The sequence below is a fragment of the Clostridioides mangenotii TR genome (assembly GCF_000498755.1).
GTDB lineage: Bacteria > Bacillota > Clostridia > Peptostreptococcales > Peptostreptococcaceae > Metaclostridioides > Metaclostridioides mangenotii_A.
Genome location: NZ_AXUS01000005.1, coordinates 57,672 through 115,342 on the forward strand (window position 1 = coordinate 57,672; position 57,671 = coordinate 115,342).

Here is a 57,671-nt window from a genome sequence, read left to right on the forward strand (position 1 = left end):
GATAATGAGAACTAGCAAGGTAGATAGTTTATTGATAGTAGACAAGGAATATCACTTAGCTGGTATAGTAACAGTAAAAGATATAAAAGCTACCTTTGATAAATCTACTATACTACAAGATATAATGTCAAAAGATCCTCTATATGTAAATGAAAGTGATACACTAGTTGAAGTCTTAGAAGTCATGAATAAAAATTCAGTTGGATACATCCCTGTTATCTCATCTAAGGGAACTTTAGTAGGGTTAATCACACGAAGTAGTTTGATTTCAGTATTGAGTGAACAATTCCTTGAGATGGAGGTGAGTATACTTGGATAGTTTTTTTAATTTCTTAATACAACAAAAAGGTAAAATTATAGAGTTATTTCTTCAACATATTAGCTTAACGGCAACAGCGATAATAATAGCTGTAATAGTTGGAGTTCCTCTTGGTATTTTGATATCTAGGACTCCGAAACTTAGAAAAATAGTGTTAGGTTTCGTAAACTTGGTACAAGCTGTTCCATCTATGGCGTTACTTGGGCTACTTGTTCCTATCCTCGGTATAGGAAGCAAGCCAGCTATATTTTCAGTAGTTATATACTCGCTACTTCCTATTGTAAAAAATACGTATATAGGTATTAGCAGTATTGATCCAGTAGTATTGGAGTCTGCAAAAGGTATAGGACTTACAAAAAATCAGACATTATTTAGAATACAATTTCCACTAGCTCTACCAATAATAATGGGAGGGGTCAGAATATCGGCTGTAACAGCAGTTGGACTAATGACACTTGCAGCATTTATAGGAGCAGGTGGGCTTGGATACTTAGTATTCTCTGGGGTTCAAACTGTAAACAACAGTATGATACTTGCAGGGGCAATACCTTCATGTATATTAGCCCTTTTGGTAGATTACATATTCTCGCAGATAGAAATAGCAGTAACTCCAAAAGGATTGGATCTTAAAAGGGGTAAAAAGAACTTTATAGGCTTAAAGGTCGTAAGCGCCATACTTATTGTAACAATAATAGTTACGGGAATAGCTCCAGCGATATCTGGCAAAAAAGATACGATAACGATTGGGTCAAAAAACTTTACAGAGCAATTAGTTCTAGGTAATATGTACGCTGATTTAGTAGAGGAGAATACAGATTTAAATGTAGAGAGAAAGTTAAACTTAGGCGGATCTTCAGTAACATTTAACGCTCTTGATAGTGGAGAATTAGATATGTATGTCGATTATACTGGTACTATATTATTGAATATAATGAATCATGAAATAATCAGAGATCCTGATAAAACGTATAAAACAACAAAAAATTATATGGAAAAAGAACATAATATAACATTGCTTGATCCTCTAGGTTATAACAACACATTTACACTTGCTATGAAACCAGAGGTCGCAGAAAAATACGGTCTAAATTCTATGTCGGACTTAAGTAAATTCAGTAAGGATATGATTCTTTCATGTACACTTGAGTTTGAAAACAGAGAAGACGCTTATATTGGATTATCAAAATTATACGGTATGAAATTTAAAGATGTTAAAGCAGTAGATGGAAGTTTAAGATATCTAGCTATTAAAAATAACGAGGCTCAAGTAATAGACACTAACTCAACAGAGGGTCTTATCAAAAAATACAAACTTAAAATACTAGAGGATGACAAGGCATTTTTCCCACCATACTATGCAACACCTATGGTTAGAGAAGAAACTTTAGAAAAATATCCAGAGCTTAAAAAAGTTTTAAACATGTTGTCTAATAAAGTTGATCAAGAAACTATGATAGAACTTAATTACCAAGTAGACGAACTTGGAAAATCTCCAGAAGATGTAGCTCATGAATTCTTAGTAAAAGAAGGATTAGTTAAATAGGTTTAAAGGGATTAAAAAAAGACAGGAAGAAAGAAGTGGTTAATAAAGATTTTAACTATATTTACACTCTTCATATTTCAAGCAGAACTAGAATTAAGAAAAATCAAAAAAGAGTTGCCTAAAAAGTTATTTATACAAACTTTTCAGGCAACTCTTTTTAATTAATCCCATTTAATTACTCATTTTATTTAATATACGTGAGAAGTTTATTTGATAAACTTTCTCTGGACGACCTCTATGTTTCTTAGAAATATTTAAATTGGCTAATGTTGCAACTTCAGACTCGTGGAGTATACTTAATATGCGATTAGCAGTTCTAAGTGTAACATTTAAGTAGTCGGACAGTATTTTGGCTGTAATCTCATTTGTACCTCTCTCATCAATCACAGACATTATTTTAGATATATTTGCACTCGAAAGTGGAATATACGATGTAAGTTTATCTACAATAAGGCTGTCAGCTGCATTGATAATTTTATTTTCAGAGTAAAGCGGACCAATCACTTGATTGGCGTCATCGATGATATAAGTGCAACTACCTCCAAGTTCTGCTGATTTAATATTTGCATTTCTAGCATTGCTTTCGGAGTGTGTCTTTGTATTTCCTATTCCCCATCCGATATTTATGTTGTAGGAAATATTATTTAGTACATCATCGATAAAGAAATCTCTATATCCATTTGTTAATTTATACAAGGTGTCTTTCGTAGTGTGTATTTCAATTTTCATGGAACTTTTAATTACCTGCATATTGTAGTAACCATTTTTAACTAATAAATCTGAAACTAGACTGCAAAGTCTAGCTAAAATTTCATCATTATCAAATACAAATTTTTCATCACTGTACTCAGCACTGTCGATTGTTATAATTCCTGTCGCAAGTTTATTTTTATCTAATCTATCAAATTCTAATTTATTAAGTACATTTAAAAAAGTATTTAGTATAGATTCAGATGATGGAGACATGTATACGCACTTGTATCCTAAGTCATTTAAGATATTGCTGAGTATATAGTTTCTAGTTATCGATAAATTTATCTTATTATTTTTCCATAAATCTAGATGAATGTCCAAAAGTATATCGTTGAGAATTTTAAAGTCGCGTACTGGTTGGTCAATATCAAAATCGCGAATTGTATACGGACACCTTTCATGGTCTATCAATGAGTATATATCGTAGTAGTTGTTATCCAACCTCAAAAAATCCATGAACATTTTAGATATATCTAAGCTCCTATCTTCAATCAATTCTTTAAATATATATTTGTAGAAATCTCTATCTCCTAGCCTTAAGTAATCCATTGGAACAGCAATATTTTCAACGCTTTCTTTAATCATTGAATACGCTATAACACCACTACATACAAAGGCATCATATTTCTTTACATTTTCATTGTAGATGTTAATAAGTTTTGTGTAAGAATCGAAATTATCTACTACAATAAGATCTACTTCGCATTTATCGCCTATTTTATCTATAGTTTTATAAAACCAATCATTTATATAATAATCGGTAGTAATGAAACCTATTCTATATTTCATTTTTTCCTCCTTTAATTACATGTCAAGAAGTACTAGTCCAAATTAATTCTATAATAGTCTTTAAATAGAGTCAATATTTTCTGAAAATAAATAGAAAAATATGTGGTTTAATAAGCTGAACATGTAAAATAACGAAAAATCAGAAAATAAAAAAAGTATTGACGAATCAAATAAAATGGTGGTATTCTCAATACAAGACTAGTCTTTAAACATTTCCAAAATAGAAAAAAGACAATGAAACTATGACAAATAGAGTAAATAGCAATATAAGACAAGATTAAACAATTAGGGGTGAATATTTTGAATAATTATTTAAATGAAATTAATGGATTTATCGACAGTAAAAAAATGAAATTATTGATTTATGGGAAGAGATAGTTAACCTAGAAAGTTTTACTGCTGACAAACAGAGTGTAAACATTGTAGCCAATAGAATGAAAACTGAATTTGTAAAAGAAGGATTTGATGTAGAACTGATAGATGTTGGACCAAACGGCAATACATTAGTTGCAACTCTAGGATTGGACAGAGGTAAAGAACCAGTTATATTCTCAGGACATATGGATACTGTATTCAAAAATGGAACTTTTGGAGAAAATCCTTTTAGAATCGAAGGCGATAAGGCATATGGACCTGGAGCTTTAGATATGAAAGGCGGAATAGTAATAGCATTATACGTAATTAAGGCTTTAAACTCAATTGGATACGATGAAAGACCATTAAAAGTAATATTATCAGGTGATGAAGAAAGTGGACACGAAGGTTCAACAGGAGAGAAAGCATTACTAGATGCAGCAAAAGGCGGATACTGTGCATTCAACATGGAGACAGCACTAGTAAACAACAGCTTATGTACTGGAAGAAAAGGAAGAATTGGATGTGTTGTTGAGGTAGAAGGTGTTGAAACACATGCAGGAAATGACTTTGCAGGCGGAATAAATGCTATTGAAGAAATGGCTCACAAGATATTAGAAATACAAAATTTAACAGATCTTGATGAGGGTGTAACAGCGAGTGTAAGTGTTATTAGCGGTGGTAGAATACCAAATGCAATACCAAAAGACTGTAAAATAGATGTAGACATAAGATTTGACAAAGTTGAAGATATGGATTCAATAAAACAAAAAGTAAATGATATTTGTGCTAAAACTTATGTAGATGGTACAACAACTAAAGTAAGCTACATAGCTCAATTAATGGCTTTTGAAACTACTGAAAATGTTATGAAATTCTATGATTTTGTAAATGAAGTTTGCCATGAGAACGGTTTCGCGAAGTTTGGATCTAAGAGACTAGGCGGAAGTTCAGACGCAAGTTACTTGACTATTGCAAACGTTCCCACTCTATGTGCATTTGGTGTTCAAGGTCAATGGAATCATACAGTTAGAGAGTATGCGCTTGTAAATTCAATGTTTGAGAGAGCAAAGATAATATCAACAGTTGTACTTAACTTAGATAGATTTATATACTAAAAATTGTAGGGGGAATTAAATATGGAAAAAGCAAATGAGCCAAATAACGTAACTTGGAAAGGCTACCTGTCACTATTTTTTCTTATAGTATTATTCTCTGGGGTTTTCAAAGATGCAAATAGTTTTTTAAAGGCATTTGACTTCGCAAACCTTACAGGAAGCTTTGGACAGATAGTTGATGGAGTAGACTTTACAGGAAAAGGCGGAACTGGAGCTAAAGATGGATTTCTATTCGCTTTAACATTAGTTCCTACTGTATCACTTGCAGTTGGACTTATAGATGTAGTTGAGACAATGGGGGCAATGAAAGCCGCAGCAAAGCTATTTAATCCTATTCTTAGACCTTTACTTGGAATACCAGGAGCTGCTGGCATAGCCTTCGTATCATCTTTCACTAGTTCGGACGTAGCTTCTATAATGACTAAAGAACTTGTTGAGAGTGGAGATCTGACAGATGATGAACGTACAATATTCGTAGCATATCAGTATGCAGGTTCAGCCGTAATACTTAATACTATTAATACACAGGCACCTTTACTTCCAATAGCACTTATGGCAGTTGGTCCAATAATCTTAATAGAGATATTCTGTAAGTTATTAGGTGCGAATTTAATAAGACTTTATATCAATATAAAAAATAAAAAGCAAGGGAGTGTTGCATAATGACTCAACAAGCAGGAAATGTAGTTGAGAATAAAAAACCAAGGAAGTCTGTCGTTGAGATATTTATGAACGGTGCAAAAAAAGGATTTTATATAGGTGTAGAACAAATACTACCTGCCATGATAATGGGTTATATGATAGTTACATTCTTACAATTAACAGGACTAGTCGATGTATTTGGTAAGGTATTTGGACCAGTTATGGGTATCTTTGGACTGCCAGGAGAATCTGTGGTTGTATTGATATCAGCATTCTTTGCAAAAGCAGCAGGTGCGGCTACGGCGGCAAATCTATTTGCTCAAGGTCTTATTACAGCTCCACAAGCTACAATACTTATAATGCCGTGTATGTTAATGGGTACACTAGTTGGACATTATGCAAGAATAGTTTTAGTTGCAAATACTAGTGCAAAATATAGAGGTATATTGTTATTAGTTCCTATATTCGACTCAGTGGTAGGTATGCTACTTATGAGATTATTCTTAACTTTATCGGGACTTATGTAATTTGATTATTTTTAAAGTTTGAGTATACAAAATTACAACGTTTGCACAAAGTTGTTCATATAGTTTACAAAATATCAAATACAGTTTATAACTGCATTTGATATTGATTTTTAAATAAAAATTCTAAATTAATTATATTGTAAACCATTGAAATTGGTGATAACATCTTTTTAGAGACATATTAATCTAGGAGGATTTGACATGAAAGAGATATGCTTAAAAAATGATACTAAAGTTGTTATTAGAGATGGAAAAAAAGAAGATGCACAAGCGGTAATCGATTTCTACAATGAAGTGGGTGGAGAGACTCCATTTTTATCTTTTGGAAAGGGCGAATACAAAGCGTCTCTAGCTGATACAGAGTCCGGTATTGAATCATCAAAGTCTTCAGAAAACTCTGTAATGCTGATTGCATTTGTAGGAGATGAAATAGCTAGTATAGCTACTATCGATTCTAATCAAAAGGCAAAGGGCAAGCATGTTGGAGTATTAGGTATAGTTGTAAAAGAGAAGTACTGGGGAATTGGACTTGGCAAAGAACTTATGATAGATCTAATAGAATGGTGTAAGGGCAACGGAATCACTAAGAAAATAACTCTTGTTACCAATGAAGAAAATACTAAAGCAATTGAACTTTACAAAAAAGTAGGGTTTGGTGTAGATGCAATACTTGAAAAAGAGAATTTTTATGGTGGAAAGTACACTAATTTAGTAAGAATGTCATTACTTTTTGGCATATAGTCTTATATATGATTTTTTTCTTGCAATAAATTAACTAAATTACGATATTAAAAGACTAGATATATATCTAGTCTTTTTGATGTTTTTTGTATAAATTTATCGTAAAAACCAATATTTAATATAATAAATAAAGAATATTTATTATTCTAATTATATTAATGAGTTTAAAATATGAATATTTAAATCACTGCAGTTGTGTTAATTAAAGAATTTTAGAATTATGTTGTTGTTGAGTTTTATGATATAATCAATACATAAAACTAATAAATTTCTAAGATAATTTGGAGGAATAAAATGAAAAAGTTGTCTAATATATCTTACGAGTATTTGAACAGCAAACTTAAATATTTGAGATTATTATCAAAGACTTACCCTAGCATTTCAGAAGCTAGTGCAGAAGTAATAAATCTAGAAGCAACTCTAAATCTTCCAAAAGGAACTGAGCATTTTGTAACCGATTTACACGGTGAATACGAGCCTTTTGTACACGTATTAAAAAATGGATCTGGAGTTATAAAAAGAAAAATAGAAGAGCTTTTTGCAGGAACACTATCTGAAAAAGAAAAAAAGATGTTAGCTACATTAGTGTACTATCCTGAGCAAAAACTAGACCTTATAATAGAGCAAGAGACTAATATGGAGGAATTCTACAGACTAAATATATACAGACTTATTGAACTTTGTAGATACGCTTCTAGTAAATACACGAGACTAAAAGTTAGAAAACTTTTACCTGATGAATTTAAATATATAATAGAAGAATTATTACACGAAGATATAAAGAGTGAACATAAAGAAAAATACTTTAAAAGCATAGTAGAGACAATTATAGAAGTCGATAGAGCTAAGGAATTTGTAATAGACATATCTACAGTTATACAAAAACTTGTAGTGGATAGATTACATGTTATAGGTGATATATATGACAGGGGGCCTAGACCCGATATAATTGTAGACAAACTTATGGAGCATCACTCTGTAGATATACAGTGGGGAAATCACGATATACTTTGGATGGGGGCTGCTGCTGGAGAGAAGACTTGTATAGCCAATGCCCTTAGGATTTCTGCTAGGTATGCAAACTTAGATATACTAGAAGATATTTACGGAATAAATCTTCTTCCTCTAGCTACATTTTCACTAGATACTTATAAAGACGATCCATGTGATCAATTTATGCCGAAAATAAGCGATCAAAACTTTACAACTAGGGAAAAGTATTTAATGGCTAAAATGCACAAGGCTATAAGTATAATTCAGTTTAAACTCGAGGGAGAAGTTATCAAAAGAAGACCAGAGTTTGAAATGGACAATAGGCTTCTGCTGGATATGATAGACTACGATTTGTCTACAATAAATTTAAAGGGCAAGACTTACGAGTTAAACGATACTAATTTCCCTACAATAGATAAAAATGATCCATATAGACTATCTGAAGAAGAAAATATGGTAATGGAGAGATTAGCAACTTCGTTTAAAGGAAGTGAGAAGCTCCAAAAACACATTTCTTTTCTCTTTACAAAAGGAAGTATATATTTAAGAGCAAACTCAAATCTGCTAATACATGGATGCGTACCATTAAATGAAGATGGAAGTTTTATGCCTATGACTATAAAAGGAGAAGAATTCTCGGGAAAAGAACTAATGTTAAAAATGGAGTCTACAATTAGAGAAGGATTCTTTATGCAGAAGAGATGCCCAAACAAGCAATACGGTATGGATATGATGTGGTATATGTGGACTGGTAAATGTTCTTCACTGTTTGGAAAAGACGATATGACGACATTTGAGAGATATTTTATAGATGATAAAGAATCACATAAAGAAAAGAAAAATCCGTATTACAATCTTAGAGAAGACGAAAAAGTTTGTAGAAGTATATTTGATGAATTTGGCTTGGACTACGAGGAATCCCATATAATCAACGGTCATGTTCCAGTGGAAAGTAAAAAAGGGGAAAGCCCAATAAAAGCCAATGGAAGAATTCTAGTAATAGATGGAGGTTTCTCTAGAGCTTACCAGAGAAAGACTGGTATTGCTGGTTATACACTTATATACAACTCAAGAACACTGCAGCTAGTGTCACATGAGCCATTTAGCTCTGCAGAAGAAGCTATAGAAAATGAGAGCGATATACTTTCAACTACTGCTGTAGTTGAGCATAAAGCCAGTAGAAAAATGGTCAGAGATACAGATGATGGGGAAGTTATTCAGGAGAAAATAGACGACTTAAAACTACTACTTTTGGCTTACAAAAAGGGGTTAATTAAATCAGGCCAAGATAATTTAGTTTAAATATAATTTAAAAAGGGGATAAAGTCTATGAAAATCAAAGAATTGTCTACACCGAATTTTATATTAAATTTAGATGCACTAGAGAATAATATAAAAACTGTTCAGGAGCTGAGCGACAAAAACAAAAAAGAGCTTTGGCCTATGACGAAGACTCATAAATCAACTGCGATAGCAAAGATGCAAATTAAGTATGGAGCTAAAGGTCTTTTAGTAGGAACTGTGGATGAAGCTGAATCTTTTATGAATGCTGGAGTAAAAGAAATAACTTTTCCATATCCGATAGCTAATCCAGTTGATATAAAAAGAGTAATAGATCTTTCAAAACAGGGAAGAGTTATACTTAGTTTTGACAACGTAGAAAGTGCAAAAATATGGAATAAAATGTTAGTAGAATTAAACTCTGCTTTTGAGTACTTTATTCTAATAAATTCAGGACTTAATAGACTAGGGGTACTTCCAGAAGACTGTGTAGAGTTAGCAAAGAAATTATCAGAGTTTAAAAACTTAAAGTTAATTGGTATAAGTACTCACCCAGGTCATGTCTATGGAATCACTTCTGGTAGTGAAATAGCAGAAATATCAAGACAGGAAATTGCTGCTATGTCAACAGCTAAAAATGCACTATTGGAAAATGATTTTGATGTAGATGTAGTTGCTTCAGGAAGTACGCCTACATTCTTTGATGTTGTAGACGATGAAGCTTTGGGTGTACTTAGACCAGGAAATTATGTGTTTTACGATAATATTCAGTTGTCACTAGATGTATGTAAAGAAGAAGATTGTTCTCTGACTGTTCTTGGGACAATAATATCAAGGCCAAGTGAAAATCTATTTATAGTAGATGTTGGAAGTAAGTGTTTGGGACTAGATAAAGGAGCTCATGGCAGTGCTTTAATAACTGGATTCGGAAGAGTTAAGGGACGCGATGAATTAAGCGTAATCGGCTTATCTGAAGAAGTTGGAAAAATACAAATAGAAGGCGACACCGACTTAAGTATTGGCGATAAAATAGAGATAATACCAAACCACTCTTGTTCTTGTTTAAATATGACAAGTTATGTTATTGGATATAGAGGGGATGAAGTTTCTGAGATAATAAATATCGATGTAAGAGGTAACTCTAAAAAGCCAATTATATAAAATTATTTTAGCAAAAACCCCTAAATTACAATTAAATTGTAATTTAGGGGTTTTTATAGTTCGAGTTATCTAAAGTTTTTTGAAAAGTTAGATACGTTTTCTGAAAAATTAATTGAAGTGTTTCCTGAGGTTTTGGAAAACGATTAAATTAATATATGTAGGAATTTTATATCAATTGGAATGATAAAGTCATTAGGCTTTGATTCAGTAGTTGATATTGAGATTTCTACCTTTTTTATGCTCCATTAAAATTTCTGGTTATATTTTAGGACATGTAAAAATAGAATTATATAAACAAGAGAGGAGGACAAGGAATGAATAAATTGCCAAGAGAAATAATCAAATCACTGTCGCCACACATAAGAGAAAAGATAGAAAAAATATCTAGAGAAGATGTAAGAATTACAGGAAATTTTGAAATAGAAGAGATAAGATTAAGAGCTAATAAACCGCTTATATTGAATGCAAACAACACAGACTATTTCTACGATGTAGATACAGAGGGTCTAAGTATCTATCCGATAAATCCTTATATAGTTACAAAGGAGGATGTGGAGCAGACTTTTCAAATAATTTGCAAGTACTCAATACACTCTTTTATGGACGATATACAAAAAGGATTTATTACACTTAGCGGAGGACATAGGGTTGGATTAGTTGGAAAAGTAATAGTTGAAAATGGACAAGTAAAGAATATCAAGCACATATCATCTTTAAATATAAGGGTTTCAAGGGAGATAAAGGGATGTGCTGATAAGATATTAGGATATATAGTAGTAGGAAAAAACAAAGTAAACAATACAATAATAATATCTCCGCCTCAATGTGGGAAGACGACTCTTTTGAGAGATATAGTTAGAAATTTAAGCAATGGAAATGAACAGCTGGGATTTCATGGTATGAAAGTATCGCTTATAGATGAACGTAATGAGATAGCTGGATCGTATTTAGGGGTTCCACAAATGGACGTTGGAATTAGGACAGACATAATTGAGACATGCCCTAAAGAACTTGGAATAACTATGTTACTTAGATCGATGTCGCCTAATATAATAGTTACAGATGAAATAGGAAGTGAGCAGGAAGTAAAATCATTGTACACGGCTCTAAATGGAGGGGTAAGCCTGATAACAACTGTACATGGGGATTCTATTGAAGATATAAAAAATAGAAGAGAGCTAAGCAGGCTGCTTGATGAAGAGCTATTTAAAAAAGCTATAATACTCTCCGCAAAAAATGGGGCGGGAACAATAGAAAAAATATATGATCTAGTAGAAAAGAGATGGTATTTTGCAAATTAAAATAATGCTAATAGGATTTCTGATAGGTAGTAGTTATTTGATAGGTGAATACATCTATAAAATGTATGTAAGTAGGCACAGGCAAATAAACGACCTTATAAGAATTCTCGAAATAATAAGGATGGATTTATCCTTTGGAATGTACACATTAGAAGAGATATTTGACAGAGTTGGGGATAAAGATTCTTCTGTTTACTCTAGATTTTTTAAAAGCATGTCATACGGTTTAAAGAGTGATGATATAGGCACTCTTGATGAAATATTAACCTGTAATATTGGTATTTTAAATAAGGATACGTATTTAGCATCTAAGGAAGTAGATGAAGTGAATAAATTGATTGCGACTTTGGGAAAAAGCGATGTAGAATCTCAACAAAGGATGATAGACCTTACAATTGAGAATTTAAAGAAACATACTAGTGAGACAAAAGAAGATATAACAAAAAAGGGGATGCTTTACAAAAAATTAGTGACATTTGTAGGTATTGGTGTATGTATAGTTTTATTTTAAAAAATAAATTCTACTGAGGGGTGATAATGTGGATATAACTTTAATTCTAAAGGTAGCAGGTATAGGAGTTCTTATTTCAGTGTTAAATATGGTTTTAGAAAAGACTGATAGAAAGGACTGGACGGGACTTACAACTTTAGCCGGCGTAATAATAGTTCTTGGACTTGTAATAACAGAGATAAGTACACTTTTTAACACTGTTAGAACGATGTTTCAACTTTACTAGTAGGTGGTGATAATTTGGAAATAATGCAATTAATCGGAGTTGCACTCGTTTCAACTACACTCTGCTTAGTAATAAAAAAAGATAGACCTGAAATAGCGAATTTTATAGCAATTATTGCAGGCGTAATAATACTAATGTCTGTAGTATATAAACTCAATTTTATTATTGAGGGAATACAGGGATTAGCAGACAAAGCAAATATTCCTACAATGTATATATCCTTAATTATAAAATTGATAGGAATTGCGTATTTAGTGGAGTTCGCTATTTCACTTTGCAAGGATTGTGGGGAAAACAATATAGCCTCAAAACTTGAATTTGGAGGAAAGATAGTTGTAATGTCGATGTCTTTTCCAATTTTATTATCTATTGTGGAGATGGTACTTAGTATTATTCCATCGTAAAGAATGAGAGTGCAATATAAATACTTATAGCTAATGCGAGGAGTAGATAACTTATGAAAAAAACTTTTTTTAAGTTAATGTTGATTTTTATAACCACTCTATTGTTGTTAAATGCACTGTCACTAAATGGTTATGCAGAAGGACAAAGTGAATTTGATGGAACACAAAAGAGTATTGACAGCTATATTAATGGGCAGTTGGACAAAGTAGATATCAATGAAATACAAAAATATTTAAATGAAGATGATGTATTAAATGATGTTGATTTGAAGACATTTATAAAAGATCTCTTTAAGGGAGAAAAAAATATATTTGATCTATTTAGTAAAGATGGCATTAAAATGTTGCTATTTGATGAGTTTAAAGCGAGCTTAAAGGTAGTTTCGGTGATATTAGTACTAGCTCTCCTATCGGCTATTCTAAAAAGTTTAGACAACTCATTCTCATCTGGGGCAGTAAGCCAGATAGCAACGTACATAATTTTTATAACCATGGTATCTCTGACCTTGGTCGGGTTTAAGGACGTGCTTGAAATATGCTACAACAGTATCGACAGAGCTATTTCACTTATGCAGATAATGATGCCGATACTTATAAGTTTCTTGCTCTTGATAGGTTTTCCAATTACATCGACTACTTTGAATCCTATATTTATAGGGGGAGTAACATTTATAAATGTGGTATTTAAAAAGTTCTTATTTACATCTATGATAGTTGCTTTTGGAGTACTTATAATTAATAATTTATCTAAAAACTTAAAGTTAAAGAAGATGTTTTCATTTATAAAACAATTTAATCTAGTTTCTATAGGGGCTATGTTTACAGTTTATTTGGGACTAGTATCTATTCAAGGGCTTTATGTAACCAGCTTTGATAAGTTTAGTATGAAGACTGCTAAATTTGCTGTAGGAAATTTTATACCAGTTGTAGGGGGATTTGTTTCAGATTCTATAGATATAATACTTTCGTCGTCACAACTTATAAAAAATATATTTGGGGGTATAGGGCTTGTTATACTTATCGGTCTGTGTATCGTGCCAGTTATAAAAATTATATCTGTAATAGTCGTGTACAAAGCAGTTGCAATTGCGGTTGAGCCAATAGGTGAAGAGAGTATTTCCACTTTCTTAAACGAGGTCGCAAATCTTATGATAATTATGTTGGCTTCTGTTATTGCAATATCTGTAATGTTTTTCGTCACAATAGCCATTCTCACATCAATAAGTGTTGTTGGTCGGGGATAATCGTATGGGTTAAAGTTTAGATTGAGGTGTATTTTATGTTTGAGAGCGTTAAATTGTGGATAGTGAGTGTTTTGATAGGTGCATTTATAGTAAACATAGTTGATATGCTTTTACCGAAGTCTTCTATAAAGCCTTATATAAATTTAGTTCTAAATTTTATATTCGTATTTATAGTAATAACTCCAGTAGTAAATTTTTTTAGCAATAATATAAGTATGGAAGATAGAATTTTAAAATCTATGAATGAATACAATAAGAAGTATGAGGATAGTTCAAATTATTTAGCTAAAGAGACCGGGACTACTTCTAGTCTCTCAAGTGGATATGAAGAAAGTCTAAGAGAGGTTATTAAGCTCAAACTAGATGAGTATGGATATGATTTAGAAGACATAGAATTAGATGGATCGAAGATAAACAATATAAAAATAAAAGAGAAAAATAGTAATAAAGAAAGTCAGACAAACATAGAATCTAGTGAAAAAGAAAATTCTAAAGAAGTCTTTAATAAGAAAGATGTACATGAGCTAAAACTAAACCAAGACAAACTTAAAGATGATTTAGTAAAAGTACTGGATGTTTCAGTAGAGACAATACATATTGATAAATAGGAGTTGAAAAGATGTTTAAAAACTTTTTTAAGAATCTGAATGAAAAGGATAAGAAAAAGCTTTACTCACTGGTTATAGTAGCAGGAATTTGTGTAGTATCTCTGGTGTTGTTATCGGTATTTCCTAACGGTTCCAAAGTTAAAGAGGAAGCTGATGAAGGAGCTACAGATGAAAATGTAAGTGTTTCTGAGAACTCAGATCAAGCAGATATGGAAAATAAATTGACAAGAATACTAACAAAAATTGAAGGAGCTGGAGATGTAGATGTAATGGTTACTTTTGAATCGAGTGAAGAGATTCAACCAGCATATAATTCAAATCAAACTACCGAGACGACAGAAGAGAAGGATGCGCAGGGAGGAGAGAGAACTGTTACTACATCGAGTGAAAACAAAACTATGATTACATCTGGATCAAGTGATTCTGTGGTAATAAAAACCATAGAGCCGAAAATCAAAGGTGTAATAGTAGTAGCCAGCGGTGCAAGTAGCACTAAAGTTAAAGAAACTCTTTATAGCGCAGTTCAGACTTCATTACAAATAGCGGGTCATCAAGTTGAAATATATTCTAAATAAATAGATTTAAAGTCTTTAAGTAAAATAATCAAAATAACTTGTTTAAAAAATAAATTATTATTACATATATGGGGGGAATAAAATGAAATTTAATTATAAAGGAAGAGGATTTGTTGTACTATCACTTACAGTAATGCTTATAGCTGTAGGTACAGTAAACTATAAACTTAGTAAAAAGTCGCTACTTGAAACATCACAAGAATTTAAGGCGTACGAACAAGCGCAATACGAAAAAAATACTGAAAATGCTAAAACTGATGAAGCGGATTCTAAAGACGCAGTGAACAAAGAAACAGCTAATACAGAAGCCGAGAATGAAGAAACAGATATACAAGTAGTGGATAGCAAAAACAGCAAAATAGATGAAAAAGTAACAGAGACAAGTAAACAAATAAAAGAGCAATTATCATCAGAAAAGAATATGAAAAAATCCACTTACATACTTGATATGAAAATGACTAGAGAAAAACAGAGAAACGAACTTGTTCAGGATTTAAATGAAATGATAAATAATCCTTCTACTACAGAAGAATCTAGAAAAGAAGCATCAAATATGAAACTTGGTTTAGTTAAGAGTCAAGATACCGAGCTGAAGATAGAGAACATACTCAGTACAAAGGGATATGAAGAAGCCCTAGTTTATATAAGCGATGGCAAAGTAAATGTAGTAGTAAATGAAAAGAAAATAGATAAAACTGATGCAGCAAAGATATTTGACCTAGTTGCAGAACAGGCAAATGTCGAGTATGAAAATATAAAACTTACAAACAATAGCAAGTAAAAATTGAGGGGCATTATGCCCCTTTTTTTATTTATAAATTATAGATACTTAGTATCGAGTAAACACATAAAAAAATAAAGAATTGCTACATCAATCTTATAAAAAAGAACAGTACAATTATCTACCTCATGAAAATAGAGCGGATTTTAACTTATTTTTTTAGTTGTAAAATATTTTATAGTATAGATAAATTTGGTTATAAAAAACAATAAACTACATAAACTAAATATTAATATAGTTTTGAGTCAACCCTACCTTGCAAATATCGGTAGTATTTGGTATCATTATACTTATAAAAAAACTACCTTAAAATGGGAGGTAAATATTAAATGGAAGAGAATAAATTTGGACAAGTAAAAATATCAAATGATGTAATAGCTACGATAGCTGGAATATCAGCATTAGAGGTTGATGGAATAGAGACATCTACAACTTTTACAGATAAATTGTTAAAAAATAATGGCGTTAAGATACAGGTTGATGATGATGATGTTAGCCTGGATGTAATGATCGTTATAAAACATGGCAAACCAATACCAGAAGTAGCTGCAAAGGTTCAAGAAAACATAAAAAATACTGTTGAAACAATGACAGGGTTAGTAGTTTCTCAAGTTAATATTCACGTTCAAGGAATCAGCTTTAAGAAAGAAAAAGTTGAGAAAGAAGAAACGTCTAAAAAAAGCTAAACTATACCCTCTGATATTTCAGAGGGTTATTTGTTTTTATATAAATTATAATTTAAAGGAGAATCACATTTAATGAAAAATGATAGAGCACAAAAGGTAACTACCAGAGAGTATATGATGAAGTTTATGTATCAGGTGGAAGTAAACAAAAAGGAAGAAGAAGACTTATTAGAGCTAGTAGAAGAGTTTTTAAATTCAAATACAGAGTTCATTATAGAGAGATACAAAGAGCTTAGAGAAAAGTACTTAAATGAAAAGAAACTTGATATAGATGATGAAGTGATAGAGCTTGAAGATGCAGTTGACAAAGACTACGTTGTAAGTTTTTGTGTAGCTATAAATGAAAATAGATTAAATATAAATCGATTGATAAATAAATACGCTAAGAACTGGACAGTGGACAGAATGCCTAAAGTTGATTTATCGATACTTAGAGTATCTATATGTGAAATTCTTTACATGAATATGCCTAATAAAATTTCTATAAATGAGGCAGTCGAGCTTGCAAAAATTTACTGTGATGACAAATCTCCGAAATTCATAAATGGGATACTTGGAAGTATTGTAAATGAAAACGAAAAATAACATAGTAATTGGAATTGACACTAGCTGCTATACTACTTCAATAGCAGCTATATCTTTTGATAGAGATATTATTTTAAATGAAAAGATAATGTTAAAGGTCAAAAAAGATTCCAAGGGGCTTAGACAGAGCGAGGCAGTTTTCCAACATGTAAATAATTTGGGATATATAAGTGAGCAATTGAATAAAATACTAGAGGAATGCAATGTAGTAGCGATTTGTGCTTCATCAAGACCTAGACCAATTGAAAACTCATATATGCCAGTTTTCACAGTAGGCCTTAATTTCGCGAAGCTGTATTCAACGATATCTGGTTCTAAATTTTATGAGACAACACATCAAGAAAATCATATTGAAGCGGTTTTGCTAAATTCTAGGATTATAAATAAAAAAAGATTTTTATCAGTTCATATATCTGGAGGAACTACAGAGATTTTACTATCAGAGAAGTTGAGTGAAGATTCAGCAAATGAAGATTATAATATAGAAATAGTAGGCGGAACTAGAGATGTAAGTTTTGGACAGCTTATAGATAGGCTGGGAGTAGAATTTGGATATGAATTCCCTTGTGGAAAATATATTGACGAAAATTCTTTGAATTGCGACTTAAATATAGAAAAGGGATTAAAGACATCTGTAAAAGACGGTTATATGAATCTTTCAGGGATTGAGAATCAAATAAATAATTTTATAAAAGAAAAGTATAGGAATATAGAAAGTGCGGACAAAAATTACGTTTCGAAATTACTAATGGATACTCTTTCTAGAAGTATTTCTAAATCACTTATTTATATATGTGAAAAATACGAAGTATATGAGGTATTATTTGCAGGAGGAGTTTCTGCTAGTAAATATCTATCAAAAAGCATAACAGAGAAGCTTTCAAAAAATGATATTAAAGCATATTTTTCAGAGCCAAAGTATTCAACAGATAACGCAGTAGGTTGTGCTATAATAGGTTTAAACAAATTTTTAGGAGAATAAATATGGAAATTAGAGCTTTGGATATAAGTGAGGCAAATTCATATATAAAGAGAATATTGATAAACGACCCCATACTGGATAACCTAAAAGTAAAGGGCGAAATATCAAATTTTAAAGTGCACAGTAGTGGAAATGTCTATCTATCTCTAAAAGATGAAAAATCTAAGCTAAACTGTGTAATATTTAAAAACAACTACAATAAAAATTTAGATCTAGACAATGGAACTAATATTGTCGCAAAGGGATATATTTCTGTATATGAAAGAGATGGAGCGTATCAACTATATATAAATGATATAGAAATAGAGGGAATAGGAAACCTCCATATCGAGTTTAATAAATTAAAGGAAAAGCTGAATAAGGAAGGTCTGTTTGACCCAAAATATAAAAAGGCTATTCCGAAAATGCCAAGCTCTATAGGAGTAGTAACATCACTTACTGGAGCTGTAATTAGAGATATCATAAATGTAATAAAGAGAAGATTCCCGAAAGTTAATATAAAACTTTACCCTGTAAATGTACAGGGAAGTAAATCTAAAGACGATATTTGTGAAGGTATAAGATTTTTTAATAATATAGAAAATGTAGACACAATCATAGTTGGACGTGGCGGAGGATCTATAGAAGAGCTTTGGTCTTTTAATGAAGAAGATGTAGCAAGAGAGATATTTAAATCAAAGATACCGATAATTTCTGCAGTTGGACATGAGACCGATTTTACAATATGTGATTTTGTATCAGATATGAGGGCTCCAACGCCATCTGCTGCAGCCGAACTTGTAACCCCATCAATTGATGAAATAAATTATAAACTAATAAATATAAAGAATAGAATATCAAAATCTTTAACAAATCAGATTAATATTGATGAATACAAGCTAATGACTACATTCGATAAAATAAATAGCTATTTAGAGTCGTATATTATTAAAGATAAAATTATACAACTAGATAAGATATATGATAAAATAACCTTTGGGGTAGAAAATAATCTCAAATTTAAAATCGAAAAACTTGTGAATACAGGTGCAGTTTTACACAATTTAAGTCCTTTAGCAACTATGGATAGAGGATATAGTATTCTCCAAAAGGATGGGGATGTGGTTAAGAGCGCAAATGATTTAAAGGTTGATGAAAAAGTTGACATTGTGCTAAAAGATGGCTGTATAAACTGTACAATTGATAATATAGAAGTAGATGAGGTATAGATAATGAACCTAAAATATGAAGAAGCATACTTGAGACTTGAGGAAATACTTAGAGATTTAGAGTCTAATAACGCTAGCCTTGACGAGTCATTAGAACTTTATGAAGAAGGTATTGCTCTTTACAAGCACTGCAATAAGCTTTTAGAAGACGCACAACTTAAAATAAGCAAGTTCAATAGACTTGGTGTAGAAGAAGAGCTAGATTTAGGGGAGGAATAATATGGAATTCAACAGTTCACTGAGAAAAAGAGCAAGTTATATTGAAAATATTTTAAATGAATATATGCCAAAAGAAGAAGGCTATCAAAAATCTGTAATAGAAGCTATGAACTACAGTCTTAGTGCAGGTGGAAAAAGGCTAAGACCAATCCTAACTTTAGAGGCTTGTAAAATTGTCGGAGGTAATGAAGAAGATGCGATTCCATTTGCAGTTGCAATAGAAATGATACATACATACTCACTTATACACGATGATCTTCCTGCGTTGGATAACGACGACTTGAGAAGGGGCAGAGCTACAAATCATAAGGTATACGGTGAAGCTATGGGAATTTTAGCTGGAGATTCGCTTTTAAATTACGCATTTGAAATTATGTTAAAAGGATCTCTTGGCAAAAATAACCCAGAAAAGTATTTAAGGGCAGTGTATGAAATAGCTAGACATGCTGGAATATACGGGATGATTGGCGGTCAAGTAGTAGATGTTGAAAGTGAAGATAAAAAAATAGATAAAGAAAAATTAGACTATATACACAACAATAAAACTGCTGCTATGATAATTGGATGTATGAGAGCAGGAGCAATAGTTGGTGGAGCTGATCAAGTTGAGCTTGAGAGCGTTACTAATTATGCAAAAAATATAGGTCTTTCATTCCAAATTGTAGACGATATTTTGGATATAGTAGGCGATGAAGAAAAGCTGGGTAAAAAGGTAAACAGTGACATAGAAAATAATAAATCAACATATCCATCTTTATTAGGGTTAGAAAAATCTAGAGATATTGCGACAGAATTGATATCAGATGCCAAGAATAGTATAGAAACTACATTTGAAAGCGCGGATTTTTTAAAGGGTTTAGCTGATTATATTATTTCACGAGAATGTTAAAATCAAATCTGTAGAATTCTTAGGAGGGCGACATGGAATTTTTTTTAGAGCTTCTAAATAACGGTGCTTTGGGTATAAGTATAGTAGCTTGTTTTTTAGCTCAATTTATAAAGATATTCACAGGGAAAAACAAAAGAATAGAGCTAACAAGAGTGCTTACATCAGGTGGTATGCCGAGTTCTCACAGTTCATTTGTAACGAGTTTAGCTACAGTTGTAGGACTTGAAAAAGGCTTTAATTCAACAGACTTTGCTATAACAGCAGTTTTGGCGATAATAATAATGTACGATGCCGCTGGTGTTAGAAGGGCTGTTGGTAAGCAAGCTATTATATTAAATCAAATAGTAAATGATATTCAGCATAATAAGCCGATAGAGCAGAAAAAGCTAAAAGAACTTATAGGTCACACTCCTATGGAAGTTTGGTTTGGTGGACTGCTTGGGGTACTGACTGCTTTAGTATTAATTTAAGCGTAAACTGTCTCGAAAAAAGTTGTTTTCGGGGCAGTGAATTTTTATATATAAATGTATTTTAAAATTAAGCAAAAGGTGTGAATAATATGTACGAGTATTTAGATAAAGTCAATTCTCCGCAAGATATTAAAAAAATGGACATAGAAAATATTAATTTACTAGCAAAAGATATACGCAAATTTCTAGTTAAATCAATATCGGAAACAGGTGGTCACCTTGCATCTAATCTGGGGGTTGTTGAATTGACTTTGGCTTTGCATAAAGTTTTCGATAGTCCAAAAGATAAGATAATCTGGGATGTAGGGCACCAAGCGTACGTTCATAAAATAATCACAGGAAGAAAAAATGAGTTTCCAACACTTCGCCAGTTAAATGGACTTAGTGGGTTTCCAAAAGAAGAAGAGAGTGAACATGATATATTTGATACAGGTCACAGTAGTACATCGATATCTGTAGCAGTTGGTATAGCATGTGCAAGAGATATTAAAAAAGAGAAATACAATGTAATTCCCGTTATTGGGGATGGTGCTATGACAGGTGGAATGGCTTTAGAAGCCCTTAATTACTTGGGTGATATAGGAACTGACATGACTGTTATTCTAAATGACAATGAGATGTCTATAGATAAAAATGTTGGGGGTATGTCAAAGTACTTCTCAAGCCTTATAAAAAGTTCAAGTGTAGATATGTTTAAAGATGAATTTGAAAAACTTTTGAGTGTTACATCAACTGGAGAGTTTATTTCAAAAACTGCTTATAAATTAAAAGACACAATAATAAATAGCTTTTCACCACAAGAGAGCGAATTCTTCGATTCAATAGGTATAAAGTATATAGGGCCTATAGATGGTCATGATACTAAACAGCTTATAGAGTCTATGACATATGCTAAGTTTTTAAAAGGACCAAAGCTACTACATGTAATAACAAAAAAAGGTAGGGGTTACAGGTACGCAGAAAACCATCCGGATAAGTATCACGGTGTTTCTAAGTTTGATATAAAAGAAGGCGTAGTTCCATCTGGTAAGAAGTCTATTTCAGATGCAGTTGGTGAAAAACTTATAGAAATGGCATCACGTGATGACAAAATTGTCGGCATAACCGCTGCTATGCCATCTGGAACAGGTATGAATCTATTTGAAAAAGTTTATCCAGATAGATACTTTGATGTAGGTATAGCTGAGCAACACGCTACTACTTTTGCAGCCGGGCTTGCTAAAAATGGACTTAAACCGTATTTTGCAGTGTATTCTACATTCCTTCAAAGGGCTTACGACCAATTAATTCACGATGTCTGTCTTACTAAAAAGCCAGTGACATTTTTGATTGATAGAGCAGGTCTAGTAGGAAACGATGGTGAAACTCATCATGGAGTTTTCGACCTAAGTTATTTAAATCCAATACCAAATATTGTGGTTATGGCTCCAAAAGATACAAAAGAGCTAGAATCTATGATGGATTTATCTCTTAAAATAGATTCACCAGTGGCTATAAGATATGCTAGAGGAAATAGTTATTGTCTAGATACTGGACACTATGGAGAAATAAAACTTGGAGAATACGAGGTTTTAAATCAAGGTGAAGATGTAGCTATTTTAGCTATAGGAAATATGGTTAAACAAGCACTTGATGCATGTGAGGTACTTAAAAAGAAAAACATAAAGGCTACAGTTGTAAATGCTAGATTTTTAAAACCGATGGATGAAGAGTTGCTAAAAAAATTATTTACAAACCATAAAAATATAATAACTGTTGAGGACAACTCAAAAGTAGGCGGTTTTGGAAGCAGAGTAAATAATTTTATAATACAAAACAACTGCGATGTAAAGGTAGTTAACTTGGGGATTGCTGAGGAGTTTATCGAGCATGGAAGCCAAGATGAGCTCTATGAAATAGTGGGTATATCATCAAGTAAAATCGCTGAGGAAGTAGAAAAGATTTTAGAAAGGTAATCTTATGAAAAAAAGAATAGATGTTTTACTAGTTGAGCAAGGTTTTTTCGACAGTAGAGAAAGAGCAAAAAAATCACTTATGGCAGGTCTTGTATTCGTCGATAATCAGAGATGTGATAAGGCAGGCACAGAAGTTAAAATAGATTCTAAAATAGAAGTAAAAGGAAATCCGATTCCATATGTAAGTAGAGGAGGACTAAAGCTGGAAAAAGCTTTAAAAAACTTCAATCTTACACTAGAGGGCAAAGTATGTATGGATATAGGATCATCTACAGGAGGCTTTACAGACTGTATGCTCCAGAATGGTGCAACAAAAGTATTTTCTATAGATGTTGGATACGGACAACTCGCTTGGAAGCTTAGACAAGACGAGAGAGTAGTGTGTATGGAGAGAACTAATATAAGATATGTGACATTGGAAGATATCGGTGAGCATGCTGATTTCGCATCAATAGATGTGTCGTTTATATCATTAAAACTAGTTCTTCCTAAAGCAAAGGAACTTTTAAGAGAAGGTGGAGAAGTAGTAGCTCTTATTAAGCCACAATTTGAAGCTGGTCGTGAAAAAGTAGGAAAAAAAGGCGTAGTTAGAGAGAAATCAACGCATATTGAAGTAATAGATATGGTTTCGAGATTTGCATTAGAAAACGGATTTGAGATACTTGAGTTGGACTTCTCCCCTATTAAAGGGCCTGAGGGAAACATAGAGTATTTGATTCATTTAAAGAGCACAGATGCAAAAAATATATTTGATGAGGAAAAATATAAAAACAAGATAGAAGAAATTGTTGAAAAGTCACATACGATGGATAAGTAATTAGTAGGATATTAAAGGGGGCTATATTTTGATCCTTGAGATGTACATGAGAAATTGTGCCTTAATTGAAGAACTTAGGCTTAGTCTAGATAAGATGTTAAATATACTTACTGGAGAAACAGGTGCAGGCAAATCAATTATAATTGACGCACTAAACCTATCTCTTGGAAGTAAATATGATAGATCTTTTCTGAGAAAAGGAACTGATAAAGGGCTTATTGAGATAGTATTCCATACAGAAAACAAAAATATCTTAAATTATTTAGCAGCAAATGAAATCGATGTAGAAGATGACCATTTGATCATAGTCTCAAGAGTGATTTTTTCGGATGGTAAAAGCTCAGCAAGAATCAATGGAAGAACGGTTAAAATATCTACTCTTAAATATATAACGGGGATGATGGTTGATGTTCACGGACAGCATCAAAATAACGCCCTACTAGATGTAGAAACTCATATTGAGTTCTTAGATTTATTCGGTGGCGATTATCTCGATAAGTATAAAGCTAACTACAGAACTATTTACAATAAATACAGTGAAGTAAGAAGATCTTTAAATATTTTAACTGAGAATAAAGATGATATGCAGATTCAAAGGGAGATAGACTTACTAAATTTTCAAATCAATGAAATAGAGTCTGCAAATTTAAGTGAAGGTGAGTATCAAGAACTTCTAAAAAAAAGAGATGTATATAGAAATAGTGAAAAAATTTACAATAAATTAAACCTCAGTTATGAAGGACTTCATAATGGAGAGATTAATATTGTAGATTTAATTGGAGTAGTATCTAAAGAATTGCACGATATAGCGCAATACGATACTAAATTAGAAGAGTACAGCAATGATGTTGAGAGAATAATGTACGAATTACAAGATATTTCTTCTGAGCTTAGAGGTTATAAAGAACATATAAACTTTGAACCTTATGAACTTGAGCAAGTGGAAATACGAATAGACGAGATAAATAATCTAAGACGTAAATACGGAGATACAATTGAAGAAATACTGAAGTATAACGACAAGATAGTATGTAGATTAGATGAGATAATAAATAGAGATGAGAGAGTTGAGGAGCTAAAAAGCGAACTGGCTTCTCTGGAAGAAGATCTTACAGTAAAAGCTGCAGACTTAACGACTGCCAGAAAAGAGTTGGCGCTTGAATTAGAGAAACTTTTGTTAGTAGAACTCGACAGCTTGAATATGAAACATGTATCGTTTAAAGTTGAGTTTTCAGAAGGCGTATTTTCATATGAGGGTAAGGATAATGTTGAGTTTATGGTTTCATTCAACTTAGGTGAAGATATGAAGCCAATAAATAAGGTTGCATCTGGAGGAGAGATGTCTAGATTTATGCTGGCATTTAAGACTATATTAGCGGATATAGACGGAACCGATACTCTGGTATTTGATGAGATAGATACAGGTATAAGTGGAGTAGCAGCTCAAATAGTTGGCGAAAAGCTTTCGAAGATCTCTCTTAAAAAGCAGATAATATGTATAACCCATCTACCACAAATAGCAGCAAATGCTACGACACATTTCTGCATAGAAAAGCATATACAAAACAATAGGACGTTTACTAATATTAAAAAGCTCGATGAAAGCAGCAGAGTTGAAGAAATAGCTAGGTTGATTTCTGGAAGTAAGATAACTGAAAAGACTATTGACCATGCAAATGAGATTATAGAGACGGCTAAAAAGTAAGGATAGAATATAAAATCATTCTAAATTAGATTGATTTTATATTCTATTTTTTAATTAATGTAAAACTATAAAATTCTTTGATTTAATGAAATTATTATTTGATTTGTTTTAATTGGGTATAAGTATTGAGTACAGCTAATTATAAAAAATTGAAATAGGAGTGAATAAATATGTCTATATACGATTTCAGTTTTAAAGATATAAGTGGAAAAGACGTTTCAGTAGCAGATTTTAAGGGGCGAGTTATATTGTTAGTGAATACAGCCAGCAAATGCGGTTTTACGCCTCAGTATGAGGGGCTTGAGAAATTGTATAAAGAGTACAAAGATCAGGGGCTAGTGGTAATTGGATTTCCTTGTAATCAGTTTGCTGAACAAGAGCCGGGAAGTAATATTGATGTTGCGGAATTTTGTAAGATAAGATATGGGGTTTCATTTCCTATTTCTGAAAAGATAGAGGTTAGAGGCGAAAATATAGATCCTATATTTGAGTATTTAACTGATAACACATCATTTCAAGGCTTTGGAAATGGAGTAAAAGCGATAGGCTTACGATTGGCCCTCAAGAAAAAATACAAAGATGAATATAGCGATAATTCTATCAAATGGAATTTTACTAAGTTTTTGATAGATAGAGAGGGTAAAATAATAGGTAGATATGAACCTACTGCTACACCCGAAAGTATGGAGCCTATTATTAATGAATACCTTAAAAAAAGTGATAGAAGTCTTAAATATAATTAAAGTTTAAAAATGTGCTATAAATTAAAATTCCTGGGTATATAAGTTATTACAGGCTTGATAGGAAATAAGAAATAACATGATGATGAATAAAGAAATAAAAAATATAATTAAAAGGAATGGTGGAGAATATGTCGATTTACAATTTTAAATACCAAACAATAGAAGGTAAAGAAGCATCTCTTGCAGATTTTAAGGACAAGGTAGTGTTAATAGTAAATACAGCTAGTGAGTGTGGGTTTACTCCTCAATATGAAGGTCTAGAAAAACTTTACAAGGAGTACAAAGATCAAGGTTTAGTAGTGATAGGATTCCCATGTAATCAATTTAATGGACAAGAGCCGGGAAGCAACAGCGATGTTAAAGAGTTTTGTTCAGTAAGATATGGAGTTACATTCCCATTATCTAAAAAAATAGATGTAAGAGGTGAAAACCAAGATACACTTTACAAATATCTAACTGATAATACAACTTTCGAAGGATTTGGAACAGGTGAAATGGCTGAATTACTTGATGGAATTGCTAGAGAAACATACAAAGATGAGTATAAAGACAGTTCAATAAAATGGAACTTTACTAAGTTTTTAATAGGCAGAGATGGCAATATTATATCTCGTTTCGAGCCAACTGTTGACCCTTTAAGTATAGAAAAGGATATCAAAAACGCTTTATAAGACTTTAATTTAGATATAATTAGTCAATAACACACAGATTTTCATTGAGTTTCTGTGTGTTATTTTTTATGCTTTATATACTATTTTTTATTTTTGTATTCATCAACCTCTTTGTAGATTTGAGATCTAGATGCCTTCCCAGTAAATAATTTAACCGTGGGATCTACAAATTTTAATCCAAGACCATTTCTTGTGTAATATGACAGCCTATAGTAGAAATAGTTTATATGCTCGATAAGTGCAAAGAAGAAAAGTGATAAACCAATTAGCTTCCCTACTATTCCAGTTTGGTTTATGTTCATAATGAACACAGGAATATATACTACAAATAAAGCTAGATTTAATATATTTAAAATATTATAGATAGGTGCCACTGAATCTCTGTAGAGATTTCTATCTCTCTTTTTTATTCTAGTTAAACAAATAAACCAATAGATTGACCCTTCAACAAGTATTAGACTAATAAGAAGTAAAGGGTATAAAGTAACTATATGAAATTTAATTTCTAAATTACGAGTGTAACAAAAATATAAGAAAATAAATAATATTGCATTCATAAACTCCATATAACAAAGGTACCACAACTCTTGCTTTAGATTTCTCTTTTTTCTCACTAATTTATCCCCCCCCCCGGATGTTTTAGCTACGATAGTCTTCTAACTTTTAATAGAATTAATAAAAATAGTTAATCGTTTAATTTCAAAACCATAACTTTCTCACCATTATCATCAACCTCTTGATTAAAATTAAATCCAACAGATTTATAAAGTTTTATAGCATGCGAGTTCTCTTCATATATACTTAAATATATCTCAGTGCAATTATATTCTTTTATCAATGAGTTTATTAAATAATCTAAAGAGGCCCTTCCATAGCCTTTATTTTGAAACCTATAGTCTATCATAAATCTATCTAACCAGACTCTTTTTTCATACTCGAGTTTACCGTACATTGCAAATCCTATTAAAGTATCTCCATCATATATTCCGACAGGTTTCCAAGATTTTTCAAATTTTGATTCAGCGATAGAGAGCAGATTGCTCTCAATGAATTGAGATTGATCTTCCTTTACATATAAACTTATTAAATCATGCCAATTATCTTTGTTTGCATATTTTTTATTTATGAGAATACTATAACCACCTTTCAGATACTTATATATTTTATTATATCAATATTTTTGTTGCAATATAATAAACAGAAAATAAAAATATAAAAATAATATATTGATGTAAAATAAATACTATAAAAATAAAAATTTATAGTGAATAAATAGACTCCCCAATAGGAATTATAAATGTATACAACTTAGGGAGTGATAAATCTATGAAAACAAATAAATTCAATATAAAATTTTTAGTAAATATAAAAATTTTTACAGCGATAATCACATTTACACTTATGATAGTTTGTGGACATTTTTATTATAACAATGGATTTGTCCTTAACAATTTAACAACTTTTATAGATAACAAAATAAAAGATAAAGAAGCCGGCAGTTTTAAAAATGAGAATAAAAAATTTGTGTATCCACTTGGTAATATTATTGGAATCAAAGCAGATACAGACGGTGTACTGGTAATAGGTTATGAAGAAGAGAATGTTGAGTATATTGGCGGAATACAAATAGGGGATAATATAGTAGAAATCAACAAAGAGAGGGTAAAAGACAGTCAAGATGTGTTCGAGATTTTAAAGAATCTAAATAATAAATTAAACAAGAACCCCGATATGGTGGAAGTTAAATTTGAAAGAAATAATATTTATAAAAAAGAAAATATTAAGCTCAAAAATGATGGAGAAAAACTTAAATTAGGACTTTGGGTAAGAGATAAGATCTCTGGAGTTGGGACGATGACATTTTACAATCCAGAAAATAACAAAATCGGAGCGATTGGACATGCAATAAAAGATACAGATACAAATGAGCTTTTAAAAATAAGGAATGGACGGATATATCGACCTAAAAATATTGGAATTGTAAAATCTACAGAAGATAAGATTGGATACATCAAAGGAGACTATGAAAACTCTAATATTGTTGGAAAATTTTCAAATAACGCAGATATTGGTATAAGCGGAGAATTTGTAAGTAAAAAAGGTAAGGATATGAAATTAGGGCATAAAGAAATGCAGCTTATGGAGGTTGGAGATGTAAATGAAGTAAAAAAAGGTAAAGCTTATATACTATTTGAAGATAAAAATAAAAATATAACATCTTTTGAAATAAAAATAGAGGATATTGTAACTTCCCGTGGAAATCATAAAGAGATCATAATAAATGTAGTAGATAAAAATTTAATTGATTACACTGGAGGTATTGTACAAGGTATGAGCGGCGCTCCAATAATACAAAATAACAAAATAATCGGAGCGGTTACACACGTATCTAAAGAAGATTCTAAAAAGGGCTATGGTATTTTAATTAACGAAATGATAAAATTATAGAGAATCTAATAAAATTTTTTATTTCTTTGAAGGAATATAATTTAAGTATGTCGAATAAAGATACTAGTATGATAATTATAAACCAATTTAGTGTATGAAGTTTGATTTTTCTGTATAATTAAATGTTTTTGATGGGGGGATTTTTAGTGAACGAAAAAATCAAGATAGTTTTGGCAGATGACAATAAGGATTTTTGTCAAGTATTAAATGAGTATTTATCAAATGAAGATGATATCGAGGTCTTAGGTATCGCAAAGGATGGAATAGAGGCATTAGATTTAGTTAAAAAGACTCAACCTGATTTGCTGGTATTAGACATTATAATGCCACACTTAGACGGATTAGGTGTAATTGAAAAGCTTAACAGCATGGATATTGCAAAGTTTCCTAAGATTATAGTTTTATCTGCAGTTGGCCAAGACAAGATAACACAAAACGCTATAAGTTTAGGTGCTGATTATTACATTGTGAAACCGTTTGATTTTGTTGTATTTATAAATAGAATCAGAGAGTTAGTGTCAAACAAGTCGGTAAAAATTGAACCAAAACAAAATTACGAATCTCAAATGACTAGAAGTGATTTTGTGAAGAATGTTGGAAACATAGAAACAGAAATAACTAACATTATACATGAGATAGGAGTTCCAGCTCATATTAAGGGCTATTTATATCTAAGAGAAGCCATTAAGATGGTTATAGAGAATGTAGAGCTTTTAGGCGCGGTAACTAAGGAATTATACCCAAGTATTGCAAAGAAATTTAATACTACTCCTAGTAGAGTTGAAAGAGCCATTAGACATGCAATAGAAGTTGCGTGGAGCAGAGGCAAAGTAGATACTATAAATCAATTGTTTGGATACACAGTTCATAACACAAAAGGAAAACCAACAAACTCAGAGTTTATTGCTATGATTTCAGATAAACTAAGATTAGAGCACAGTATGGTTAAATAATTGTAATGTAATAGCAAAGTCCTCTTTTTTAGAGGACTTTCTTTTTTATATATAAAAACATAAAATACAGTAAAAACTTATATAAATAAACTAAAAAAAAATTTAGATAAATATAATTAAGGAAAAAAAACGTAGATAATTGTATACATAAGCTCGAATATACTTAAAACATTTATTTTATTGTTAACTAATGCTATAATATAATGTGATTTTAAAATTGATGGCGGAGGTTTAAAAATGAGAGTCGAAGCTCCAATAAAAGTGGATAGGAAGACAAAAAAGCTTGCTAAGAGACTAGTCAGTGGAGATATAGCAGTAATCAATCACATTGATATTGATGAAGTCGCTGCAAATTCTCTAGTAGAAGCTAAAATAAAGCTTGTTGTAAATGCGGCTCCTTCTATAAGCGGTAGATATCCCAATAAAGGCCCTGGGATACTAACTGAAAACAATATATTAATCATAGATAACATAGGTGAAGAATTATTCGATGAACTAAAGGAAGATCAAATTATCGAAGTTATAGATGGTAAGATATACAGAGAAGGTGAATTATTAGGAGAAGGAGAAGTTTTAAATTTAGTACTTGTTGGAGAAAAAATTAAGAAAGCCTACGAAAATTTATCATTTGAGCTAGATAGATTTATAGATAATACAATTGACTATGCTAAGAAAGAAAAAGGTTTTATATTAGGTGAAGTAGAAATACCACAGGTTAATACAGATTATGCAAATAGACATGTACTTATAGTGGTAAGAGGTCAAGACTACAAAGAAGATTTAAGCACGATGATATCCTATATAGAAGAGGTAAAACCTGTATTAGTTGGAGTAGATGGTGGAGCGGATGCTCTAATAGAATTCGGATACAATCCTGATGTAATAGTCGGAGATATGGATAGTGTAAGTGATTTCGCTCTTAAACAAGCAAAAGAGATAGTTGTACATGCTTATCCTGATGGTAGGGCACCTGGACTTGAAAGAGTTAAAGATTTGGGGCTAGACGCAATTGTATTTCCAGCACCAGGTACAAGTGAAGATATTGCTATGCTTATAGCATATGAATACAAAGCAGAACTTATAGTAGCAGTAGGGACTCATTCCAATATGATTGACTTCCTAGAAAAAGGTAGAAAAGGTATGGCCAGTACATTTTTAGTTAGACTAAAAATAGGGTCAAAGCTAATAGATGCAAAAGGTGTAAACTTACTGTACAGAAGTAAGCTCAAATTTAAATACATAATTGCACTTCTTGCAACAGCTTTATTCCCTGTATTGATACTCGCATATTTATCACCGGGAGTTCAACATTTTATTCAACTGATGCAGTTAAAGTTTAAACTGCTTTTACAGATGTAGATAGAGGAGGATTACAATGCATATTAATATGAAATACTATATTGTTACCATAGGTGCTATATTTATAGCTTTAGGAATAGGCATACTAGTAGGGTTTAATCTAAACAATAATGAACAATTGAGTGAACAACAAGCAAATATGATAAATGATTTAGATGAAAAATTCGAATTATTAAAGGATAAGAATGATTCTTTAAAAGTTGATTTAAACAAATCTACTGAAAAATATAATAGGGCAGTTGCTTTTATCAATAAAAATGTAGATAAATTAATAGACTCTACATTAACTGGCAAAACTGTAGGTATAATAACATTAAATGAAAATTATGATTTAAGCGAAGGAATAACTACTACCCTTGATAAGACAGGTGCGAAAGTTGGATTTAATATTGTACTTAAAGACTCTATTAAACAAACAGCTAAGTTAAAAGAAGTATCTCAAAAAGTTGGTGTAGATTTGAGTACTACAGAAGGGGCAGTAAAATATATTACAGAAGCATTAAATACTGAAGATGCAAGCACAAAGCTGGAGTATTTACAAGAACTAGATGTAATAAAGCTTAACTACTTAGGCAGTAATTATTTATCTTATGATTCTGTAATACTATCTGCTGGAGATGATTCTAAAAACGCTGAAAAAGATTTTGAGAAATTGGATACTTATTTAATAGATTCTTTTAAAGGTCAAAACAAATATATAGTAGAAGTGCAGAATTCGGATGTAAAGACATCTTATGTAGAATTCTATTCTAAAAAGAAGGTTGCAACTATAGATAACATAAATGAAGGTAGCGGAAATATATCGCTAGTAACGCTTTTAAAACAAGGAAATAAAATAGGTAACTTTGGTTCTTCAAAAACTGCAGAAAGTTTAATTCCTACACAGGATTAAGTAGATTTAAGGAGAGAATGTTATGAACCCGTATATTAGTATAATAATACCAGTTTACAATGAAGAAAAATTTATAAAAGATACTATAGATGGAATAAAAGATATAGATGACGTATCTGAAATAATAGTCGTAGATGACGGATCTAGCGACGATACTGCAAAAATTGTCAGTGAGTACTCTTTAGATAAGGTAAAATTTCATAAACTAGATAGAAATAAAGGAAAAGGCTATGCTCTAAACTACGGTTTAAAAATTGCTTTACAAAACGCGGATATAATAGGATTTCTAGATGGAGACTTAGGAACTTGCTCTTCTGAAGTAGATAAACTAATACTTCCAGTTAAAAACAATGAAGTAGACGTAACTATTGCTAGATTTCCATCCGCTAAGAAAAAAGGCGGTTTTGGTTTAGTTAAAGGTTTAGCTAGAAACTCCGTACTTGAGATGACTGGAGAAGATTTGACATCTACAATATCAGGTCAAAGAGTCTTTAAAAGAGAAGTGCTTGAAAAATTCGAGGAAATGCCATATGGATACGGTGTTGAAGTCGGAATGACTATAGATATACTTAAACATGGATTTAAGATAAAAGAGATACTTGTAAATATGACTCACAATGAAACTGGAAGAAGTTTAAAAGGTTTTATCCATAGAGGTAAACAATACTACCATATAAAGAAAATAGTAAAAGAGAAGAAAAAAGAGTGGAGGTAGTATAGATGATAGTATTAGATACTTATTTGCTGTATATAATGCTGCTTTTAACAGGTTTGTTCGGGACTTATATATGTATACCTTTATTTAGAAACATGATGATATCAGGCGATATTATAAGGCCTAATTACAATAAAGAAATGATACCTGTTAGCATGGGAATTGTATTTTTGCCCATGCTAGTTATAAATAGCATTATATTGGCGTTCTTGACAATTAACTACGAGAGCTTGTTGTATATATTTATGTTCGACTTTTCGCTCATTTCAATGTTCTTTGCAGGAGTTCTCGATGATATTATAGGAAACCGAAATGTAAGCGGACTTAAAGGACATTTTAAGAGTTTGTTTAAAGGAACTCTTACAACTGGTGGATTTAAAGCGTTATTTGGCGGAATAGTAGGCCTTTTGATATCTGTTACAATAACAAAAGATATTGTTAACATAATCGTAAATACGCTGGTAATTGCCCTTTCTACAAATCTGATGAATTTATTGGATTTAAGACCTGGGAGAGCCATAAAAGTATATTTACTTATAATGGTCGCGGTATTTTTAACTGTAGGTGGGTTTGTACAAGTATTGCCGCTGTTAATAGTGCCGAATGTACTTGCCTATTTCAATCACGACTTAAAAGCAAAAGCGATGATGGGAGATACAGGATCAAATGTTCTAGGTATGTCTATAGGGCTTATGATAGTGTTTGGATATTCATTTGAGATTAGAGTTGGTTGGCTTGTATTTTTAATACTGATTCATATTTTGACAGAAAAGTATTCGCTTACTAAGATTATTGAAAAGGTAAAAGTACTAAATTTCTTAGATAGATTGGGAAGGTAGCTTATGATAAGTAAAAGATTAGGAAAAGTAAAATCGATAATCAGCCAAAATGGTGATTTAGACGATTTGATTGTAGTTGTAAACGGAGAAGAACATAGAGCTTACAACTATCCAAAGATGACTGGAGAAATAAGTGAAGGCGATGAGGTTCTTTTAAACACAACTGCAGTAGAGTTAAGTTTGGGTACAGGTGGATATCACTTCGTAATTTCAAATTTAAATAACTTAGAATCTCAACTTACAGAAGGTGGACATATCATGAAACTTAGATATACACCATTTCAAATCAAAGTAGATGCAGTTGAAGAACAAGAAAGTGAGTACCACGGCAAAATTTCTAATTTTAAAAGTTTAGAGAATATGCCTGTGGTTGTGGGAACTTTACACAGCATGTTAACACCATTTGTAGCATCATATAAAAAACATAATCAAGATAAAAAATTGGTGTATATAATGACTGATGGAGCTGCACTCCCAATGTATTTAAGTAAAAATGTAGATAACCTAAAAAATAAGGGATTGATAGATAGTACAATTACAATAGGAAATGCCTTTGGTGGAGATTACGAGTGTGTAAATATTTACACAGCTTTAATTACAGCTAAGGATATTTTAAATGCAGATGCAGTGTTTGTATGCATGGGTCCTGGAATAGTAGGAACAGGGACAAAATATGGATTTACAGGCATAGAACAAGGACCTATATTAGATGCAGTAGCTAAACTTGGTGGATTTCCTGTAGCGGTGCCTAGAGTTAGTTTTGCAGATAAGAGAGATAGACACTATGGAATATCTCATCATAGTATTACAGTATTTAAAGAGATCGTAAATGAAAAGGTACACATACCTCTGACTAAATATGAGCAAGATAAACTATGTAAGGTTAAAGAACAAATAAAAACTAATGGATTAAATAAAAAACATAATCTAGTATTTATAGAAAATAACAATACAAAAGAGGATTTAGAGCATTTTAATCTAAGAGTTAAAAGTATGGGCAGAAGTTATGAGGAAGATAGAGAATTCTTTGAAGCTGCAAGTACAGCTGCATATTATATAACGGAGGTAGAAAATGGTATTAGAAGAGAAAACTATTAAAAGTGATAAGATATATACAGGAAAAATAGTTAGTCTAAGAGTTGATACTGTTGAAATTCCAGAAAAAGGATACAGCAAGAGAGAGATAATCGAGCACGGTGGTGCTGTAGGAATAGTGGCTATAACAGATGAAAATAAAATCGTTTTGGTAAAACAATTCAGAAAACCAATTGAAGATGCTCTTGTTGAAATACCTGCAGGTAAACTAGAAATAGGTGAAAATCCAAAAGAGTGTGCAATAAGGGAACTTCAAGAAGAAACTGGATATACGGCAGACAATATAAAACTTATTCATAAATTTTATTCGTCAGCAGGGTTTTCCAATGAAAAAATATTTATATATCTAGCGACAGGATTGACGCCTGGTGAAACAATGCTTGAGAGCGATGAATTTTTAGATGTAATGGAAGTTGACGTAAAAGAAGCGTTTGAAATGGTTATTAAAAATGAGATAGAAGATGCAAAGACTTCTATAGGAATATTAATGACAAAAGATTTAATTTAAGAATAACCCCCTGTCCAAAAGCATAAAAATATATAAAGGACAAGGGGGATAATTTTGAGAAGAACTTCAAGAAAAGATGATTTTGATTCACTGAATAGAAGTATAATGATTGTTGGTATATTATTTATAATTTCAGTTGCAATAGGTACTTATTTAAATAAAATAATCCCTGGATCAGGGAATATGATAGATAATATAAATCCAACTGTAAATTATTATAATTCTGGGATAAGTGTAGTGCAAACGGTTTTTGCAAACTTCAAAGCCGACTTGCTATTTATGGGGATAATGGCTATCTGCGGATTATTTGTGATTACAGTTCCATTAGCTGGACTAGTTTTTATATTAAAGGGGATGGCAATAGGATACGCTATTAATAGCTGTATACTAGCATTAAAAGTAAAGAGTACAAGTTTAGTTGTACTAGTTATAATTAAGAATTTAATAATTATACCAGGGGGGATTTTATTATTATTACTTGCTATTAATTATTTTAGAGAAATTATTTATAGATACAATAGAGTAAGCAATAGGAATATTTTTTCACTGGTAAAGAGATATGTATTTAATGTACTGATTGTGATAATAGTTTCTACAGGCCTACAATTAGTATTAAATACAGTTAGTATTGGTATTATGAAGTTCCTAGCTAGATAGAAGGAGTTTATTATGGACGTTATAGAGGGATACATAGATTATATAAAAAATAAAAAAAAGCTATCAGAGAATACAGTTTCATCATATTTTATGGATATAAAGAGATATAGAGAGTACATTATAAAAAATAATATAGAATTACATGATATTGTAGAAAATGACATAATCAGCTTTTTAATTCAATTAGAAAAGGAGAATATATCTGTTGCTACAATCGCTAGAATGATATCTTCTATTAAATCTTTTCATGAATATTTATTTATTAATCATATATGTAGTGACAATCCAGCACAAAATATGAAAAAACCGAAAATAAAAAAAGACAGTGTGGAAATACTAACAGAGGAAGAAATAGTATCATTATTAGATTTCCCTAAACTGGATACTCCAAAGCTTATAAGAGATAAAGCTATTTTTGAACTTTTATATGGAACAGGTATAAGAGTATCTGAACTTGTGGATATGAATTTAGATGATGTAAATTTTGATCTAGAATATATTGATTGCAATGCTTGTAAAAACAAGAGGGCGATACCTTTATTTGACACTACGAAGCACTATCTACAGATATACATCAATGAATCTAGAGCAAAGTTGGCATATGAATCTGAAGAGGCTCTATTTGTAAGCTCTTTGGGATATAGATTTACAAGACAAGGACTTTGGAAGATAATCAAGAAGTATTCTAAACTAGCAAATATAGATAAGAATATCAATCCTACGATGCTTAGACATTCATTCGCTATACATCTTTTGAACAAAGGTGCAAATATCGGTGTTGTAAGCAAGATACTCGGAAATTCAAATTTGTCTAGTCTTCAGATATATATAAATCAGGTTGATCAAAATATTCGCAGGGAACTTAAAGATAAGCATCCTCGAAAATAATAAATAAACGGCTAGCTAATTTATGTTTATAACATTTTTGGCTAGCCTTATTTTTGGCTAGCCTATATTTTTGTATAGTTTATTTATATATGTCTTTAAATTAAGTATTTTTCTTCATTTATGTGTTAATATATTTTTAAATGTGTTCTTAATAATTTTTTTTTACATATAATATATGTAGAAATTTTAAGGAGTTGATTTTATGAGTAGGATTATATGGATAATAATTGATAGTGTCGGTATTGGTGAGCTTCCAGATGCAAATAAGTTTGGAGATGTAGGTTCTAATACTATTGGAAATATTGTTAAAACTCAAGGAGATATCATTATGCCCAATATGATTGATATGGGTATTGGTAATATTGATGAAGTTGACTTTTTAGAAAAAATAGATAAGCCATCAGCTGTTTTTGGAAAGTGTGCAGAGGTCTCTCAAGGAAAGGACACTACAACTGGACATTGGGAAATGGCTGGAATCATTGTAGACAAACCATTTAAGACTTTTCCTAATGGATTTCCTAAAGATATAATTGAGGAATTTGAAAAACAGACTGGCAGAAAAGTTGTAGGAAATAAACCTGAGTCTGGCACTGTTATATTAGATGAATACGGTGAACACCAGATGAAGACTGGCGATGTAATTGTATATACATCTGCAGATAGTGTTTTTCAAATCGCTGCGCATGAAGAAATAATTCCACTTGAAGAACTTTACAGTATGTGTAAGATTGCAAGAAAGATAATGAGTGGCGATAATGCCATTGCTAGGATAATAGCCAGACCATATATAGGAGAAAAAAAGGGAAACTTTGAAAGAACTTCAAATAGAAGAGACTATTCTGTAGATCCTTTTGACAATACCGTATTAGACAACATCAAAAGTGCTGGCCATGATGTAATAGCTGTTGGAAAAATTGAAGATATTTTTAATGGTCAAGGAATCACTGAGGCTGTTCATACTAAGGACAATATGGATGGGGTCGATAAAACAATAGAATACATCAAATTGAACAATAGTGGTCTTATATACACTAACTTGGTAGATTTTGATTCAAAATACGGTCACAGAAGGGACCCAAAAGGATATAAAAATGCCATAGAGGAATTTGACGCTAGGTTGCCTGAGGTAATTGATGCTATGAATGTAGATGATATATTGATAATTAATGCCGATCATGGGAACGATCCTACTTACAAAGGAACTGATCATACCAGAGAGTATATTCCGCTATTAATATATGGCTACAAGATAAAAAAAGGAGTAAACTTAGGAATAAGAAATAGTTTCTGCGATATTGGGGCTACTATTGCAGATATTTTAGGAGTAGAAAAGACTAAACATGGAGTTAGTTTTAAAAAAGAATTATTCTAAATATTTTGGAGGCTGATAACTATGTACGATAAAATTGTGGAGAGTTCAAATTATATAAAAGATCAGTTAAATGCTGAGCCTAAAATAGGATTAATCCTCGGATCTGGTCTAGGTTCTCTTGTAGATAGCATCGAGGGCGCTTTGTATTTAAATTACAAAGATATACCTAATTTTCCTGTTTCAACAGTTGTAGGGCATGAAGGAAGGCTTGTTACAGGTAAATTAGAAGGTAAATATGTAGTGGCGATGCAAGGGAGATTTCACTATTATGAAGGTTATTCTCAGAGAGAGGTTACTTTTCCAGTTAGAGTTATGAAGGAACTTGGAGTAGAGATTCTGATAGTTACAAATGCTGCAGGTGGAGTAAATAGGGATTTTGTACCTGGGGATTTGATGATTATCAAAGATCATATTAATTTTAGTGGAAATAATCCTTTAGTAGGTCCAAATGACGATAGATTGGGAGATAGATTTCCGGATATGTCAAGTGGATATACAGGTAAACATATAGATTTAGCTAAGGAGTCTGCAAAAAAACTAGGTATAAATATAAAAGAAGGAGTTTATATGTTCTTTAGCGGGCCAAACTACGAAACTCCTGCTGAAGTTAGGATGGCCGGAATTTTGGGTGCCGATGCAGTTGGAATGTCAACTGTGCCGGAAGTAATTGTAGCGTCACATTCGAAATTAGATGTAATAGGAATTTCTTGTATAACAAATATGGCAGCAGGGATACTTGATAAACCTTTGTGCATGAAGAAGTAATAGAAACAACTCAGAAGGTAAAGTCGGATTTTATGAAATTAGTTAGGATTATAGTACAAAAATTATAGCTTAGGTAAAGGAGATTTTGCAGTGAGAATTTACGATATAATTAAGAAAAAAAGAGACAACCGTGAACTTACAAAAGAAGAGATATATTATTTTGTAGAGAAGTATTCTAAAGATGAAATACCGGACTATCAAGCGTCTGCACTTCTTATGGCAATTTATATCAATAAGATGACTGAAAAAGAAACAATCTATCTAACAGAAGCTATGATGAAGTCAGGAGATATGATAGATCTATCTAATATAAATGGAATAAAAGTCGACAAGCACAGCACAGGTGGAGTGGGTGACAAGACTACTATTGCCTTAGCTCCATTAGTTGCTGCGTGTGGAGTTCCAGTAGCTAAAATGTCTGGAAGAGGCCTTGGGCACACTGGTGGGACCTTAGACAAGTTAGAATCTATTGAGGGATTTTCTATAAATATGAGTGAAGATGAATTTATCGATTGTGTAAACAAGCATAAAATAGCAGTTTGCGGGCAGAGTGCAGAGGTAGCAGTAGCAGACAAGAAACTTTATTCACTTAGAGATGTCACAGCTACTGTAGATAATATATCGCTAATTGCATCAAGTGTGATGTGTAAGAAATTAGCTTCAGGAGCAGATGCTATAGTGCTGGATGTAAAGACCGGAGAAGGTGCCTTTATGAAGACATTAGATGATTCATTTGAACTTGCAAAATCTATGGTAGAAATCGGAAATGGAATGGGAAGAGATACAATAGGTGTCGTAACAGATATGAGTGAACCCTTAGGCTTTGCAGTTGGTAATTCACTAGAAGTAATAGAAGCAATCGAGACATTAAAGGGTAATGGTCCCAAAGATTTTGTTAAGCTTTGTGAAACTCTGGGAGCATATATGTTACTGTTAGCAAAAGTTGTCTACAGCTTTGATAAAGGGGTTGTAAAAATAAGAGAAGTCATCAAATCTGGTGCAGCAATAGAAAAATTAAAAGAGTTTATCGAAAATCAAGGTGGAAATAAAGATGTAGTTGACGATTACTCTCTATTTAAAAAATCAGATTACATTTACGAGCTAAAATCAGATCAAGACGGTTACATAGAAAAGATAGAAGCAGAGGAAGTCGGTGTAAGTGCGATGATTTTAGGGGCTGGTAGAGAGAAAAAGGATGATGAACTAGATCTTTCTATTGGAATTATTTTAAATAAAAAAGTTGGCGACAGAATAAGTAAAGGAGATGTACTTGCATATATTCACTACAACAATAATCAAAAACTTGAAGTAGCTAAAAATAGATTAAAAAACTCTTATTCAATCGCTAGCAAAAAAGTAGATAAGAATAAACTTATCTATGGTGTTGTATCCAAAGATGGAGTTATAAAGGTCGATTAAAATTATAAAACTGCCAAACGTTAATAAAAGCCAAACGTTAATAAAATCCGTTTGGCAGTTTTATTTTGCAATTAAACAAATTTTTTTGGTTAGCAGTTAAAGTAATAAACTTAAATAATACTGTGAATTAATGTATTATATATAGTGGACAAAATATAAAAAGATCGTAAAAAAAAGTTGATTATAAAGTACATTTTTAAAATATTATAACAAAAATTGGTATTGTTCAATAATTACTAGGGCAATCTATAGTAATAATCAGTTTTTAGCTAACTTGAAAATTATCTTAGTAAGATTTATAATATAGAAAGTGTAAATACGCATAAGGAGTAGAAAATACTATGATACGTAAAGGCAAAATGTTGAAAATAGTTTTACTGTCAGTGCTAGTAATTGCAGTAGTTGCTTCAGTAGCTGTAGTAAATCAAATAGGTCCGTACAATAAAAAAAACAAAACTGATGTCTTAGTAGAAATACCGAGTGGATCCTCGATTTCTAGTATAGCTAAAGTTTTATCCGAAAAAAATTTGATTAAAAATGAATTTTTGTTTAAAATTGTAGCGAGAACAAATAATGAATATTCAAATGTTAAAGCGGGTACTTACTTGATTAATCAAGGTTATTCTAATAAAGATATTTTAGATACACTAATTTTGGGTAAAGTTCATAATGTAGGCACAAAAATTGTAGTTCCTGAAGGGGCAACTTCTAAAGAGATTATTGCTACATTAGTGGACAAGAACTTAGGAGAAAAAGAGGTTTTTGAGTCTCTAGTTAAAGATTCAAAGCAGTTCTCTAATGATTTTAAATTCTTAAAAGAAGATGGTATAAAAACTCTTGAAGGTTTCTTATATCCTGCTACTTATTATTTTGAAGAAGGTAAGATTTCTGAAAAAGAAATAATAATGAGTATGCTGTCTAGATTTGATAATATATACACTCAAAAGATTAAACCTGAGAGGGAAAAATCTAAACTAAGTTTAAAAGATATTATGAGTATGGCATCTATAATTGAAAAAGAAGCTGTTTTAGACAAGGATAGACCTATTATTTCAAGTGTATTTTATAATAGAATTAAAATAGGTATGCCCTTGCAGTCTGATGCTACGATTCAATATATATTCAACGAGAGAAAGAAGATAGTTACTTATGCAGATCTTAAGATAGATTCGCCGTACAATAGCTATAAAAATAAGGGATTGCCTCCTACACCGATTGCAAATCCTGGAATTGGATCTATTGAAGCGGCTATAAATCCTGCAAAAACTGATTATCTGTATTTTGTTGCTAAAGTTGACGGTGGAAACAACTATAGTAAAACTTATGAAGAACACTTAAAGTACGTTAAAGAGTATAAAGATGATAGAGATAAGTTAAATAAAGATAAAAAAGTGAATACACCAGATCAAAATTCTAATAAAGACCAGAATGGTGAAGTAAAACAAGATAAAAAACAACAATAAAATATTAGTATTTTATGTTTATCTAGGAGATTTATTTATGAGTAATATTGTTAATGAAAAAGTAGAAGATTATATAAGAAATACGCTTAAAGATAAGACAGGGCTTTTAAAAGAGTTAGAGGATTATGCGCATGAAAATAATGTACCGATAATACACAAAGAAGTGTCTGATATGCTAAACGTACTTTTAAAAGTACAGAGGCCAAAGAGGATACTTGAAGTAGGTTGTGCAATAGGATATTCATCTATATTTTTTGCAGATACACTAGATGGAGATGTAGAGATAATTACAGCTGAAAGAAATGAACAGATGATAGAAAAAGCAAAAGAAAACTTTAAAAAAGCAGAACTCGAGAATAAAATAACTATACTAGAAGGAGATGCTGAAGAGAATCTCGCTGAAGTTGAAGGTGAATTCGACATGATTTTTATCGATGCAGCAAAAGGACAGTATAAGTTGTTTTACGATATGGTTATAGATAAGCTAAAAGTTGGAGGACTTTTGATTTCCGACAATATTCTGTACAAGGGAATGATAGCTCACGACGACTTTGTAGTAAGAAGAAAGAGGACTATAGTTAAGAGAATGAGAAACTATTTAGACTTTATTTGTAATTGCGATTACCTTACTACATCTTTAATACCTATTGGTGACGGAGTTGCTTTGAGTTATAAAGAGAAAGAAGAGGGAAAATAATGAATTTGAATAAAGTAGAACTTTTAGCTCCAGCAGGAGATTTAGAAAGATTAAAAATAGCAATAACTTACGGCGCTGATGCAGTTTACATAGGTGGAGAAATCTTTGGAATGAGAACTGCGGCGAAAAATTTCAGTAAAGAAGATATGAGAGAAGGGGTTATTTTTGCCCATGAAAGAGGAAAAAGAGTATTTGTAACAGTTAATATAATTCCTCATAATGAAGACTTTAAGGTACTTCCAGAGTATCTTAAAGAACTTGAGGAAATCGGAATAGATGCGGTTATATTGGCAGATCCGGGTGTACTGAGCGTTGTTAAAGAAGTTATTCCAGATATGGAGGTACATATAAGTACACAAGCCAATAATACAAACTACATGAGTGCAAATTTCTGGTACAAGCAAGGAATTAAAAGAGTTGTTATGGCAAGAGAAATGTCATTTGACGAAATAAGTGAAATAAGAGAAAAAACTCCAAAGGATATGGATATAGAAGCATTTGTTCACGGAGCAATGTGTATTTCTTATTCTGGAAGATGTTTGATAAGCAACTACATGACAGGAAGAGATGCGAATAGAGGATCTTGCGCACAATCATGTAGATGGCAATACCACTTAGTTGAGGAGAAAAGACCTGGTGAATACTTCCCTATATATGAAGATGAGAGAGGGACATTCTTCTTTAATTCAAAAGATTTATGTATGATCGAGCACATACCTCAAATTATACAATCTGGAATCTACAGTTTAAAAATAGAGGGAAGAATGAAGACTGCTTACTATGTAGCATCAGTTGTTAGAGCATACAGAATGGCAATTGATGAGTACTACAAAAATCCTGAGACTTGGGAGTTTAATCCAATGTGGTTAAAAGAACTAGAAAAAGGAAGCCACAGACATTTCACAACTGGTTTTTATGTAGACAAGCCAGAAGCTTCTGAGCAAAATTACGATTCTGCATCTTATGTTAGAAACTACGACTTTATCGGTATAGTTAGAGACGTTGAAGATAGCGGATTAGTAATTACTGAGCAGAGAAACAAAATGTGCTTAGGAGATGAAATAGAGGTTATGGGGCCTTATAAAGAAACTACATATACAACTATTGAAGAAATGTACAATGAAGATGGTGAGCCAATCGAGTCAGCCCCACATCCAAGACAGATAGTTAAACTAAAACTTGGTGTTGAAGTTGACAAGGATTATATGTTAAGAAAGATAATACAAGAAAAAGTAGAAGGATAAGCCTTTTAAATCACAGGATGTAGTAATTATGTAGGAGCAAAATCTAATTTAATCCCTATGTAATAACTACATCCTTTTTGTAATTTTAATGCAGAGATTCTAGTTAAGAAGTAAAAAGAAGCGATAAATGTGTCCAAAAATATAGCGATAAAACGTTATATAGTCACTATTTAAAATTAATTTATACAATTTTTATTTAATTTGAGGGGGAATTTGAATGGATTATATACCACCAATTTACGATGTGAATTATTACTTTAATATTTACTTTTATTTATCTGCTTTTCTTATATTTGCAAATTCGTTCTTTTTTTTACAGAAGCAACAAGATATAATTGCATATATAGTAAATTCGTTTTTTTGCATAGCTTTTACAGTAGCTACTACATATAAGTCAGCTGTATTTGTAGATGAATATAGTGGTCACGGAAATCCCACATGGCTTTATTTTTTGATAGGTCAAGTGGTAGTTACTATAGTAGTTATTTATATTTATTCAAGAAAGAATAGAAAGAAAGAGTACATGAAATAACAGAAAGAAATAATAACAAATAAGAATGGGAAATATGAATAACAAAATAATAACAAATGATAATAACAAGTAAAATGGTTTATCTAAAATTTACAATTTAAATCATCAAAATATTTAGAGATTAAATAAAATAAATGTAGTATAAAAATTAGAACATATAGATCTAATAAGGTATGTGATTTAATCTTTAACGATAAGAATGAAAGCAGGTATTTTTGTGATAGATATAAACAATATTAGAGATATGATAAATTCAAAGAAAGTATTCAATTACAATATAATGCTCATAGGTTTTATGGGAGCTGGTAAAACCACAGTATCTAAACATCTATCTAAAATGCTAGGGATGAACTGTATAGAGATGGATGAACATTTAAAGAGTGAACAAGGGATGTCTATATCTGATATATTTGAAAAGTATGGTGAAGATCACTTTAGGGATATAGAAAGTAAAGCAATTGAAGATTTGAAAAAAAAATCTGGAACTATAGTTTCATGTGGGGGAGGAATAGCACTTAGACGCCGTAATATCGACGCTATGCGATCGCAAGGAAAAATCGTGCTACTCACAGCGACTTCACAGACTACATTAGATAGAGTTAAAGAGAGCGATGAAAGACCGATACTAAATGGAAACATGAATGTGGAATTTATAGAGAGCCTTATGGAAGCGCGAAAAGAGAAGTACTTAGCATCAGCAGATATTCATGTAGACACAAATAAAAAATCTGTTGAAGAAGTATGTGAAGAAATTGTAGAAAAATTAATTGATCTTGAAAAATTATTTTTATAAAAGAGTATTAGCCCCTTGCAATTGGTCAATATTATAATTGTTAAGGGGTGATTCTATGTCTAGATTAAAAAATTCATCTTCTGGTGTTATGGGCAGAAGAATATATATATTATTTATAGTATTAATTGTAGTTTTTGGAATATTGATATATAGGATTGTAGATATTCAAGTTATAAAGAGCGATAAATACAGTCAAAATGCAGAAAATCAAAGTGTGGAGAAAGTAGAACTGAACAGCGGAAGAGGTATTATCTACGATCGAAATGGTAAGAAGCTAACAGATACAGTTAAAAAGACTGTATTGGTTGTAGAAAAAGAAAAATTGAATAACAATCACAATCTAATAGATTTAATCGAAAAAGCTACAGGAATTACAGAATTAGATATTTATAAAGCTATTCAGCAACAGATGGACAAGACTCTTGTAGAATTAGAAGTGAAAAAATAGACAGCCAGTATACAGCTCAATTAATAAAAAATGGAATTTTGATTGAAGAGAAAACTTCAAGGTATTCAAAAGATAATTTACTATCCCATACAATTGGATATATAAATAAGGTAGACAACGTTGGAAAAATGGGAATTGAAAAAAGCCTTGATAAAGTTCTCAAGGACTCAAATGAGAAGTATGTAAGTGTATTTAAAGCTGGGCGTATTGGAAATAAAGATGATTTAAATATCCTGAAAGGTGGTATAAAAAAAGTAGTAGAAAATGCAAACGACAAACATGTTAAACTTACAATAGATTCAAACATCCAAAAAAAGGTGGAGAAAATTGCAGATAAAGAAGAGCATCCAACGGCGATAATTGTATCAGACGTGAATACTGGAGAGATACTAGCTATGAGTTCTAGACCTAACTTCGATCCGAATAATCTTACAAAGAGCTTACAGGGAAAAGATAGAGAATTTGAAAACAGAGTAATAAAATCGACATATGCTCCAGGATCCGTTTTTAAAATGGTAGTGCTATTCTCTGCATTAGAGAATGGAATAGTTGATGAAAATTATACCTATACGTGCACTGGACAAACTAAGGTAGGAAACACCAATGAAATTCTAAAATGCCATAAGCACAACGGCCACGGATTTCAAAATTTAAATAATGTATTTTCAAATTCATGCAATCCTGCTTTTTTAGATATTGGTATTAAACTTGGGAGCGAAAAAATTCTGAAGACTGCGGAGAAACTTCATTTATTTGAAAAAGTAGACATTGGATTAGATGAGGAAAATATGAGGAAAAAACCAGAGAAAATATTCCTTAGAAATTTAGCAATAGGTCAAGAAAACATGGAATTTACTCCAATACAAATAAATCAAATGACACAAATTATAGCTAATAACGGTACTTATAAACCGTTAAAGCTTTTTGACAGTATTGTAGATAATGAGGGTAGAAGTATAAAAACTTTTAAATCCAATAAATCAGAGGAGATAATATCACCTTATGTTAGCACTAGAGTTAAAGATATGATGAAATTAGTTTCTACTGTTGGGACAGCAAAAGTTTTAAAAGATTTAGAAGGCGGTTCGGGAGTCAAGACTGGTACTGCTCAATCAAATATTAATAAAATACCAATAGAGCATGGTTGGACAACTGGATATTATCCGGCGGATAGACCAAAGTATGTCATAACCGCTATTGTCGAAGGTAATACAAAGGGCAATAAATCAGCAGTTCCTTTATTTAAAGAGATATGTCGAAGTTTGGAATAAAGTAAAAAACAAGTTAAATATTTAGTTAATTTCGATGAAACAACTGACAAAATAAAACAAAAAATCAAAATACTCTTGCAATAAAATAAAAAAATTGATAAATTAAAATAAACACATCTATATTTTATTTTTGAGAGTATTTAATAAGAGGAGGGGTTAGAATGAAAATATTAGTAACAGGATTTGATCCATTTGGTGGAGAGAAAACAAACCCAGCTGAAGAAGCTGTAAAGCGTATTAGCAACAATATAAATGGAGCAGAAATTGTTAAGGTAATAATACCAACTGTTAGAGAGAAGTCACTTCAAGTTATAGAAAATGCGATTGAAGCTAACAAGCCTGATATAGTTATATCTATAGGTCAAGCAGGAGGTAGATTTGAAATAACTCCAGAAAAAGTTGCTATAAATATTGATGATTTTAGAATAGAGGACAATGAGGGAAATCAACCAATAGATGCTACAATTAGAGAAGATGGCAACATTGCGTACATGACGAGTTTGCCAGTTAAGGCAATAGTAGAGCATATGAAACAAAACGGTATACCATCATCATTATCGTATACAGCAGGTACATTTGTGTGTAATCACGTAATGTATGGGGTTCTTTATCTGATCGACAAAAAATATCCAAATATAAAAGGCGGATTTATACATATTCCGTTCTCGACTAGTCAAGTAATTGATAAGAAAAACACTCCTTATATGTCTTTAGACGAGATTGTAAAGGGATTAGAATTAGCGATAGAAGCTTGTACTCTACACTCTGAAGATATAAAGGTAAAAGGTGGTGAAATTTGCTAATGGAAAATCTTGAGGAATTATTAAACGAAAAGAATTTCTTTAACTACGATAAAAATACAAGTGAAGTTGATGGGGTTAATAGCAGTATAATTGTTCCTAAAAATGCGACTTTAGAAGAAAAATTAAAGGCAATAGATTTATGTGCTTTAGTTGGATTTAAAAGTACAGCACTCGATTTACCAATAGTTAAAATAACCGAAGAAAATGAAAGTTTAAGCGAAAGCGATTTAAATATATCTGAAGTAGATATTTCTGATTTAACTAAAAACTTTATATCTGGTTCCAAAGTTGTTGAAAGTGCAAAAAGGGATAAGTTAGCTTTATCTGAAAAAGTATACAATATGCAGTTAAAAGATTTAGAAGATATATCCTCTTTAGAAAAGGGGCTTTTAATTGATACAGACAACGATTTTTTAGCCGATGAAATAAATGCAAAAATAGTATTAGCTAAAGATTGCTCAAATCAGGAGTTTGTAGCGGCTTGTAATATTGCAACAATTTTTGGATTAAATAGTTTAGGTTGTAATATTCCACTCGCATGTTCTGAAGATGAGTTGGACAAAGACTGCGACAAAATAAAGGTATTTGTGGGCAAAAAATTTAAAAATAGAAACAATAATGATTTTGAAAATAATATATCAGTTGATAGGGAAAATAATTCTTTGATCATATCTGGAAATAACGATGATATAATTGAGACTTCAGAGTTTTTCTGCAAAAACTACGAGTATTTAATCAAAGAAAATGAAGTATCTATAAAAGAATTTAAACGCGATATAGTTGACTACTTAAAACCTCAAACAAATACTGAAATAGTAAATATTTTTGAAAAAGAGTACAACTTTGATTGGGAAGTTAATGATGTTAAAGAGATTTTCAAAGATAAATTATCAGGTAAATTATCTGCTAATGATGATGTAGAAGTTAAGATTTTAGTTAGTGAAGAGAAAGAAATTAGAGATGATCTAAAAGAATTTATTATTGATTACTTAGATAGAGAAAATATAAAATCAACTAAATGCAATGTGTTTTGTTCATATAAACAAGGGTTAAGTTGGATAACTGAAGAAATAATTCCACAAATGAAAGAAAAATTAAGTTTAGACAACATTGGAAAGATAGACCTTTATTTTAAGCCGTTTTTACCAGAAGGCAAGACGACTTGGAATGATGAAGATGGATCTATTCCAAATATAGATGCCTCTAGATCGGACGATCCAGAAAAATTCTTTGATTTACCTATAAGACTAGTTCAAGAGCTATTTCCAGTAGATGACTTGATTGAAAAAGAGATAGGTTTATCTAGAGATAATATAGATTTTAAAATGCTAGAAAACGGAAATACAGATTATGAATTTATCGTTTACGATAAGAGTGGTCAAATTATATATAAAGATGTATTTGATGTCGAATATTCAGAAAGACCTTATCTAGATGAGTTCCCGGGAATAGGAAAAGTTCATCCAAATACAGGGCTTGTTGAGGTTAAGGTAAATGGAGAAATTGTATTAAAACAAACTGTAAAAACTGATGTTGAGAGAATGTGGGACGTTTACCAATCTGAAATACTAGAAGATTGTAAAAAATATATTTTAGATAAATCTGATGGAAAACCTATTATTGAGAAACAGCCTTTCTTCAATACTCTTAGATTAGAAATACTCACTAGTGAGCCAGACTACAAGCTAGATGTTAGACAAGATATTATATCTGTACTCAGTGCACTTCATGAAGATATGTACTTTGCAGGGTTAGATTTCTTCAAGACATTGGGAATCAAAACTGTTGGACAGGCATTAGAAGAGCCAGGTTTAATACTTCCTATAATTAAGAAGAGAAATGGTCAAGGAACGTATATGAAGGCTACATTAGAAGTGGCAAAAGTTGAAGAATACGACAGAAATAGTGTAACTGTACATATAGATAAAGTTTATGTAAAAGAAGGATTGCTAGATACTGTTTATGTAGATATAAAGACTGAAGATACGGACAGTATAGTGTTAATGAATAGAGTTAAGGCAATAGAAGACAAAATATTGCCTTCACAATATGGGTTTAAAACGTTACATATAAATATAAATGGTAAAGACGTCGAATTTATAAATAGCAATAGATTTGTAAAACAAGTAGGATCGATAGATATAAGGGATATAGATATACCTCAAGATAGAGTTATAGGCTACGACGAGTATATAGATATCGTGGACAAACTTAAAAAAGTAGATGGGATAAAAGTTTGGAAGGCTTCAAAATCTTATCAAAATAGAGATATTTACGCTATAGAGATAACAAAAGAATACAAGTCTAGTATTGTTTCTAGAACTAAGCTTATAAATAACAAACCGGTATTCCAGATAAATAACAGACATCATGCAAATGAGATATCTAGTACAAATTCAGCATTCTTACTATTAGAGCAACTTTTACAAGATGAAAAGTACAGAAGTTATTTAGATAAATTAAATATAGTTATGATACCTTTTGAAAACGTTGATGGAGGATATATACACTACGAACTTCAAAAAGACAACCCAGAGTGGCAACTTCATATAGCTAGATTTAATAGTGTTGGAAAAGAATTTGCAAGAGATTACTTCAAAGAAGACAGCAAATATACAGAGAGCAGAGCACTTACAAAACTATGGTATAAATGGCTACCAGATATACTAGTCGACAACCATGGTGTCCCAAAACACGAATGGGATCAACAGTTCTCAGGTTACACATCACCTTGGTTTAAAGGATTCTGGTTACCTAGAGCTCTATTTTACGGATATTTCTGGTATTTAGATTCAGAAAAATATCCCGACAATAGGATACTTAGTGAAGCGCTACAAGATGTAGTAAGCGATCAGATAAATGCAGATAAAGAAATAGAGGGATGGAATTTAGATTGGCAAAATAGATTTGAGAAGTACGCTCATCAATGGATGCCAAAACTATTCCCAGCTAATTACTACAAAGATTTAATTTACTACTGGATACCTTACCAACCAGATCCAAACGCATGGCACGTATCTCATAGATACCCTTGGATAACTGCACTTGACTGGACAACAGAGGTTTCAGATGAGACAGCTCAAGGTGAATATTTAGATCTTTGCAGTAGAACACATAATATCTCAGATATAGCAACTATAGATATGATGGCTAACGCTAAGTATAAATTTAGAGAAGATGTTATCAAAAAAGACAATCAAATAGTTCTTAAAAATGTAAGAATAAGACCAATACAAGTATAGGGGCTTATAATTGAGGAGGAAAACAAATGATTAAATTAATCGGAATTTTGATTATTGTTGTTGGATTTGCTTTAAAGTTTAATTCAATAGCTATAGTAATGGCAGCCGGTATAGTTACTGGATTAGTTGGAGGAATGTCAATAACAGATATTCTTACAACATTAGGGGAGACATACGTTGCAAATAGATATATGGCCATATTTATCATCACATTACCTGTTGTAGGAGTGCTCGAAAAAAATGGTCTGAAGCAAGTTGCTGGTGATCTAGTTAAGAAGATGAGCAAAGCTACACCAGGGATATTAGCAATAGGATATACAATTATTAGAGGTTTCCTAGCAGCATTCAACGTAAGTTTTGGAGGAGTTGCAGGATTTATAAGACCAGTTATTTCACCTATGTCAGAAGCTTCTGTTGAAAAATACGGGAAAAAGCTTGAACCTAGAGATCTTGATGAGATCAAAGGTATGAACAGTGCCGCGGAGAATGTGAGTTGGTTCTTCGGCCAAGTTCTATTTATTGCAGGATCAGGAATACTTCTTGTTAAGAGTACGCTAGACCCAGCTGGATACACGATAGATCCAGTTGCTGCAGTTAGAGCAGAAGTACCAGTATTTATAATAGCAGTTATAGTTTCAGCATTCTTCTTTATGATGACAGATAGAAAGATCATGAAGAAATACAAAAAATAACGGACAGGAGTGATGGATATGGAAACAAAAGATATTCTAATGGAAATTATATATATCGCATGTGCTCTTATGTCTGCTTATATAGCACTTAGAGCTTTAAATGATAAAGAACAAAAAAATAGAACAGGAACATTTATATTCTGGATGGCGTTAGCAGCGGTTTTAGGATTGGGTAATTTTATTCCTCCGATAGCATCGGGAATACTTGTAGTAATAATGACTTTACCGCCTATATTCAATAAAGTATCTATAGGTGTAAATAAAGAAATACCAGAAGAATTTAAAAGAAAAATGGCAGATAAATTAGGCAATAAGATATTTATTCCTGCTCTAGCAATGGGGATACTAGCTTTAGTATTTGGAATTGTACTTCCAAACCTTGGAGCGTTAGTTGGATTAGGATTTGGTATACTAGTTTCTGCGATAATGATACTTGTAATGGCAAAAGACAAAGTAAGTGCTATCCCATCGGAAGGTAAAAAACTTTTAGAAGCAGTTGGACCGCTTGCAATACTGCCACAGTTATTAGCTTCATTAGGAGCTATATTTGCTGTAGCTGGAGTTGGTGAAGTTATAGCGGGGATGGTAGGTAATTTTGTTCCAGAGGGAAATGTAACGATAGCAATAATCATATATGCAGTTGCAATGGCTCTCTTTACAATGATCATGGGAAACGCATTTGCTGCATTCTCAGTAATAACTGTAGGTATAGGTATACCATTTATACTTAAATTTGGTATGGATCCAAACGTAATAGGTATAATAGGTTTAACAAGTGGATACTGTGGAACATTAATGACTCCGATGGCAGCAAACTTCAACGTAGTTCCCGTCGCTATATTAGAGATGAACGATAAATACGGAGTTATAAAAAAGCAATTGCCAATTGCCCTTGTAATGTTAGCAGTGCAAATAGTTTTAATGATAGTAATGGGTTAATAAATGAAAGCTTTTAAGATCTTTGTTTACGGAACTCTTATGAAGGGTTACCGTAACTACGACAAATATTTAGACGGACATATTAATTCAATAAAAAGTGCATATGTGCATGGGAAGTTGTATCATCTGACTGATGAAGAGTGCCCAGCCATAGTAGATGGAAACGAAAAAGTCTATGGTCAGGTAATGGAGGGTATAGATGACGACAAAGGTACAATACTTAACTCAGTAGATGTGCTTGAGAAATATTTTGGAAACAATTCCACTGTAATGTACGAGAGAAGAAAGAAGGAAGTTTTTTATGAAGATGGTACTAGCGAGATGCTGGATATGTACATATTTGTAAACGATGAATATCTTGAAGCTCACGATAACATTTACATTGAAGATGGAGATTGGGATAGCTTTAAAAAGGCTATTTAATTAAAAATTATATATTTAGATTAAAGCCCCTTATCTGTTTAATTAAATTATAAAGATAAGGGGCTTTTTAGTGAATTAAAAAATAGGCTAATAAGTTTTTGTGTGCAAATAAGTTGCACTTCGTATCAGAATAGATTAGAATTCTTATAAATGAAATGAATCTTACCATTTTAAATCATTATATTATGAAAGTAAAATAATGATTTAAAATAAAATATTAAGGGGATTGGAGGACTTTATATTGTAAAAAAAGAAATTTAAAATATCACTACTATAGATAAGTAAATAAAATTGAAATAGTCCCATCTAGAACTAAACGTATTCTAGATGAGACTATATAGGGGGATTTAGAGTTTAAAGAATAGGTAAACTGATTGAGACTAAAATCTGCTTAAAATTCTTTACTCAACTCTTTCTGAAGTTTATTTAACGCTTTTTTCTCTATTCTAGATACATAAGATCTAGATATGTCTAATTTTTGTGCTATCTCTCTTTGAGTTTTATATCCAAGGGGTGTGAGTCCATATCTCAATTGCACAATTTCTCTTTCTCTAGGAGTGAGTATATCGTTCAATTGTTTGTATAGTTTACCAACTTCTACTTTTAATTGAACCTCATCTATCACGTAGTCGATATCTGTTCCTAGGATATCAAGTAAATTAATTTCATTACCTTCTCGGTCTGTACCTATAGGGTCTTGAAGTGACACCTGAACCTTATTCTTTTTATTTGTCCTTATATGCATCAAGATCTCATTTTCGATACATCTAGATGCATACGTAGCTAGTCTAGTTCCTTTATCTATTTTGAAAGTGTCAATGGCCTTTATAAGCCTATAGTGCCTATTGATATTAAATCATCTTGATCTTCTGCGGCATTGTTATACTTTTTTGCTATATAGGCCACTAATCTCATGTTTCTCTCTATTAAAATATCTTTAGCATTTCTGTCTTCTTCTATTTTAAACTCAGTTAAATATTTGATTTCCTCTTCAGGGGTTAGTGGTTTTTCAAACGATTTAGCAGTAGTCAATAAGTCACCCCCTTTATACGGTCACCTTAAATTATATGAAGAGGACTTATCCAAGTTGACTGATAAAGCTAAAATAAAAGAGTAATAATACATACTTAATAAATATATTTAATTGTTGTTTGAAATAGGCATGGTGCTGTAGATGATTTATCTATAGGGGAAGAGTATATAAAATAAACGTGGTTGTATTTACGAATAATAACTAATCGGGTAATATTAAGGATATATTTGAATAAATACAATAAAATTTGAAATTATATAAAATAAATTCGGAATCTCAAATAGGTATAATTGTACATATCGATGTCAATAAAATAAAGGAGAACAAGTTATGGAAATAAATGCAAAAACAAAAACTACATGTCTTTTTGGGCATCCAGTGGAGCACAGTTTTTCTCCAGTTATACACAACTACCTTTACGAAAAATACCAACAAAATATTATATATGAATGTTTTACTGTGAGTAAAGAAAATTTAGAAACCGCTGTAGAGGCTATAAAGGTTTTAGGTATAATTGGGTTAAATGTTACGATTCCACATAAGGTAGACATTATGAAATATTTAGATTTTTCAGATAAAAAGTCTGAGCTAGTAGGTGCAGTTAATACTGTTAAAAATGAGGGAGGTGTTTTGTCAGGATACAACACTGATGGAGTAGGATTTGTTCAGTCAATATACGATAAAGGATGTACTGTAAAAGGAAAGAAAATCCTTATACTTGGTGCAGGCGGGGCTTGTAGAAGCGTATCTATAGAACTTGCAATTGAAGGTGCAGAGTCTATTGAGATAAGAAATAGAAGTTTAGAAAATGCAAATAGTATTGTAGAGATAATAAATTCGAACTTTGAAACTAAATCTAGATGTAATAGTAAAGAAGTTTCTAAGGAGGATCTTCAAAGTATAGATATACTTATTAACACAACCCCGATAGGCATGGAAAGCAATGATTGCCCAATTGAAGAGAATATATCTATAGATAAAGATATTCTTGTATGCGATATAGTGTACAACCCTCATAATACAAGTCTTATTAAGTGGGCGAAGGGTCAAAATTTGGACACAATGCACGGAATTGATATGCTCGTAAACCAAGGGTTGGCAGCATTTTATATATGGACTGGAATTAAGCCATCTTTGGAAGACAAAGAAAATATAAAAGAGCTTTATGAAAAATCAATATAGTATTTTAAAATAACATAATAGTAATAGTATTTTAAAACAATAGATTGATGCTGTAGCTTTAAAATACTATGTAATGCTGTACGCTGGTGAAAAATGAGTATAATATGGATTTCTGAGAGGAGAATTTATTGAGAAGAAACAAGGGTTTTATCGCAATAGAGTGTGTAGTGAGCCTTTCGATACTGACTATTTCAGTCTATTTGGTATCTACAGCTCTTCAAAACAGCTATAGACAGGTTGCAAACAATGAAAAAAATAGAACAATGTTAAACTTGGCGAAATCTCACCTAGAAAATCAAAAATACAAGATAAAGAATACAGAAAGTGAAGTAATAGAAATAAAAGCATTAGATATACAAAGCAAAGGAATTGGAGAATACAATGTTTCAAGCACGGTTATACCGAATGATAATTTTTATAAAAACTACAAAGTAAGTGTAAAAGTTACAGGAGATAAGAGAACTATGGAGTTGGTTAGCTATGTTACGAAACAATAGAAACAGTAAAGGTTCGGTGTTGATTGTTTCTCTTTTAGTATTTTCTATAATAAGTACAATTAGCATTGTTAGCATTAGTTGGATATTTACAAACAGTAAAATATTTAGCTTGGAGTATAAAGATAATCTTTTAAAGGAAGGTTCACTGAGCGGATCGGAAATAGCAAAGAGCAATATACTAAGAAATATAAGAAAAGCTATAGATACAACGTCTAATGAAAGCGGGTTTAATGAGTATTTCTTAGGAAATAACATGGAAAATTTAATTAATGATATAAAGAACATAAGCAGTAGCGGATTAGAGAATGTCACTGTTAAAGTAAGTAATAATAGAGTTACTGAAGAAAATGGATATTTGATATTTGGGATTGTAAGCACATCAAAGGACGGAAATTATTATAAAACATTAAATGTAGATGTAGCTATTAAAAATCCATATAGATTAGAGGATTATGATATAAATCTAGAACCTGATAATAGTGAAGTAAACCAAACTGAAAACTATGTGAAACAAGAAAATAATACAGTAGAAAACAATATAAGCGAAAATGATACAAAAGAAAACAATGACCTCAACGAGTGTGACTATCTTAGATTCTATAATTACAGGGGGCTTTAATTTGAAAAGAGAAGGAATGTGACCGTAGTTGAGCTAGTTGTAACCATAAGCGTAATTATTTTAATATCTACTTTATGTATTCCAAAAGGAAGTATAGATAATAGGGCGATTAACTTATTCTCAAGGCAGTTCTGTTCGGATATTAGGTTTGTGAGGCGAGAAAATATGCTTGGAAACTATAATACTTACATATACTACACTAAAAAAAAGTATGTAGAAGGATATATTTTAAGAAAGGATGGGGAAGATATAAAGACCAACCTTTTACCACAAGATGCAAAGATAGACCATAGTTTAAGTACTATAAAATTTAAAATTGATGGATCTCCGGTAGAAAAGGGATCTACTATTGAGGTGTATAAGAAGAAATACTGCAGGTACATTACTATAACACCAGTAAGTGGAAGAATTCTTCTTAAGGAAGATAAATATGAGAGTTAAAAAGGGGTTTCATAAGGTGTACATGAAACTTATGAAACGGTATTCAAATGCCTTTAATATTCATAATTCCAATGGATATTTGTTAATAGAAGGTGTAGTCTCATTATCTGTAGTTGTAGTTATATCTTTAACTCTTTACTCACTTCTAAGTATTAGTATAAATTTAAAAAATAAAATGAACGATTCTCTGGAACTTCAACAACAAGCTGTTGAGATGACAAAGCATATTGAAAGTCTATTTTCAAATAGCAAGGGGATTATAAGTGTAGTTCCTAGAACAAATAGAGAAGGTTTTAAAGGAAGAAATGTTGAGGAATCAGGAGTTGAAAAAAGTGAAGAAGTAGAAGAGTTTAAAAATGGAAAAATTTGCTATGATTCATTTGTAGATACAAGATCAATTCAGCTAAAATATTCATCCGAAGACAATAATATAGATGATAAACAAATTTATTTAAATGAAAATAGAGATAAAGTATTTGTAACTTCAGTGAAAAACGGAGCCAGCCAACCTGGTGGGTATGAAATTGGCGACTATGTAGATAATATGTTTATACAAAACTCAGCAGACGATAGGTATATCAAAGTACTTTTAAAACTTTCTAAAAACTCACAAAAATACACAACAGAATTTGATATAAATA

The 57,671-nt window shown here is 31.5% G+C and carries 61 protein-coding genes and 2 pseudogenes (2 of these 63 cut by a window edge); 58 read left to right on the top strand and 5 right to left on the bottom strand.

The window, feature by feature from the left end; all coding sequences use genetic code 11:
• On the top strand, nucleotides 1–319 hold the final stretch of the coding sequence (locus T473_RS0103905) for an ABC transporter ATP-binding protein (RefSeq protein WP_024620724.1). The gene continues 815 nt to the left of window position 1, outside the view; the window shows 319 of its 1,134 coding nt (coding positions 816–1,134); its start codon lies off the left edge, out of view; its stop codon occupies nucleotides 317–319.
• Nucleotides 312–1,862 (top strand): ABC transporter permease/substrate-binding protein, encoded by a 1,551-nt coding sequence (locus tag T473_RS0103910; protein WP_024620725.1) that lies wholly within the window; start codon nucleotides 312–314, stop codon nucleotides 1,860–1,862. Before T473_RS0103905 ends, T473_RS0103910 begins: the two co-directional genes overlap by 8 nt.
• A gap of 171 nt (nucleotides 1,863–2,033) precedes the next feature.
• On the opposite strand, the gene T473_RS0103915 is transcribed toward T473_RS0103910, so the two are convergent.
• On the bottom strand, nucleotides 2,034–3,404 hold the full coding sequence (locus T473_RS0103915; RefSeq protein ID WP_024620726.1) for a hypothetical protein: 1,371 nt from the start codon (nucleotides 3,402–3,404) through the stop codon (nucleotides 2,034–2,036).
• 434 nt (nucleotides 3,405–3,838) lie between these two features.
• Here T473_RS0103915 and T473_RS16170 point away from each other — a divergent pair, with 434 nt between their 5' ends.
• The 26 genes from T473_RS16170 (at nucleotide 3,839) to T473_RS0104045 (ending at nucleotide 26,801) form a co-directional block, all read left to right on the top strand.
• The gene (locus tag T473_RS16170; RefSeq protein ID WP_242825851.1) at nucleotides 3,839–4,876 is read left to right on the top strand and encodes a M20 family metallopeptidase; all 1,038 of its coding nucleotides are present in this window, start codon (nucleotides 3,839–3,841) and stop codon (nucleotides 4,874–4,876) included.
• 21 nt (nucleotides 4,877–4,897) lie between these two features.
• Nucleotides 4,898–5,539, top strand: a complete 642-nt coding sequence (locus T473_RS0103925; protein WP_024620727.1) for a nucleoside recognition domain-containing protein — start codon at nucleotides 4,898–4,900, stop codon at nucleotides 5,537–5,539.
• On the top strand, nucleotides 5,539–6,045 hold the full coding sequence (locus T473_RS0103930; RefSeq protein ID WP_024620728.1) for a nucleoside recognition domain-containing protein: 507 nt from the start codon (nucleotides 5,539–5,541) through the stop codon (nucleotides 6,043–6,045). Before T473_RS0103925 ends, T473_RS0103930 begins: the two co-directional genes overlap by 1 nt.
• 201 nt (nucleotides 6,046–6,246) lie before the next feature.
• A complete protein-coding gene (locus T473_RS0103935) occupies nucleotides 6,247–6,786 on the top strand; it encodes a GNAT family N-acetyltransferase (RefSeq protein WP_024620729.1) in 540 nt (179 codons plus the stop codon).
• A 294-nt stretch (nucleotides 6,787–7,080) separates the two neighbouring features.
• The gene (locus T473_RS0103940; RefSeq protein WP_024620730.1) at nucleotides 7,081–9,081 is read left to right on the top strand and encodes a fructose-1,6-bisphosphatase; all 2,001 of its coding nucleotides are present in this window, start codon (nucleotides 7,081–7,083) and stop codon (nucleotides 9,079–9,081) included.
• 27 nt (nucleotides 9,082–9,108) lie between these two features.
• Nucleotides 9,109–10,221 carry an alanine racemase gene (locus tag T473_RS0103945; protein ID WP_024620731.1) on the top strand — a complete coding sequence of 371 codons (1,113 nt, stop codon included), beginning with the start codon at nucleotides 9,109–9,111 and terminating at the stop codon, nucleotides 10,219–10,221.
• A gap of 314 nt (nucleotides 10,222–10,535) precedes the next feature.
• Nucleotides 10,536–11,522: a stage III sporulation protein AA gene (gene spoIIIAA / locus T473_RS0103950; protein WP_024620732.1), complete on the top strand. Its 987-nt coding sequence runs from the start codon at nucleotides 10,536–10,538 to the stop codon at nucleotides 11,520–11,522.
• Nucleotides 11,512–12,033 carry a stage III sporulation protein AB gene (locus tag T473_RS0103955; RefSeq protein WP_024620733.1) on the top strand — a complete coding sequence of 174 codons (522 nt, stop codon included), beginning with the start codon at nucleotides 11,512–11,514 and terminating at the stop codon, nucleotides 12,031–12,033. The genes spoIIIAA and T473_RS0103955 overlap by 11 nt, the downstream gene beginning before the upstream one ends.
• 28 nt (nucleotides 12,034–12,061) lie before the next feature.
• On the top strand, nucleotides 12,062–12,259 hold the full coding sequence (spoIIIAC, locus tag T473_RS0103960; protein ID WP_024620734.1) for a stage III sporulation protein AC: 198 nt from the start codon (nucleotides 12,062–12,064) through the stop codon (nucleotides 12,257–12,259).
• Nucleotides 12,260–12,282: 23 nt separating this feature from the next.
• Nucleotides 12,283–12,663: a stage III sporulation protein AD gene (spoIIIAD, locus tag T473_RS0103965; RefSeq protein WP_242825854.1), complete on the top strand. Its 381-nt coding sequence runs from the start codon at nucleotides 12,283–12,285 to the stop codon at nucleotides 12,661–12,663.
• Between the two features lie 53 nt (nucleotides 12,664–12,716).
• A complete protein-coding gene (spoIIIAE, locus tag T473_RS0103970) occupies nucleotides 12,717–13,907 on the top strand; it encodes a stage III sporulation protein AE (protein ID WP_024620736.1) in 1,191 nt (396 codons plus the stop codon).
• Nucleotides 13,908–13,942: 35 nt separating this feature from the next.
• Nucleotides 13,943–14,515, top strand: coding sequence for a stage III sporulation protein AF (locus T473_RS0103975; RefSeq protein WP_024620737.1), 573 nt, complete (start codon nucleotides 13,943–13,945; stop codon nucleotides 14,513–14,515).
• Nucleotides 14,516–14,526: 11 nt separating this feature from the next.
• A complete protein-coding gene (locus T473_RS0103980; RefSeq protein WP_024620738.1) occupies nucleotides 14,527–15,090 on the top strand; it encodes a stage III sporulation protein AG in 564 nt (187 codons plus the stop codon).
• Between the two features lie 82 nt (nucleotides 15,091–15,172).
• Entirely contained in the window at nucleotides 15,173–15,871 is a 699-nt protein-coding gene (locus T473_RS0103985; RefSeq protein WP_024620739.1) for a SpoIIIAH-like family protein, read from the top strand.
• A 329-nt stretch (nucleotides 15,872–16,200) separates the two neighbouring features.
• Nucleotides 16,201–16,557, top strand: a complete 357-nt coding sequence (locus T473_RS0103990) for an Asp23/Gls24 family envelope stress response protein (protein WP_024620740.1) — start codon at nucleotides 16,201–16,203, stop codon at nucleotides 16,555–16,557.
• A gap of 72 nt (nucleotides 16,558–16,629) precedes the next feature.
• A complete protein-coding gene (nusB, locus tag T473_RS0103995) occupies nucleotides 16,630–17,142 on the top strand; it encodes a transcription antitermination factor NusB (RefSeq protein WP_024620741.1) in 513 nt (170 codons plus the stop codon).
• Entirely contained in the window at nucleotides 17,126–18,124 is a 999-nt protein-coding gene (locus tag T473_RS0104000) for an O-sialoglycoprotein endopeptidase (RefSeq protein ID WP_024620742.1), read from the top strand. The genes nusB and T473_RS0104000 overlap by 17 nt, the downstream gene beginning before the upstream one ends.
• A 2-nt stretch (nucleotides 18,125–18,126) precedes the next feature.
• The gene (gene xseA / locus T473_RS0104005) at nucleotides 18,127–19,332 is read left to right on the top strand and encodes an exodeoxyribonuclease VII large subunit (RefSeq protein WP_024620743.1); all 1,206 of its coding nucleotides are present in this window, start codon (nucleotides 18,127–18,129) and stop codon (nucleotides 19,330–19,332) included.
• Nucleotides 19,333–19,335: 3 nt separating this feature from the next.
• Nucleotides 19,336–19,551, top strand: a complete 216-nt coding sequence (gene xseB, locus T473_RS0104010; RefSeq protein WP_024620744.1) for an exodeoxyribonuclease VII small subunit — start codon at nucleotides 19,336–19,338, stop codon at nucleotides 19,549–19,551.
• A 1-nt stretch (nucleotide 19,552) separates the two neighbouring features.
• Nucleotides 19,553–20,440: a polyprenyl synthetase family protein gene (locus tag T473_RS0104015; protein WP_024620745.1), complete on the top strand. Its 888-nt coding sequence runs from the start codon at nucleotides 19,553–19,555 to the stop codon at nucleotides 20,438–20,440.
• A 32-nt stretch (nucleotides 20,441–20,472) separates the two neighbouring features.
• On the top strand, nucleotides 20,473–20,910 hold the full coding sequence (locus T473_RS0104020; protein ID WP_024620746.1) for a divergent PAP2 family protein: 438 nt from the start codon (nucleotides 20,473–20,475) through the stop codon (nucleotides 20,908–20,910).
• Nucleotides 20,911–20,999: 89 nt separating this feature from the next.
• Nucleotides 21,000–22,865, top strand: coding sequence for a 1-deoxy-D-xylulose-5-phosphate synthase (gene dxs, locus T473_RS0104025; RefSeq protein WP_024620747.1), 1,866 nt, complete (start codon nucleotides 21,000–21,002; stop codon nucleotides 22,863–22,865).
• A gap of 4 nt (nucleotides 22,866–22,869) precedes the next feature.
• Nucleotides 22,870–23,682: a TlyA family RNA methyltransferase gene (locus T473_RS0104030; RefSeq protein ID WP_024620748.1), complete on the top strand. Its 813-nt coding sequence runs from the start codon at nucleotides 22,870–22,872 to the stop codon at nucleotides 23,680–23,682.
• Between the two features lie 28 nt (nucleotides 23,683–23,710).
• Nucleotides 23,711–25,387, top strand: a complete 1,677-nt coding sequence (gene recN / locus T473_RS0104035) for a DNA repair protein RecN (RefSeq protein WP_024620749.1) — start codon at nucleotides 23,711–23,713, stop codon at nucleotides 25,385–25,387.
• A gap of 170 nt (nucleotides 25,388–25,557) precedes the next feature.
• Complete coding sequence (locus T473_RS0104040; protein WP_024620750.1) at nucleotides 25,558–26,130, top strand: glutathione peroxidase; 573 nt, start codon at nucleotides 25,558–25,560, stop codon at nucleotides 26,128–26,130.
• A gap of 128 nt (nucleotides 26,131–26,258) precedes the next feature.
• Nucleotides 26,259–26,801: a glutathione peroxidase gene (locus tag T473_RS0104045; RefSeq protein WP_024620751.1), complete on the top strand. Its 543-nt coding sequence runs from the start codon at nucleotides 26,259–26,261 to the stop codon at nucleotides 26,799–26,801.
• 80 nt (nucleotides 26,802–26,881) lie between these two features.
• Here the strand turns inward: T473_RS0104045 and T473_RS0104050 are convergent, their stop codons facing one another.
• Together T473_RS0104050 and T473_RS0104055 are read right to left on the bottom strand one after the other, a co-directional pair.
• Nucleotides 26,882–27,415, bottom strand: a complete 534-nt coding sequence (locus T473_RS0104050) for a hypothetical protein (protein ID WP_024620752.1) — start codon at nucleotides 27,413–27,415, stop codon at nucleotides 26,882–26,884.
• Nucleotides 27,416–27,486: 71 nt separating this feature from the next.
• Nucleotides 27,487–27,963, bottom strand: a complete 477-nt coding sequence (locus tag T473_RS0104055; protein ID WP_330369369.1) for a GNAT family N-acetyltransferase — start codon at nucleotides 27,961–27,963, stop codon at nucleotides 27,487–27,489.
• Nucleotides 27,964–28,127: 164 nt separating this feature from the next.
• On the opposite strand from T473_RS0104055, the gene T473_RS0104060 reads away from it, so the two are divergent.
• The 25 genes and pseudogenes from T473_RS0104060 (at nucleotide 28,128) to T473_RS0104175 (ending at nucleotide 53,258) form a co-directional block, all read left to right on the top strand.
• Complete coding sequence (locus tag T473_RS0104060; protein ID WP_024620754.1) at nucleotides 28,128–29,249, top strand: SpoIVB peptidase S55 domain-containing protein; 1,122 nt, start codon at nucleotides 28,128–28,130, stop codon at nucleotides 29,247–29,249.
• A 131-nt stretch (nucleotides 29,250–29,380) separates the two neighbouring features.
• Complete coding sequence (spo0A, locus tag T473_RS0104065) at nucleotides 29,381–30,202, top strand: sporulation transcription factor Spo0A (RefSeq protein ID WP_029791501.1); 822 nt, start codon at nucleotides 29,381–29,383, stop codon at nucleotides 30,200–30,202.
• A 237-nt stretch (nucleotides 30,203–30,439) separates the two neighbouring features.
• Nucleotides 30,440–31,561 (top strand): putative cytokinetic ring protein SteA, encoded by a 1,122-nt coding sequence (gene steA, locus T473_RS0104070; RefSeq protein ID WP_024620756.1) that lies wholly within the window; start codon nucleotides 30,440–30,442, stop codon nucleotides 31,559–31,561.
• A gap of 16 nt (nucleotides 31,562–31,577) precedes the next feature.
• Nucleotides 31,578–32,453 carry a copper transporter gene (locus T473_RS0104075; protein ID WP_024620757.1) on the top strand — a complete coding sequence of 292 codons (876 nt, stop codon included), beginning with the start codon at nucleotides 31,578–31,580 and terminating at the stop codon, nucleotides 32,451–32,453.
• 22 nt (nucleotides 32,454–32,475) lie between these two features.
• The gene (locus T473_RS0104080) at nucleotides 32,476–33,168 is read left to right on the top strand and encodes a glycosyltransferase family 2 protein (protein WP_024620758.1); all 693 of its coding nucleotides are present in this window, start codon (nucleotides 32,476–32,478) and stop codon (nucleotides 33,166–33,168) included.
• Between the two features lie 5 nt (nucleotides 33,169–33,173).
• Nucleotides 33,174–34,007 (top strand): glycosyl transferase, encoded by an 834-nt coding sequence (locus tag T473_RS0104085; protein ID WP_024620759.1) that lies wholly within the window; start codon nucleotides 33,174–33,176, stop codon nucleotides 34,005–34,007.
• A 3-nt stretch (nucleotides 34,008–34,010) separates the two neighbouring features.
• On the top strand, nucleotides 34,011–35,105 hold the full coding sequence (locus T473_RS0104090; protein ID WP_024620760.1) for a DUF3866 family protein: 1,095 nt from the start codon (nucleotides 34,011–34,013) through the stop codon (nucleotides 35,103–35,105).
• Nucleotides 35,080–35,610: an NUDIX hydrolase gene (locus T473_RS0104095; protein WP_024620761.1), complete on the top strand. Its 531-nt coding sequence runs from the start codon at nucleotides 35,080–35,082 to the stop codon at nucleotides 35,608–35,610. The genes T473_RS0104090 and T473_RS0104095 overlap by 26 nt, the downstream gene beginning before the upstream one ends.
• A 54-nt stretch (nucleotides 35,611–35,664) precedes the next feature.
• Complete coding sequence (locus tag T473_RS0104100) at nucleotides 35,665–36,267, top strand: hypothetical protein (RefSeq protein WP_024620762.1); 603 nt, start codon at nucleotides 35,665–35,667, stop codon at nucleotides 36,265–36,267.
• Between the two features lie 12 nt (nucleotides 36,268–36,279).
• Nucleotides 36,280–37,155: a tyrosine-type recombinase/integrase gene (locus T473_RS0104105; protein WP_024620763.1), complete on the top strand. Its 876-nt coding sequence runs from the start codon at nucleotides 36,280–36,282 to the stop codon at nucleotides 37,153–37,155.
• Nucleotides 37,156–37,357: 202 nt separating this feature from the next.
• Nucleotides 37,358–38,527 carry a phosphopentomutase gene (locus tag T473_RS0104110; protein WP_024620764.1) on the top strand — a complete coding sequence of 390 codons (1,170 nt, stop codon included), beginning with the start codon at nucleotides 37,358–37,360 and terminating at the stop codon, nucleotides 38,525–38,527.
• Between the two features lie 21 nt (nucleotides 38,528–38,548).
• Nucleotides 38,549–39,360 (top strand): annotated as a pseudogene (locus T473_RS16175) (purine-nucleoside phosphorylase).
• A gap of 22 nt (nucleotides 39,361–39,382) precedes the next feature.
• On the top strand, nucleotides 39,383–40,711 hold the full coding sequence (locus tag T473_RS0104120) for a pyrimidine-nucleoside phosphorylase (protein WP_024620765.1): 1,329 nt from the start codon (nucleotides 39,383–39,385) through the stop codon (nucleotides 40,709–40,711).
• A 341-nt stretch (nucleotides 40,712–41,052) separates the two neighbouring features.
• Nucleotides 41,053–42,174, top strand: a complete 1,122-nt coding sequence (gene mltG, locus T473_RS0104125) for an endolytic transglycosylase MltG (protein WP_024620766.1) — start codon at nucleotides 41,053–41,055, stop codon at nucleotides 42,172–42,174.
• 37 nt (nucleotides 42,175–42,211) lie between these two features.
• On the top strand, nucleotides 42,212–42,871 hold the full coding sequence (locus tag T473_RS0104130; RefSeq protein WP_024620767.1) for an O-methyltransferase: 660 nt from the start codon (nucleotides 42,212–42,214) through the stop codon (nucleotides 42,869–42,871).
• Nucleotides 42,871–44,115, top strand: a complete 1,245-nt coding sequence (locus T473_RS0104135) for a peptidase U32 family protein (protein ID WP_024620768.1) — start codon at nucleotides 42,871–42,873, stop codon at nucleotides 44,113–44,115. Before T473_RS0104130 ends, T473_RS0104135 begins: the two co-directional genes overlap by 1 nt.
• A gap of 217 nt (nucleotides 44,116–44,332) precedes the next feature.
• Complete coding sequence (locus tag T473_RS0104140; protein ID WP_024620769.1) at nucleotides 44,333–44,647, top strand: hypothetical protein; 315 nt, start codon at nucleotides 44,333–44,335, stop codon at nucleotides 44,645–44,647.
• A 217-nt stretch (nucleotides 44,648–44,864) separates the two neighbouring features.
• Entirely contained in the window at nucleotides 44,865–45,440 is a 576-nt protein-coding gene (locus T473_RS0104145) for a shikimate kinase (RefSeq protein WP_051365866.1), read from the top strand.
• Nucleotides 45,441–45,495: 55 nt separating this feature from the next.
• Nucleotides 45,496–45,888, top strand: coding sequence for a penicillin-binding protein 2 (locus tag T473_RS19015; protein WP_242825852.1), 393 nt, complete (start codon nucleotides 45,496–45,498; stop codon nucleotides 45,886–45,888).
• Nucleotides 45,889–45,926: 38 nt separating this feature from the next.
• On the top strand, nucleotides 45,927–47,159 hold the full coding sequence (locus T473_RS16180) for a peptidoglycan D,D-transpeptidase FtsI family protein (protein ID WP_242825853.1): 1,233 nt from the start codon (nucleotides 45,927–45,929) through the stop codon (nucleotides 47,157–47,159).
• A gap of 161 nt (nucleotides 47,160–47,320) precedes the next feature.
• Complete coding sequence (gene pcp, locus T473_RS0104155; RefSeq protein ID WP_024620770.1) at nucleotides 47,321–47,962, top strand: pyroglutamyl-peptidase I; 642 nt, start codon at nucleotides 47,321–47,323, stop codon at nucleotides 47,960–47,962.
• The gene (locus T473_RS0104160) at nucleotides 47,962–51,204 is read left to right on the top strand and encodes a M14 family metallopeptidase (protein WP_024620771.1); all 3,243 of its coding nucleotides are present in this window, start codon (nucleotides 47,962–47,964) and stop codon (nucleotides 51,202–51,204) included. The genes pcp and T473_RS0104160 overlap by 1 nt, the downstream gene beginning before the upstream one ends.
• 26 nt (nucleotides 51,205–51,230) lie before the next feature.
• Nucleotides 51,231–51,896 (top strand): DUF969 domain-containing protein, encoded by a 666-nt coding sequence (locus T473_RS0104165; protein WP_024620772.1) that lies wholly within the window; start codon nucleotides 51,231–51,233, stop codon nucleotides 51,894–51,896.
• Nucleotides 51,897–51,914: 18 nt separating this feature from the next.
• Nucleotides 51,915–52,835 (top strand): DUF979 domain-containing protein, encoded by a 921-nt coding sequence (locus tag T473_RS0104170; protein WP_024620773.1) that lies wholly within the window; start codon nucleotides 51,915–51,917, stop codon nucleotides 52,833–52,835.
• Between the two features lie 3 nt (nucleotides 52,836–52,838).
• Nucleotides 52,839–53,258: a gamma-glutamylcyclotransferase family protein gene (locus T473_RS0104175; protein ID WP_024620774.1), complete on the top strand. Its 420-nt coding sequence runs from the start codon at nucleotides 52,839–52,841 to the stop codon at nucleotides 53,256–53,258.
• Nucleotides 53,259–53,649: 391 nt separating this feature from the next.
• On the opposite strand, the gene T473_RS16185 is transcribed toward T473_RS0104175, so the two are convergent.
• Together T473_RS16185 and T473_RS20075 are read right to left on the bottom strand one after the other, a co-directional pair.
• Nucleotides 53,650–54,063, bottom strand: coding sequence for a sigma-70 family RNA polymerase sigma factor (locus T473_RS16185; protein WP_416386991.1), 414 nt, complete (start codon nucleotides 54,061–54,063; stop codon nucleotides 53,650–53,652).
• Nucleotides 54,040–54,173 (bottom strand): annotated as a pseudogene (locus T473_RS20075) (sigma factor); the annotation flags it as partial. The pseudogene T473_RS20075 and the gene T473_RS16185, both read right to left, overlap by 24 nt.
• Before the next feature lie 448 nt (nucleotides 54,174–54,621).
• Between T473_RS20075 and aroE the strand changes: the two are divergent.
• The 5 genes from aroE to T473_RS0104205 all read left to right on the top strand — a co-directional run.
• Entirely contained in the window at nucleotides 54,622–55,473 is an 852-nt protein-coding gene (aroE, locus tag T473_RS0104185) for a shikimate dehydrogenase (protein ID WP_024620775.1), read from the top strand.
• 128 nt (nucleotides 55,474–55,601) lie between these two features.
• On the top strand, nucleotides 55,602–55,970 hold the full coding sequence (locus tag T473_RS0104190; protein WP_024620776.1) for a type II secretion system protein: 369 nt from the start codon (nucleotides 55,602–55,604) through the stop codon (nucleotides 55,968–55,970).
• A complete protein-coding gene (locus T473_RS0104195) occupies nucleotides 55,954–56,589 on the top strand; it encodes a hypothetical protein (protein ID WP_024620777.1) in 636 nt (211 codons plus the stop codon). Before T473_RS0104190 ends, T473_RS0104195 begins: the two co-directional genes overlap by 17 nt.
• Nucleotides 56,590–56,607: 18 nt before the next feature.
• Nucleotides 56,608–57,030 carry a pilus assembly FimT family protein gene (locus tag T473_RS0104200; protein WP_024620778.1) on the top strand — a complete coding sequence of 141 codons (423 nt, stop codon included), beginning with the start codon at nucleotides 56,608–56,610 and terminating at the stop codon, nucleotides 57,028–57,030.
• Nucleotides 57,020–57,671: the 5' portion of a hypothetical protein gene (locus tag T473_RS0104205; protein ID WP_051365867.1), read on the top strand. Its footprint extends 17 nt past the window's final position; the window shows 652 of its 669 coding nt (coding positions 1–652); it begins with the start codon at nucleotides 57,020–57,022; the stop codon falls past the right edge of the window. Before T473_RS0104200 ends, T473_RS0104205 begins: the two co-directional genes overlap by 11 nt.

Coding starts and splice junctions, on each gene's coding strand:
- T473_RS0103990 (WP_024620740.1), top strand. CDS start 16,201: ATGGAAGAGAATAAATTTGGACAAGTAAAAATATCAAATGATGTAATA.
- T473_RS0103985 (WP_024620739.1), top strand. CDS start 15,173: ATGAAATTTAATTATAAAGGAAGAGGATTTGTTGTACTATCACTTACA.
- T473_RS0103915 (WP_024620726.1), bottom strand. CDS start 3,404: ATGAAATATAGAATAGGTTTCATTACTACCGATTATTATATAAATGAT.
- T473_RS0104060 (WP_024620754.1), top strand. CDS start 28,128: ATGAAAACAAATAAATTCAATATAAAATTTTTAGTAAATATAAAAATT.
- spoIIIAD (WP_242825854.1), top strand. CDS start 12,283: ATGCAATTAATCGGAGTTGCACTCGTTTCAACTACACTCTGCTTAGTA.
- T473_RS0104135 (WP_024620768.1), top strand. CDS start 42,871: ATGAATTTGAATAAAGTAGAACTTTTAGCTCCAGCAGGAGATTTAGAA.
- T473_RS0103925 (WP_024620727.1), top strand. CDS start 4,898: ATGGAAAAAGCAAATGAGCCAAATAACGTAACTTGGAAAGGCTACCTG.
- T473_RS0104085 (WP_024620759.1), top strand. CDS start 33,174: ATGATAGTATTAGATACTTATTTGCTGTATATAATGCTGCTTTTAACA.
- T473_RS0104160 (WP_024620771.1), top strand. CDS start 47,962: ATGGAAAATCTTGAGGAATTATTAAACGAAAAGAATTTCTTTAACTAC.
- T473_RS0103935 (WP_024620729.1), top strand. CDS start 6,247: ATGAAAGAGATATGCTTAAAAAATGATACTAAAGTTGTTATTAGAGAT.
- T473_RS0104165 (WP_024620772.1), top strand. CDS start 51,231: ATGATTAAATTAATCGGAATTTTGATTATTGTTGTTGGATTTGCTTTA.
- T473_RS0104140 (WP_024620769.1), top strand. CDS start 44,333: ATGGATTATATACCACCAATTTACGATGTGAATTATTACTTTAATATT.
- T473_RS0104080 (WP_024620758.1), top strand. CDS start 32,476: ATGAACCCGTATATTAGTATAATAATACCAGTTTACAATGAAGAAAAA.
- spoIIIAA (WP_024620732.1), top strand. CDS start 10,536: ATGAATAAATTGCCAAGAGAAATAATCAAATCACTGTCGCCACACATA.
- T473_RS0104105 (WP_024620763.1), top strand. CDS start 36,280: ATGGACGTTATAGAGGGATACATAGATTATATAAAAAATAAAAAAAAG.
- mltG (WP_024620766.1), top strand. CDS start 41,053: ATGATACGTAAAGGCAAAATGTTGAAAATAGTTTTACTGTCAGTGCTA.
- T473_RS0104090 (WP_024620760.1), top strand. CDS start 34,011: ATGATAAGTAAAAGATTAGGAAAAGTAAAATCGATAATCAGCCAAAAT.
- T473_RS0104130 (WP_024620767.1), top strand. CDS start 42,212: ATGAGTAATATTGTTAATGAAAAAGTAGAAGATTATATAAGAAATACG.
- pcp (WP_024620770.1), top strand. CDS start 47,321: ATGAAAATATTAGTAACAGGATTTGATCCATTTGGTGGAGAGAAAACA.
- T473_RS0103940 (WP_024620730.1), top strand. CDS start 7,081: ATGAAAAAGTTGTCTAATATATCTTACGAGTATTTGAACAGCAAACTT.
- T473_RS0104075 (WP_024620757.1), top strand. CDS start 31,578: ATGCATATTAATATGAAATACTATATTGTTACCATAGGTGCTATATTT.
- T473_RS0104095 (WP_024620761.1), top strand. CDS start 35,080: ATGGTATTAGAAGAGAAAACTATTAAAAGTGATAAGATATATACAGGA.
- T473_RS0104020 (WP_024620746.1), top strand. CDS start 20,473: ATGGAATTTTTTTTAGAGCTTCTAAATAACGGTGCTTTGGGTATAAGT.
- T473_RS16170 (WP_242825851.1), top strand. CDS start 3,839: ATGAAAACTGAATTTGTAAAAGAAGGATTTGATGTAGAACTGATAGAT.
- T473_RS0103930 (WP_024620728.1), top strand. CDS start 5,539: ATGACTCAACAAGCAGGAAATGTAGTTGAGAATAAAAAACCAAGGAAG.
- xseA (WP_024620743.1), top strand. CDS start 18,127: ATGGAAATTAGAGCTTTGGATATAAGTGAGGCAAATTCATATATAAAG.
- T473_RS0104195 (WP_024620777.1), top strand. CDS start 55,954: ATGTTACGAAACAATAGAAACAGTAAAGGTTCGGTGTTGATTGTTTCT.
- nusB (WP_024620741.1), top strand. CDS start 16,630: ATGAAAAATGATAGAGCACAAAAGGTAACTACCAGAGAGTATATGATG.
- T473_RS0104030 (WP_024620748.1), top strand. CDS start 22,870: ATGAAAAAAAGAATAGATGTTTTACTAGTTGAGCAAGGTTTTTTCGAC.
- T473_RS19015 (WP_242825852.1), top strand. CDS start 45,496: ATGTCTAGATTAAAAAATTCATCTTCTGGTGTTATGGGCAGAAGAATA.
- dxs (WP_024620747.1), top strand. CDS start 21,000: ATGTACGAGTATTTAGATAAAGTCAATTCTCCGCAAGATATTAAAAAA.
- T473_RS0103945 (WP_024620731.1), top strand. CDS start 9,109: ATGAAAATCAAAGAATTGTCTACACCGAATTTTATATTAAATTTAGAT.
- steA (WP_024620756.1), top strand. CDS start 30,440: ATGAGAGTCGAAGCTCCAATAAAAGTGGATAGGAAGACAAAAAAGCTT.
- aroE (WP_024620775.1), top strand. CDS start 54,622: ATGGAAATAAATGCAAAAACAAAAACTACATGTCTTTTTGGGCATCCA.
- T473_RS0104175 (WP_024620774.1), top strand. CDS start 52,839: ATGAAAGCTTTTAAGATCTTTGTTTACGGAACTCTTATGAAGGGTTAC.
- T473_RS0104015 (WP_024620745.1), top strand. CDS start 19,553: ATGGAATTCAACAGTTCACTGAGAAAAAGAGCAAGTTATATTGAAAAT.
- T473_RS0104110 (WP_024620764.1), top strand. CDS start 37,358: ATGAGTAGGATTATATGGATAATAATTGATAGTGTCGGTATTGGTGAG.
- T473_RS0103975 (WP_024620737.1), top strand. CDS start 13,943: ATGTTTGAGAGCGTTAAATTGTGGATAGTGAGTGTTTTGATAGGTGCA.
- xseB (WP_024620744.1), top strand. CDS start 19,336: ATGAACCTAAAATATGAAGAAGCATACTTGAGACTTGAGGAAATACTT.
- spoIIIAE (WP_024620736.1), top strand. CDS start 12,717: ATGAAAAAAACTTTTTTTAAGTTAATGTTGATTTTTATAACCACTCTA.
- T473_RS0103980 (WP_024620738.1), top strand. CDS start 14,527: ATGTTTAAAAACTTTTTTAAGAATCTGAATGAAAAGGATAAGAAAAAG.
- T473_RS0104040 (WP_024620750.1), top strand. CDS start 25,558: ATGTCTATATACGATTTCAGTTTTAAAGATATAAGTGGAAAAGACGTT.
- T473_RS0104045 (WP_024620751.1), top strand. CDS start 26,259: ATGTCGATTTACAATTTTAAATACCAAACAATAGAAGGTAAAGAAGCA.
- T473_RS0104170 (WP_024620773.1), top strand. CDS start 51,915: ATGGAAACAAAAGATATTCTAATGGAAATTATATATATCGCATGTGCT.
- T473_RS0104000 (WP_024620742.1), top strand. CDS start 17,126: ATGAAAACGAAAAATAACATAGTAATTGGAATTGACACTAGCTGCTAT.
- spo0A (WP_029791501.1), top strand. CDS start 29,381: ATGGGGGGATTTTTAGTGAACGAAAAAATCAAGATAGTTTTGGCAGAT.